This is a genomic window from Methanomicrobium sp. W14, from assembly GCF_017875315.1.
Lineage (GTDB): Archaea > Halobacteriota > Methanomicrobia > Methanomicrobiales > Methanomicrobiaceae > Methanomicrobium.
In genome coordinates this window covers 403,456-461,126 of the sequence record NZ_JAGGMM010000003.1, presented here as the reverse complement: position 1 = coordinate 461,126, position 57,671 = coordinate 403,456, and the positions used below count along the sequence as shown (strand labels likewise).

The following is a 57,671-nucleotide window of genomic DNA, read 5'->3' as shown; positions in this document are numbered from 1 at the left end:
ATGAATTCACGGGTTATGGTGTCAGCACTGTAATTCTGTGATATTAGTTCCTTTGATTTTTTTTATTTAGCCTGAAAAAAAAGAAAAAAGTTACAGGTGTTTTGTTGTGCATCATTAAGGTGTACTGCCTTTCATCGGTAGCTTTTTTGATCTGTGTTGTCTTATGAAAAATTAAGGCAGATTTGTAAGATAGATGTTGCATGTGACGGTTTGAGAAAAAGTTTCAAAAAATTATGATGATTATTATAATTAGTGATATTATGAATAAAATGGTTAATACCATAGCAGCATTTTTCCTTCTCATGACCCTTTTCACAGGAGTCAGTGCCATTAATATCGTATCAACGACGACTGTTCTCAGCGACCCGCTTGAATATATCGGGGGAGACAATGTGAACGTTATCTCTCTTGCAGACCCTGCGATATGCCCCCATATGCAGTCTGATATCATCCCGAACAGGGTTCAGATGGATATGGACTTCATAGAATCGGCGGACATGTTTGTTGCGCATAACGGTTCGGTGGACAGCGAATACACTATGCCTTATGTCGAAAAATTTATGGACGCGAACGGTTTCGGTGAGATAAACTGGGTTACACTCAAAGATCCTTCTGCTATATGGGATACGCCCGTGGGTGCAAAGAATCTCTCGGCTGAAGTTGCAGGATGGCTGATTGATGCAGACCCTGTAAATGAAAGCTACTATGAAAAAAGACTTGAAGAATATCTTTCTTTAATAGATGATGCCGACCTGACTCCTGAAGAAAGAGAGGCTATATCTGGCAAAAGTGCAATTGTCATGATCTGGCAGAAGGAAGCCGCGGCAGAATGGCTGGGGCTGAACCTTACTACAATATATGCACCGGGTTTTTACAGGAACGGGCAGTTTACGCCTAGAGCGGTTGTAAACGACGTCTATGAAAATCCTGATAAATACAGGAATGTGGATTTCATTATCGAAAATATGCAGTCTGAAGAGATTGCAAAAGGGCTTGAGGAAGCGCTTATTGACAATGGCATTCCTGTAAAAAGAGTTGTGTTCACAAATTTTCCCGGCTCTGTTCCGGGCGTTGATTCCCTTCCGGATGTAATAAAATACAATAAAATGCTGATTCTTTCAAATCTGTCCGGTCCGCAGGAAATTAAAAGTCCGAAAAGCACTCCTCTCTCATTTGCAACGGTTATATCCGGAGTTATTGCATCACTTTGTATAATTGCCGTTTTACGTGTTAAAAGGGATTAATCGTTTAATCTCCGAGAGAGTTAAAAGTATCTTAAAAACCCAAAACATTAAAAAAAATATCAATAAATATCATAAATAATAATATTATTAATCAATAACAACATTCACATGAAGTCTTTTCGGAATGCAGATTTTTTGGAGAAATTCCCCATTAAAAAGCTTACCTGAAAAGTTACTCTCTCTATCTGTGCCTTATTAATCAAAATTAGTACTCCAAAAAAATAAAAAAAGGTGAAAATGTAATGAAATGGCATCCCCACTGCAAATATATGGAGCTTCCCAAGGACTATTCGGTAGAAGATCTCGCAAGATTTCACGGTCACCTCGGCCCGAATATAGTCCTCGGCTACATGATGGGAAAGTATGCATCTGACAACCTGTGCTGCGACCCCTTCAGCCTTAAGGCGAAGGTTTTCTGCCCGAAAAAAACACCTGAAAGCTGTATCGTGGACGGTGTCCAGTTAGGTTCCGGCTGTACGCTCGGCAAGGGAAACATCGAGATTGTAGAACAGAGCGAAATCGAATGCGAATTTATCGCGAACTCAAAGATTCTTTGGATAAAACCGAAGAATATGCCTCCTCTTCCTGAAAACGACGGGGACTATGAGGTCAAAATTGAGAAATATGCCGAAGAGCTCTACAGGATGAACCCGGATTTTCTGTTCGAGATAAAAAGAGATGAATGAGAAAGAAGCGGAATGCCCGGGGCAGATTGAGCTTTCAGGAGTCTACACCGCCTATATGGGAGCGGAGTATCCGGTAATAAGAGACCTCAGCCTTTCGATAAAAAAAGGAGAATTTGTAATTGTCGGGGGCCCCAACGGTGCCGGAAAGACCACCCTTCTTGAGACGATGAACGGGATGCTCCCGATAACCTACGGGTCTGCAAAGGCTTTCGGGATAGATGTGGTAAAAAATCCGGTTGAGGTCAGAAAAAAGATGGGTTATGTCGTCCAGAGCTTTGCATTCGACCCCCTGACCCCTTTTACGGTCGAAAACGTTGTGATGATGGGAAGATATGGAATTCTCGGATGCTTTAAAAAACCGGCTGAAGAGGACTATTCGCTTTCCGAATCGGCGATGAAGATGCTCGGGCTCGAGGACCTTGCACAAAAAACCATCGGGACCCTGAGCGGCGGACAGCAGCAGAAGGTTTTAATCGCCCAGAACCTTGCCAAAAATCCCGGGGTGATGCTCCTCGACGAACCGTTCAGTAACCTCGACATATGCACAAGGGAGTTCGTCTCAGGTGTCCTTGAAAAAATATCAAAAGAGGGATGTACGGTTGTGATGGTCTCGCATGCATTCGACGCTCTTCCCGGCGGGGACCTCAGGATAATCTCGATGGACGGCGGGAGCATTACCCTTGACGAACACTGTGATTCGTCCGAAGTCGAAGATAAGATGCGCAAAATGTCGGGGCTGACCTGATGCTGGAATTCATAATCCCGAACAACATAGTATGCCATGCAGTCGAGGCCATGCTCTTTGCATCTATTGCGTGCAGTGTCCTCGGTGTTATAATAACGCAGCTGAAAATATCGTCCATAGGTTTTACAATGGCGCATGCAGCGTTTGCAGGTGCAGCCGTCGGTATGTTTTTCGGTTTCGACTCAAGGGTTTCGGCAATAGCATTGAGTCTTCTTATAGCGGTACTCATAGGGCCCCTTTCTGACCGTGCCAAGATGCCCGAAGACACCATACTGGGGGTGCTTTTTGGGATGCTGATGGCTGTAGCCGTATTTTTCATAGCCTATATGCAGTATATAGGAAAGGGTTTCAGCGCAAGCTCCCTTCTTTTCGGGGATGTGGTCTCTCTTTACAGGGAGGACATCTATGCACTTGCACTGATATCCCTTGCAGCAGTCCTTTTCGTTGCAATATTCTACAAGGAGATATCGGCTATAATATTCGACAAAAAAATTGCGGAAGCGGCCGGTATCAACGTAAAACCGATATATTATGCACTTCTTTTTATGATAGCGTTCACGGTGTCTCTGAGCCTTAATATTGTAGGAGGTCTTCTGCTCTACGTATGGCTCATAACACCTGCCGCAATAGCCTACCAGTTTATGTTCAACGTAAAAGGGCTTTTTATAATGGCGCCTGTCGTTGCTTCGGTTATAAGCGTCTCCGGAGCCGTTGCCGGTCTTGAATACTCACTTCCCGTAGGTCCTCTTACGGCAATTATGTTCAGCATAGTATTTGTGGCGTCTGTAATATTGTCTCGCAAGAGAAGAATTTCATATAGAAAAAATTAATACATTATTTAAAATATGTATTACTATGAACTTTAAAGCTGTTTTTTTCGGACTTCTGGTCGTTCTGCTTGTTTTTGCGCCGTCCTGCAGCGCACTGAACATAGTTTCGACGACAAGCGTTCTCTGGGACCCTCTCCAGAGCATAGGCGGGGAATACGTCAATGTGACCTACATCGCCGACCCTGCAATCTGCCCGCATATGCAGGGAGACATTATCCCGAACAGAATACAGATGCAGATGGACTTTATTGAGTCGGCGGACATGTTCGTCGCCCACAACAGTTCGGTTGACAAGGAGTATGTCATGCCTTATCTTGACAAGTTCATGGAGGCAAACGGTTTCGGGAAGATAAAATGGACAACGCTTAAAGACCCCGATATGTCATGGAACACCCCTGACAAAGCGAAAGCCCTTGCGGAGGAGACAGAGTCCTGGCTTGTTGAGGCTGACCCTGAACACAAGGACTATTACGACGCAAATCTTGAGGACTACATAAAGGAAATCTATGAAAAGGGAAACCTGACACAGGAGGAAAAGAACACAATTCCCGGCCAGAAGGCCGTCGTTATGATCTGGCAGAAGGACGCTGCACAAAACTGGCTCGGCCTTGATATCGTTGACATATTCGCCCCAGATTTCTATATGGGAGGAAACTATACCGCAGCAAAACTTGTCGACAGTATAAATGAAAACCCCAATGACTACAGGGATGTCTCATATGTCGTAGAAAACATGCAGTCAGGCGAGATTGCAAAAGGTGTTGAGGAGGCACTTACGGACCTTGGCTACAACTCAAAAAGAGTCGTATTTACAAACTTCCCCCGCTCTATAGACGGTGTCGACTCAATACCTGACGTTCTTGCATACAACAAGAATCTTGTAAATCCCGGAAGCGTTCCTGCCGGAAACGGTTCCGTAACTTCAGCGCAGACACGGCCCGTGAGTACAGCGACAAAGTCCCCCGGTTTTTCCGGAATTCTTGCTTTAACGGGAGTACTTTCCACGCTGGTTATTTTTAAGAGAAGATTTAACTGAAATATTTAAATTAAACAATTTTTGAGGTGTTTTTATGATGGATAAAGGGAAAGAGCATTTTGAAGGTATAGAAAACGAATATGAAGAGACTATAAAGCGTATTGTCCCGTGCTACGTAGATTTTTACGGTTCCGTTCTTTCGTTTATTCCTGAAAGAAAAGACATCCGCATACTTGAACTCGGAAGCGGCACCGGATTTTTCACGTCGATGATGCTTAAGAAAAACAGCGGTGCAGAAATAGTCTGCATAGACCTTTCGAAGGGAATGCTTGACGTCGCGGGAAATAAGCCTGACCTTAAGGAAGTTGAACTGATTGAAGGGGACTTTCGCGAAGTGTGGAAGGAAGGTCTCTTTGATGTGGTCGTAACGACTCTTTGCATGCACCACATCCCCAAAGGCGACAAGGACGCGCTTCTGAAAAAGATATATTCTTCCCTTAAAGACGACGGCATTTTCATAAACGGGGACGTTTTCACCGGGAAGGACTCTTTCGAGGAGGACCTTAACATGAAATGGTGGCATTATGCGATGATAAATGCAGGGCTAAACCCTTCGGAAGCCGGTTCAATGGTAACCAAAAGAAAGGGCAACTACGGTTACATCGATATGTTTCATGATTTTTCGAAGAGGTGCACGGGTGCCGGTTTTAAGGTGGTCATGCCCTATAAGAACAGAATTTATGGTGTTTTCGGGGCGTTTAAATAAATTATCCTGCCCTTTACTTAGATTTTTTATGCCATATGGCTATGCCGGGTAAGTCAGGCAGGGCTGTTTGTTTTGAGAACAAAAGATAACGATAAAAAATATTCTTTATGGGAAAACATTCCAAAATACTGGTTTTCTGGTGCAGAATGCCCATGTGGGCAAAAATGTTTATTGTGACTTATATTATTCTGGAGATTTTTCTGGTATACGTTGTGCACCTTATCTATAAAGACGCATTTTTTGATTATTTGTCCTGGACCGGACCAATAATTATTTTATACGGTTTTTTGGTTGTGGTTGGCCTTGCATACAATGCAAAATCTGTAATGGCCGTATGGGACCAGAGGCAGTTTTCGACGCAGATAATCAGTGCCGGATTTGCCGGACCATACCTGTGGATGTACAGGATAATCGAATATATCGTGAAACTGCCGTGCAGGCATTATCATGAAGAGAAAAAAGAGCCGCCCAAAAAAAAGCCGCATAATCCCGGTGAACTTGACTTTGACGATGAATGGGTCTGGGACGACTGATTACTTTTTTACGTGCATTAAAAAATCACCATGACTATCGCGATGCAGAAAACTTTTGCCGCCATGCTTATCGCGTAGGTCTTATAGGTTATTACAAGGCCTTCCTTTCCGAACAGGGCGATATACATCGGAAACGTGTATTTGATGTAGATCATTGTAATTACGACCATGCTTCCGAGGATGAGTGTTACAAGGGCCTGCTCAAGGTCTAAAACACCTGTCTGTATAAGTGAACCTACAATTGCATACCCTGCGGAAAAATGCATGAACTGCGCAACAAGCGCAGCTGACGCCTCCCCGGGCAGATTTATTAGGTTTAAGACCGGGCTGAACGCCATTGCGATGTAGTCCATAAGCCCTGCAACCGAAAGGATGTAGAATATAAGCATTGCAGCAGTCGTTATCGGGACGATTTTTTTCAGGCTCGGAACCGATTTTCTGACCCCGTCCTTTAGGTTCTGCCTGGTTATCCTCGTTTTTTTGCCGTGAGGACTTTCAGTATTTTTTTCATCCCCCGTTACCTGTGTTTCATACGTTTTTTCCCTAAGGAAGATGTGGTTGTACAGTATAGCAAAAAAAGCCTGGATAAATGTGGAAAAAAAGTTGAACAGCGTGTATATGAGGCCTGCAACAGGGCCTACGAGAATAATTGCAGTCGGGAGCTGAACGCGAAACAGGGATTCGCCTAAGACCGTCGGAAAGGTCCCTATGAGGAGAGACGGGACAATCTCCTCCTTTTTCACCCTCCCGTTTCTGTAGTACTCGGCAAGCATCGCCTTTCCGGCGGTCGAGTTCACTGTCATCGAAAGGACGGATATCGCCGCCCCCTCCGAAAGACCGGATACCCTGCACAAAGGCCTGCTGATTTTCTGTATCTTTTTGAAGATGCCGGTCTCTCCTATTATATTTACAAGGATAATTCCTGTACAGACAAGGATAAGGGCCCTTGCAAGGTACTCAAGCATTGAAGTAAACGAGACGGCGTCAACCATTTTTTTAGTTTTCCTGTATTCCTGTTATGTACGATAATTTCATAAACAATTCTGTTTTCTTCAGACAGAATATTTTCATATGCGAAATGTTTTATTGAATTCCCGGGGAAAAACATCAAAAGCATTACCTGTGAAAAGGGAAAATAAGAAAAGTACACTAAGTATACTTAAATAGAGTAAAAAGAGGTTTTTGATTACGGATGTCTTCACAGGATAACAATAAAGATAAGGAAAAGGCCGAAGCGATGGACAAAGTTTCAAAGGGACTCTTTGCCCCGGCATATCCGGCAATTGCAGAAAAAATCGTAAAAACCCTGAAAGTCCAGGAAGGAAAGTGCATAGATGCCGGTGCAGGCCCGGGAATGCTTGCGATATCGCTTGCAAAAACAACGGGCCTTGATATAGACCTACTTGAACTGTCGGAATATTCAGGTGCTTTTGCGAAGAAAAACATTTCTGAGGCAGGTCTTGAAAACAGGTGCCGCTATGTCCACGGAAACGTTGAAAAAATGCCGTTTGAGGACTTGTATGCAGACCTTATCGTAAGCCGCGGCTCCATCTTTTTCTGGAACGATCTGAAAGCGGCTTTTCATGAGATTCTGCGTGTGTTAAAGCCCGGCGGTGCTACATTTATCGGCGGCGGCTTCGGAAACGGGGAAGTCCGGGATATGATCTGTGCACAAATGGCAAAGGACGACCCCGAATGGGAGAAGGGAAACGCTGAAGGAAAGAAGAAGACGGTCGAAAACAGGCTGAGGATTATAACGGCCCTCGAAGAGGAGGAAATCCCATACGAGTCCATAAGCGACGATTCCGGTTTCTGGATAATTATAAAGAAATAAATTCTGTCTCTCCGGGACAGTATAATAATGTTATAAAAAACCCCGGGATTTTTACCCCTGAAATTTTTTTAAACGTATTTCTGTTAATCAAAAAAAGTAAAAGGATATTTATCTGATTTTTTTTGTTATTTAATCCCTCATGTGGACGTCCATCTGCGGGAAGGGTATCTCTATTCCCTCTTCGGCAAACCTTCGGTCTATCTCAAGGTTTACCTGGTCTTTAATCTCCCATGACATATTGAACCTTTTCGCCCACAGGACCATCATGAAGTCCAGGCTCGATGCCCCGAATTCCAGGAAATAAACGCCCGGTTTCGGGTTGTTCAGGATATAATCCGATTTTTTTGCGGCATCCCCGGCTATCTCATAGAGTACCTCCTTTACCCTTTTGACGTCGCTGCCATAGGCGACACTGACCGGTATTTTGACTTTGAGTTTTACATCAGGCATTGCGTAGTTTGTCACTATCGTGTTTGCAATCTTTGAGTTGGGAATCGTTAAAAGCTGGTAGTCAAGTGTCTGGATACGCGTGGAACGCGGCCCGATTGAGACCACGTCCCCGAGATTTCCGTCTATTTTTATCCTGTCGCCAATTTTAAACGGCTTGTCCATGACTATTAGGGCCCCGCCGAAGAAATTTGATACAAGGTCCTGTGCCGCAAGTGCTATAGCAATACCTGCAACGCCCCCTGCCGCTATAAGCGGTGTGATGTCAATGTTCAGGTAGCTTAGGATCAGGAGGAACGCGACGAACCATATTATGTATTTGACCGAGACTTCCAAAACATCGACTATTTTGTCGTCCATGCTGTTCTCCGTCTGCTCCGAAATCCACCTGCCGTAGAGTTTTATGAAGTTCTGCGCAAACGTCGAGAAGATCCATGTCGCAAGAATTATTATTATCGTGTTGAAGTATTTTCCCTGGAGTATCCACCCGGCGGAGGATGGGAGGGTTACGTAGCCGAGCGCAGTGAAGACTGATGTTACGAGGATTCCTATTATTATCGGTTTTCCGAGGGACAATACAAGTATGTCGTCTATTTTCGATTCGGTTTTGTCCGCCTTTTTTTCAAGCCACCTAAAAAGCCTGCATACAGCGTATGAAATGACAATTCCGGCAAGGACAAAGGCGACTGCAGTTACTATGTCTGACATTTTAGCCCTAATTGTTTGGACTTATAACCAGATAAACATTTGAAAAGTGATGAAACATTTTGCCGGGATTATAGTATTTTATGTACTCGTAGTACCAGGTCCTCAGACATATGTTTTTTTACGTGACGTCCCTATATAAATTGTGTTTATAAAATACCAGAAAATATATAGTATTATTCACTTATTTTTATGCAGTTATATTTTTAGGGGATGACTGTGGATTTAAAGAAAATATACCTGTACTGCATCACAGCTGCTGTCGTTATTTTTGCTTTTGCAGCATTTGCGATCTTTTATTCCCAGGATTTCGGGTTTAACAGCACGGGGGATGAAAAAAAGACTAATGCATCTGTCATTTTAGCTGAAAATTCTCCGGAAACAATGGCAGAAAATTCCGTTCTTAAGTTAGTTGGGAATTCGTCCTTAAACCTCACATTTGAGGGCATGGAAGAGACTGGTTTCGGAAATTTTTACCATTTTTCAACCGGAGACGGCGGTGGATATTATGTTGATAATGAGACTTTTGCAGTCGTCCGTGCGGTATTTTCTTCAGAACGCAGCAGTTTGTCTGGTTTGAATATAACAATAGAAGAAGCCGAAAAGAAAGCCCGTGATTTTTTAAAAGAGAATGCGTCTTTCTGCCTTGACAGAAGTCTGGAAACGACTGATGCAAAACTCCTCGACCATGGAAGCTATAAAGAGTACTCCTTTTTATTTGCCGCAGAAGAGGACGGTGTCATTTTGTTCAAAAGGGCATCGGTTTCAGTAAGCCCTTCGACCGGAGACATTTTAAACTACGTCTCAGTATGCAGGGACACAGAGGTCTCTCTTGTCCCGAAGATAAGTGAGGGTGAAGCGCTGGAGATTGCAGAGAAGCAGTTTGACGGAATTGTTGTAAATAGTTCGTCAGCTCAGCTTATGGTGGATTACCCTGAAAAAGATTCCCAAAAGCTGGTATGGCAGGTTGAAATCACTGGAAAACCAAAGGACTACACTCTTACAGGAGGAATTGTCTCAATAGACGCACAGACCGGTGAGGTTTATATGAAGAGTTCATATTTGTGAAAAATTCCATGAAATTTATTTATAATCCTCCCATGGAATTCAGAAACATTACAAAATATCCCGCGGCAAGAAGTGCCAGAGAGTATATAGTATAATTCTTTTTCAGAAGGCCGGCTGTCCCTGCAACTCCAAAACACAGTGACGGGACAAGGTGAGAGCCGGCTATCCTGATATAGGAATTAAAAAGCCCTCCTGTAATTCCGGCGTGAAAAAGCTGTGAAAATGACGACGAATATGCCTGTATAACGGGTATCACCACTAAGAAGACGATGAAGGGTGCAACAAAGGATAAAACCAGAAAAATAAACTGCTCTGATTTTAGGAAACCGCCCGAACCGGATGTCTCAAATGCGCCTGACAAATCTATACTTTCTGTCCCTAAGTACACTACCAGGAGAGGAAGAATAAATATCAACATATTCAGACCGGCGTTATACACTCCGAAAACGTCCACAATTATCGCTGCCGCAGTGAAAAATAATACCAGAACAATCTCTGTTACGGCAATACGAAAGTAAAATTCATTCATTTTTTATATGACTCCTTTTTTTTGTTCAACAGCATTTCAATTGTAAAGCTCCGCACACTTTAAAACCCGTAATCCCCCTGGCCTGTTATTTGTTTTTTCCCTCAAAAATAAAAGTCATGATACATAATGCGGCTAAAATCCCAAAAATCACGGCTGCAAATCCAGAACCGGCAGATTCCTTTTTTTCCGGCTCCATTGTAATGTTGAACTCACTGACCGTTTCTTCAAAGCTTTCCGGGACTGAATAGTCTTTGAAGCCTTCTTTTTCCGCTGAAATTTTAACTTTTCGCCCCGGGACATTTTCAACAATATACCTGCCGTCTGAGTCAGTCGTATTGGCAGAGCCGGTGTACACACCTTTTGAACTGAAAACAGTCGAATTGACGCTTACAATGCAGCCTTCTACAGGTTCGCCGTCCGTACCGGTGACCCTGCCGTACACAGAAACCACTGGTGGCGGCGGAGGTCCCGTAATTATTGTAAATTCGGTTTTTTCATAAGCAGAGTTTCCTTTATCGTCCCAAACTCTAACAACGACTGATTTTTCCCCACTGCCGTTAAAACAAATCTCATCGGCTATATTTTCCGAAGGTATTGTCTCTTTTGTCTCATAGTCGCTTTCAAGTGTAATTTTTGCAATACCGTATTCGGAGGATATATTTGCAAGGACCCTCAGCCTGTGGGGGACTACATCGCTGTAAATTTTTGAACCGTTTTCAGGTGATGTGATTGTTATTGATATCGGCTGAATACTGTTGTCACCGTTTTCAAAAGATGGGGCGGCCTGGGCAGAGTAAACAAAAAATGCCGGCATAATTACCAATATAACAAAAATTAATTGCAGTGACGGTATTCCTGTTTTCATTTTATTTTCCATCGTTTTCTTTTTCCGGCAGGCTTTCGAACATTAACGCGTAACCTTCAATTTTCAGTCGGACTGACTGAAAGTTGAATTTTATATTAGATACATCTTACGCCACAATAGTCTACGTGTTCTCAGGGTGATAACAGGTTCAAGAGGCTAAATAGACATTTCTTCAGGATTAAAAGAAAATAAAAAACATTCCGTAAAAAAAGTGTTTAATTGAATTTAAAGGATAAACAGCGGTGCGAATACAACAGCCACTATGCTCATAAGCTTTAGGAGGATGTTGATTGCAGGGCCTGATGTGTCCTTGAACGGGTCACCGACGGTATCTCCGGTGACACCTGCCTTGTGCGCCTCAGAGCCTTTTCCGCCGTAGTTTCCGAGTTCAATGTACTTCTTTGCATTGTCCCATGCACCACCGGCGTTTGCCATTGTGATTGCAAGCATAAATCCTGAGACAAGAGAACCTGCGAGAAGACCTCCGAGTGCACCTGCACCGAGGATTTTTCCTACTACAAGAGGAGCTGCGATTGCAAGAATACCCGGAGCAATCATTTCCTTTAATGCAGAGTGCGTCGAGATTGCAATGCACTTCTCGTAGTCAGGGTCCGCCTCTCCTTCCATTAAGCCTGTAATCTCCTTAAACTGCCTGCGGACCTCGATTACTATCTCGTATGCGGCACGGCCTACAGCCATCATCGTCATGGACGAGAAGAGGAAAGGAAGCATTGCACCGATTAAAAGACCAATGAATACGCCTGCGTTCATTACATCGATGTACTCAAGACCGACTGCGATGCCGTATGATGCGAAGAGAGCAAGAGCGGTTAATGCGGCCGAGCCGATTGCAAAACCCTTGCCGATAGCAGCGGTCGTGTTTCCGACTGCGTCAAGAGTGTCGGTAATTTTTCTTACTTCAGGCTTCTGGTGGCTCATCTCTGCAATACCCCCTGCGTTGTCTGCAACAGGACCGTATGCGTCGACTGCAAGGGATATTCCGAGTGTTGCAAGCATACCGACAGCAGATATTGCTATACCGTAAAGACCCGAGAGGTGGAATGCGATGTATATTGCGACTCCGATAACGATGACGGACCAGACCGTAGACTCCATTCCCTTTGCAAATCCGGTAATGATGTTTGTAGCGGCACCGGTCTCGCATGACTTTGCTATTGTAAGGGTCGGCTTTCTCTCAAACGACGTGTAGTATTCGGTTATCTGGCCGATTATAAACCCTGCCACAAGACCTGCTACAGTTGAGAGGAATACGTTGAACCCGAAGTCGCCGAGAAGCATATTTGTCACGAAGTATGACGCGATAACAACAAGTACAAGCGCCACGATAAGACCGAGGTTAAAAGCCATATGGATGGCGGAAGATTCGGTCTTTTTTGTGCGTACAAAGAAAGTCCCTATAATAGACCCTACAATTCCGAGAGCCGCAATGGTCATCGGGACCATAATTACGTTTATCATCGGGATTCCTGGGAATGTGATGGCCGCGGTTGATGCTGCAAGAAGCATTGTTGCAATAATCGATCCGACGTAAGACTCGTAAAGGTCAGCACCCATACCTGCGATATCTCCGACATTGTCCCCGACGTTGTCGGCGATAACAGCCGGGTTTCTCGGGTCGTCTTCAGGAATTCCAGCCTCTACCTTTCCTACGAGGTCAGCGCCGACGTCTGCGGCCTTTGTGAATATACCGCCGCCGACACGGGCGAAGAGAGCGATTGATGAAGCTCCGAGTGAGAACCCTGCAAGAGTGTTTACGATTGTGCTCATATCGGCTCCGGCAAGGATGTCGGTCAGACCGATGAATGCAATCGAAAGACCGAACAGGCCGAGACCGACAACGCTCATGCCCATAACGGTTCCGCTTGCAAACGAGACCTTGAATGCATCAGCAATGCCGCGGGTTGCGGCGTTTGTTGTTCTTCCGTTTGCATTTGTTGCCGTAAACATTCCTATGTATCCTGCCGTTGCCGAAAGCACTGCACCGAGGACAAAACATCCTGCGGTAAGAGCTCCGTTTGGCAGAAGAACTGCAATTACTATTGCAAACACCACGACGAAAACAGCGATTGCACGGTACTGCCTGTTAAGGTAGACCATAGCGCCGGTATGAATTGCCGCGGTGATCTTTTTCATGACCTCAGTGCCCTCACCTTCTTTTTTGACATTCCTGAAAGAATATCCTGCAAAAAGAAGCCCTAAGAGAGCGCATACAGGTGCAAGATAGATCAACATATCCATAATTTTTTCTACCATCCCTCTGGGAAAACCTGAAATCCAGGGGTACCCCAAAGTACCAATTTGCCTATAAATGTTGACTTCAATAATAAAAAAAATCCGCTTTCAGTCGACCAAAGACAATTATCCTTTCAACAATAGACGAAAGATCATACCAAAACCAAAGGTTTTTATGTGATATTTTTTTCGGCCCCGCATAAATTGCATTTGCAAAAAAATATTTAATTTGTTTTTTAGTCCGTGGATTTTTTCATCCAGGATACCCCGAGATAGCACAGCGGCGTGTCAACAAGTGCGGCGGCGACTTTCAGAATCCAATAGGGGATTATCATTTTAAAGATAAAACCTGCGGTATAAAGGGGAGACACCGCGTAAAACCCCACGAACATAAACACCGTCGTGTCTATAAACTGACTTGTTATCGTTGAAACGTTGTTTCTGAGCCAGAGGTGTTTTCCCCTTGTTTTTTTTCTCCAGAAATGAAATGACCAGACATCATGCGTCTGGCTTATCGAAAAAGAGATAATACTTGCAAGTACGATACTACGCCCGCGATGACAAGTCCTCTCGATGCTTTTTGCCCGTGGACCTCGGATATGATGTCTGTTGCAGGAAAAGTGACCGGATAAGAAAATATCGCGGCTGAAAAGTACCTTTTGATTTGCGGGTGTCAGTTTAAGGCCTGAAAAATAATCAAATTACTGATTAAAACATTCTTTGTCTCTTATTTAATCAGTATTTATCTTTTTATTGCACAACCTTTACAGTCTCTTCGTTGAAGTCGTAAAGTTTGTGTTCAAGGGTGTGCAGGTCGACGACGAAAGCCCTTGCGGGAGTCGGCTGAATATTCATCTGCTTCTGAAAAGACGTCTGGGACTGCCATGTACCGGTGTTGATGCACAAAACCCCCCTGTACTTCATAAGACCGCAGATATGCACGTGGCCGGTATGAAATATCTCAGGTATAGGGTCTATTATGAGCCTGTCCTCTTTTGCGGCATAAATCGGTGTCCTGAGGCCGTATGTGCACGCAAGGTGACGCCTGATAAGCATCTCCTTCATCATCTCCTCGGGGTGGTTGTATGATGCACCCGGTATCATTGATATGAGGTCGTCGTACGACCTCCCGTGGTACATCAGGACACGCACACCCTGCAGGTTTACCATCGCGGGATTTTCGACAAGTGTCACGTTTTTTGGGAAGTGCTCCGTAAAAACGTCCGGAAGTGCCGGCTGCGGCTCGGAACCCCTTATTGCGTCGTGGTTTCCCGGTGAAATTATTATGTCGAGGTTTTCCGGCAGCTTAGAGAGCATTTTTGCAAAAATTTCATATTGCTTGTAGATGTTCGGGACGGTAAGCTCCTTGTCCTGGTCAGGGTATATTCCTATGCCGTCGACAAGGTCACCTGCTATAAGGAGGTACTTTGCATCGCACGTGTGAAGCCAGTCTGAAAACCTTTCCCACTGCTCACTGAGAAACGTGTTGCTTCCCACGTGTACATCCGATATAAAAACCGCCTTTGCAGGGTTGGGGCACTTGTATGGTGCGTTTCGTAAGGGTATGTCAGGCCTGAAAAGTTCGTCCGCAAAGACTATTGTACCTTCGTTTGACAGTGAGCCTTTGACCATTATAACCTCGTCGGGAATGAGCCTTTCGGCTTCTTCATAGACTTCCTGGCGTTTTTTCTCTTTTTCAGGGTCTTTTTTTGTATAATTCGAAGACCCGTTCTGGGGATTGTAGAAGAGGACGTTTATCGTATCGGTCGGGTCTTCAAGGACTGCTATCCTGTGGCCTTTTCCTGTGTTTCTGACCTCTGATATCATTCCTGTTATGGTGACTGTCTGCTGCCTGTACCTTGTCGTCTGGGTGAGGGCGGAGATAGGCATGGGGTCTCCTCTCCCCCTAAGCATCTTTGAGAGCTTCTCATACCTGTCCCTGAAGTAATATATAAAGTCAGTATAGTCCACTCCGTTTTTGTGTTCCTCGGGTTTTCCGTAGACTATTTCAAAGTCCGCACCAGAAACGAACCTTGTCCCGTCAGTCTCCTTTGCTTCCTCTGCCTCTTCAGGTTTTGGTACAGGTATTTTCATTCGGGGGGGCGGAGGCTCGAAGTCCTTGTTTTTATAGCCGGGGATGTGCCTGGGAAGAGCTACCGGAGCTTCTTTCGGGACGTTTTTTATTATTTCATCTATTAAAGAGGGGTCATTGGATTCCTGGATTGCAATGACGACATCAGGGTGGACCTGAAGGTCTGCCTCCAGAAATCTGCGGATAATCTCCCCTTTCACATCCATGTTAAACGCATTCTATGTTTGTGCTGTGCTGTAAAAATAGTGCTGATTCCTCCTGACTGTTTAAATAGGTTTGGCGGACATAACCTTTTCCAAAGGGTGCGTATTAATGGTGTTTGAAGAGACATTGGTTTTTTATTCCCTGAACGATGCAGAGGAGTTTTCAAAAAGGCTTCGTGAAAAGGGCATAAGGGTAAAGACAAAAAGCGTCAGAACGCTTGTCAGTGATACTGTTTACAAGGCAGGGATAAAAAATTTCAGGGATTTCATACTGGAAGAATCAAAGGCCCTGAACAAAAATACTGATGAAATAGCTGCATTTTTTAAGGAAGTTTACAGTGCCGCTTTAAACGATCTTGAGTCTCTTGAAAAGAATGTCAGCGAATTCCTGGATTTAAGAGATGACAAAGAGTGCATTTCAGAGGACCCCGGGGCAGGTGTTCTTAATGAAAACGGGGAGATTCCCGGGACAAATGAAGAGACCGATGTTACAGACGGCACTAATTCAAAATCGGGATATGCAGACAATTCTGAACCGTTGATGAAAGATGTGATTCCCGTTCTGGATGAAAACGGTATGATTGAAACTGTTGACGGCAAAAAATATCTCCGTAAGACAAAGTGTGCAAATGAACTTTTAATCTCGCTTCCGTGTGATGTCATTTTCGAGGGGTCTTCCGAGGAGAACAGGAAAAAATACGGCATAAAAACTATCGTGAACGTAATGTCAGGTTTTGAATGCCAGGTTACGACACCCCCTGAATTTGCGTTCAGTACAGCATTTGCCGACGTGGATACCCTTACAGAAGGGCTGGATGTCGACGAGAATTCTTATCTGCACCTGAAAGAGAATATATCTTTAAAGACCCTCATTGCCCAGAAGGTCCTGGAATTCCTTGAAAAAACGGAAAAAGCTTCATCAGAGGAGATAGCGTTGGAAATAAAAAACGCCGGGTTTTCTTTTCATGAAACAGGTGATGAATTTATATTTGATCTTGAAAAGGAATACGTCGCAGATATTCTTCAGGACATGAAAAAGCTGGACCTGATAAAAGGAAAGGGAGACCGTTTTCGCGCCAGAACCGGAAGTAACTGTGAATAAACAGTAAATGATTAAAAGAATCCTAAAAAATAAGTTATTTCCTTTTTGAATTTTTTTCAGACTATTTCAGCCTTTATTATCTTTGCTTCCTGTTTTGGTTTGTCCATCCTGTCCGTAGGAAGCTTTGCGATTTTATCGACTACGTCCATACCCCCGCATACCTCTCCGAATACAGGGTGTTTGTAAGGTGTGGACTTATTGTCCCAGTCGAGGTACGAGTTGTCGACAAGATTTATGAAAAACTGGCTCCCCCCGGTATCCGGCTGGCCTGTGTTTGCCATCGCTATCGTCCCCCGGGTATTGGAGTGTCCCTTGACAAACTCATCCTTTATGTTGTAACCCGGTCCTCCCGTTCCGTTTCCTAACGGGCACCCTGCCTGTATCATGAACCCGTTTATGACCCTGTGAAAGATTATTCCGTCATAAAAGCCTTCTCTTACAAGTTTCTCGAAGTTTCCTGTCGTAACCGGCATATCTTCGTAAAGACATATTATGATGTCACCCATGTTTGTCTCAAGTTTTACTTTTTTTTCTGTCATTGGTTTAAACTCCTGTCTTTAGTTTGCCTGAGGGTATTAATAAAATTGTTCTGCTTTTAGCTTTATGAAAAATTTAGAACAATGCTGATTCTCAACATAAAAAACGCGGAATACTCCCGTTTTCCGGTGACAACTTTATTTTGTGTGGACTCAGTCGCCCGAAAAATAAGAATTAACCAGGCTTAAGTGAGATTTCCATGGACTTACAGTCTTTTCTTCCCTGAAATGTTAAGTCCGCTGTGGAGTGGTCCTGATAAAGAGGTTTTAACATCGCAGAAGTACAAAAAATATTTATAAAATAATTAGTAAGATGATCAGATTTATTATAATGGCTGAAATCAGATATTCGTGTGATATAATATGGGGAAGAAGGATACAAAAAGAGGTCCAAAAAAGGATAAAAAAGATTTTGTGACCGCAGAAAGTGAAGAGTTTCAGGTGAACTCTTTTAAGGACTTAAACCCTGAAAACCTGAAAGGTGTAGTTCTTGGCAACCGGTACGCCCAGATGCTTATAGGGCTTGTAATTATAGGATTTGCATTAAGGTTCTATCATCTTGGATTTAATTCGATATGGCTTGATGAAGGTTCCACGCTTGGATATGCAAAGGAGACACTTGCCGGGATATGGCAGTCTACAGCAGGCGGGGAGTTCAATCCTCCTCTGTTTTATTATTTAGAACATTTCATGCTTGTTTTCGGTGACAGTGAATTCGTCCTCAGATTTTTGCCTGCCCTTTTCGGGTCGCTTACAGTTCCTGTAATGTACCTTATCGGAAAGGAGATTTCAGGAAGATGCGGCGGAATTATTGCTGCCGCCCTTATGACGTTTTCGTCATTTCATATATATTACTCACAGGATGCAAGGGCCTATACCACGATGCTCTTCTTCTTTTCACTGGCCGTTTTGTTTTATCTTCTTGCAATAAAATCAGGTTCTTTAAAATACTGGATTTTATTCGGTGTATTTTCTGCACTTGCCTTCTGGACGCATTTCTATGTTTTCGTTGCTGTAGGTGTAATGATTCTTCATGCACTGATTGTAAAAAGAAAGACAATTTTAAAGGATATCAAAACCCTGAAACCAATATTGGCGGGTCTGTTGTCTTTTATTGTAGTATCACTTCCTTTGATAGCCGTAACAGTCGGCCTGTTCTTCAAAAGGACTTCCGCGGCGCCCACATGGGGCCTTTCCGGTCTTGATGTTTTTACAAGCACTTTTCTTACGATATCGGGGAGCAATGCAGTGCTTGCGGTTATTTTTGGTCTTCTTGCTGTTGTTGGTATAGTCTGCCTTTACCTGGATAAGGATAAGAGAGATTTATCCTATCTTCTCGTTCTTTCGATAGTCCTCCCTTTTATTGTAAGTATTATCCTCTCGTCCAGAATCCCGATGAGTTCAAGGTACATGATTTATATTCTTCCCTTCTTTTATGCTTCAATTGCTGCATCGCAAGGCTTTATTCCTGAGAAGTTTGACCTGAAAAAAGTTGCTTTTGTCGCGGTAATCGTTCTTTTCCTGATAAGCGTCCCGTATCTTTCCGTATATTATACGAATTATTCAAAAAACGACTGGAGAGGGTTTTCGCAGGCAATTTCCTCCCAGACAGTTGAAGGGGACTTTATTGTTGTAATGCCCGGGTATATGAGCCAGCCTCTTGATTACTACTATGACAATGCGACTGACAAGACGATTGAGGTTTTGGCACAGTCTTCGGATAGGCTTGATGAAATAGAGAATGAAAGAGGAAACTCCACTGCTTATTATGTAATGACCTGGGACATTACTGCTGCCGACCCTGAAGGTGACGCGATAAAATGGCTTAAAAACAATACGAAACAGCTTGGGCAGTACATGGGGATATATGTGTTTGAATCAAAATAATTCAGGATAATACTAATGGCAGAATATTCCCTTACGATAATCATCCCTACTTTTAATGAGACAGACAATATTGAAAATATAATTGAGGCAGTCTTCGGCGTTATGGAAAACAGCGGTATAAATGCTGAGATTCTTGTCGTTGATGACGATTCCGGGGACGGGACGGTTGAAAAGGTAAAAGAACTTCAAATAAATCATTCGGGTCTTCATCTTGTTGTCCGTGAAAGTGATCACGGTCTTTCCCAGTCGGTTGCAGAAGGTTTTGGTCGCGCAAAAGCTGATATTATACAGGTAATAGATGCGGATTTTTCCCACCCTGTTGAAATGATCCCCAAATTCTACAGGGCAATAAAAGACAGCGGCTATGACGTAGTTATGGGCAGCAGGTATGCAAAAGGCGGTGACATAAAAAACTGGCCGTTAAAGCGCCGTATAATCTCTTTGGGTGCAACTTTCTTCGGCAGAATTCTGTTCCCTGAGATTACAGACCCTGTAAGCGGTTTTTTTTCACTGAAAAAGAGTGTCCTTAAAAACGCCGTTTTAAAACCACGGGGGTACAAAATTCTTATGGAAGTGCTTGGAAAAGGGAACTGGAGCAGTTTTAAGGAGATTCCTTTCGTATTTAAGGACCGCGAAGAGGGGGAGAGCAAACTAAAGCTTGGTACGATGGCTGATTATATTTGCCAGTGTATTGATATCGGCCTGTATGCACTATACCACCATGAGACCAATGTCTGGAAAGAGTGGAAAAAAGTATTTAAATTTGGTCTGGTTGGAATATCGGGAATATTTGTAAATACCGGGATTTTGTATGCCCTTACCGAGTACGCAGGTTTTTATTACCTGTTTTCATCTTTTTTTGCGATTGAAGCGTCGATTATCACCAATTTTATCCTGAATGACTTCTGGACCTTTGAAGGAGGGCAAAAAAGCAGAATGAGACAGAAATGGAGGAGACTGATATCTTTTCAGGTTGTCTCGGTAATAGGCGTCATCATAAATATGGCCGTCCTGTTTCTTCTCACGGAATACTTTGGTTTATGGTATATCTTTTCAAATATTGCCGGGATAATTGTGGCTTTTTTGTGGAACTTTTTTGTAAACAGAAATTTAACCTGGAAATTGAATATTCAATAATTTATTTTAAAAATTTTTGTTAAGAAAATATTTGATTAAATAAAATATTGGATAAACTAGTATTAATGAATTTAAAGCATAGCATTTATTTATATTAAATTTCTTATTTCATTATTTGATGAGGACAAATAATACTAAGAAAGAGCCCTGTTGTAAAATATTTGGAATTGAAATAAAGGGCATAGATAAACATAGTTTAATAACTGATTTAATTATTCTTTTGATAGTCTCAGTATTTGTAAAGTTGTTGGTATTATTTGTAACTCCTGCTATTTTTTCATCTTTTATTGATCTTTTTGATATCAGTATTTATTTGCAGTATGCAGTGAACATTTTCGGGGGTCAGATCCCATATGTTGATTTCTCTATAGAATACCCTGTTCTCTTTTTAATACCTGTATTATTGCCTCTTCCATTTGCAGTGTTTACAAATAATCCCTATATGTATGTATATTCGTATCAGGCGATTATGTCAATATTCGATTTATTTACACTTTATTTCATTTATCTCATAGCGTTGAAAATTTCAAATAAAAAAACGGCTATGTGCTCAGGGATATTATATGCAACTGCTTTTTCCTCGTCATATTTCATTCTCACAAAATATGATTCTTTTCCTACATTTTTATTGTTACTCGCTGTTTTTCTGACAGTATATAATCATGAAATTGCTGGTTATTTATCGGTAATTTTTGGTTTTTTTACAAAAATTTTTCCCATTATTGCTGCACCCTATATTATCCTTTATAATTCCAGGAATAGCACATTGAAATCGGAAATTATCAGATTTCTAAAATATGCAATACCTGTTGGTTTATTATTGTTTGTTCCGATTTTCATTCTTGATCCGGATATAATAAAAACATACATTTTTGCAACAGGGACGGGGTCAGTTAATGTATATGTTAATACTGCAACTTATACGCTCTATTCTTTAATTAGTATCACAGGAATGAATCTTTCAACAGTTCTGGTATCTCAGGTAATGTACATTCTTATGGCAATTTGTATTGTCCTGTTAATATTAAATGCACTTATCTGTAAAATTGAATCTGAGAGAGATATGATAACGTATATACTAATGACACTATTTGCAATAATATTTTTCACAAAGTTTCACAGTCCGCAATATATAGTATGGATAACGCCATTTTTCGCGCTTCTTTTAGCTAATTCTGTAAAAGGAATTGCTCTGTTTTATATTATGCAGTTGTTCTCTTATGTCGAATTTCCTTTGTTATATAATGTTTATTATACTAATCTGGAATATCTCAACTCTTTTGAGACATTCGGCTGGTATATGACTGTTTTATTTTTTACTATTGAATATGCTGTTATGATCTATGCAATATATCATATTTTTAAAAGTGATGAAAAATTATTGTCTCAGTTTAAAAAATTACCCTCTAATTTAGTATCATTGATAAAGGTCAGGTAAATCATGTTTTAGAGTGTTTTACGGATTTTTAAATGAATATTTTTTTGTTAAATCTGTAAAATCCTTATTAACATAAGTTTATTTATTATACGATTCGTTCCGTTTTATACCGTCATTTCTATAAATACTAAAAACTTTGTTTCACATCTCTCTGAAATTATCTGTTTACCCATTATTTGTTTGGGTTATATATTAAGTCAAAAACTGAATGAAAGTTAATTTACGTTTATTGTGTTTGAGATCTTAAAATAATATGCCTATAAAAGAAAATGAATACTTATATATTCTTGGAATTAAAAAAATAATGCGAATCTATGGTAAAAATAAAAAAAAAGATAAACTTTTGCAACAGATCCTTCTGTTAATTGGATTATTGATACTTATATACTTTATATATTCTTCAGGTGTTTTGGAGGATCTGAGTGTTTTTTCTCAGATGAATTTGTATTTATATCTTTTTGCAATTTTGCTTTCACTTGTAAGTGTGGCCGTTAAAATATACAGGTGGAAATATTTGTCGCATTTGTTTGGCACCGAAATGTCCTGGAGAATGTCGTCAATAGTTACTTTGTCTGGGTTATTTTTTTGCAACATAACTCCTGGAAAGGTTGGAGACCTTTACAAAGCGTACTTTATGAAAAAAAAGTATTCACTTGGATATGCTAACGGGGTCTCTATGATATTTTATGAACGCTTTTTTGAACTTTTCATTTTAATCGCTATTGCTTTTTGTTCGATATTTGTTTTAAGGGTAGAAAATACTACAATTCTTATGATAACGTTATTTATTGTTTTTTTGTTACTTTTACTTTTTATTTTTTGGAAAATTGATTATTTTATCAATATCTCAAAGAAATACCTTGTCAAGGTGCCTTTCGTAAATCTTGATTTAAACGGGGATATAAATATTCGGAAAATAGGTGTAACAAAATCAGTTTCTGTATTTTTAATTACTTCTGTGTCTTTATTCGCAGAATTTTGTAGATTGTGGATCGTTGCGTTGGCTTTTGGTGTGAATTTAAATTTTATAACATTATCCGTTTCTTTTTGTTTGTCAATTATAATCGGTTTACTATCCCAAATCCCACTTGGTATAGGGTTTATGGAGGGTTCATTGTCTCTAATGATTGGTGAAATGGGCGTTGTGTCCACTACCGCAATTGCAATAGTCATGGCTGACAGAGTAATTTCAATGTACCTTGTTTTGGTTATAGGACTTTTAGTATCAAAAATATCTTTTAAAGAATTAAATGATGTGATGGTAGAATGATATCAGTTATTGTTCCTTGCTTTAATGAAGAAAAAAATGTTGAATTATATAATCAAACATTATTTCCTGTTCTAATGGATATTTCAAAGAGATATAATCAAGTATTTGAGTATATCTTTGTAGACGATGGCAGTTCAGACAAAACATTTCAAAATCTATTAAAGCTCTCTGAATGTCATGAAAATGTACATATTTGTAAGCATGAGAAAAATAGGGGACTGGGTGAAGCTATAAATACAGGCATAAAAAATGTTCATGGGGAATATATTGTTACCTTGGACTCAGATCTAACATACAGACCTGAAGATATTACAATTCTTCTTGATGCTGCAAAAGAGAGTAAAAATTGGGATTGTATCTCAGGCTCACCGTATCTTTACGGGCAAATGACCGAAAATGTTTCATTTTTTAGACTTTTCCCAAGTAAATCTGTAAATTATTTGTACAAAATATTTTTAAATACCAATATGACCTGTTTTAGTTCAATATTTAGATTATACCGGAGTGAAATATTTGATAAAATACATATAAAAAGTAAGAATTATGATGTTTGTGCTGAAATAATCTCAAAAATGCTTCTTAGCGGTATGAAAGTTGTAGAAGTTCCTGTAAAACTTCATAATAGGGAATTTGGAGAATCTAAACTGGATATGAAAAAAGAAACAATAAATAACCTCAAATTATTAATAAAAATATTCTACATTAAGTTATCCAATAAATGCTGGGAATAAACGATTGAAATATGAATGTGAGTGGTTTATGAAAATAGCAATTGTTACAGGAACAAGACCGGAGATCATAAAGCTATCTCCGGTTATAAGGGCTTGTCAAAAAAAGGGCATTAATTTTGTTTTGATTAACAGTGGTCAGCACTATAGCTATGAAATGGATGAAATATTCTATAATGAATTAAAACTTCCGAAGCCTGATTATAACCTTGAAGTTGGTTCAGGAACCCATGCTTGTCAGACAGGAAAGATAATGTGCAGGGTTGAAAATATTTTAAAATTAGAAAAGCCAGACTACTTAATAGTTCTTGGTGATACAAACACTACTCTTGGTTCAGCTTTGGCTGCTTCAAAAATACCTGTGAAAATTTGTCATATTGAAGCCGGATGCAGGTCATATAATCGTTTAATGCCGGAAGAAATTAACAGAGTAGTAACCGATCATATCTCTGATTATCTGTTTGTACAGTCTGAACTTGTAAAAAATATCCTTTTAGGGGAAGGAATTCCTGAAAATCAGATAATTGTTACAGGAAATACTGTAGTTGATTCTGTATACCAAAATATAACGCATGCCAGAGAGTCCTCAAAAGTGCTCTCTAAATTAAGTCTTTCAGATAAGAGTTATTTCTTACTGACACTTCATAGGCAGGAAAATGTTGACGACCCTAAAATATTAAATAGGATTCTTAAGGGACTTGATCTGGTTATCCAGAAATACGGGTTACCTGTGGTTTTTCCAGTACATCCGAGAAGTAAAAAAATGATCGATTTAAATGAAATTTCTGTCCCAAACGGAATAATCTGTATAGATCCTGCTAGTTATCTGGACTTTTTGATGCTGGAATCATGTGCAAAATTAATTTTGACTGATTCAGGTGGAGTTCAGTTTGAAGCCTGCGTGTTAAAGGTGCCATGTGTTACTCTCAGGGAAGAAACAGAGATTCCTGAGAGTGTCATAGTGGGAGCGAACAAAATTGCAGGGTCAGAACCTTTAAGCATATTAAATTCAGTTGAAGAGATGTTGTTAAGAAACAACAACTGGGATAATCCATTTGGGAAAGGAAACTCTTCTGAATTAATTTTGGATTACTTGTGCAGTACTTTTGTGAGAAAATAATTAATTGTAAAAATTATTTTTTTAGTTATATCGACAAATTCAAATCTTCTTTTATAATATCGCAGATTTGTAAATTATATGCTGCTTGTTCAGGTGTTACCGGGAAATTTGATGAATTTTTTATGCATTCTATAAATTTATTCAATTCTGTTTTCAGAGGCTCAAGTTTGTTTATTAATATTTTTTCAATGACATTCTCCTGAAGATACTGCCTGCTGTCTGATTGGAGATTTGTAGGTTTTCTGAAAACATAGATTTCCTGGTTCATTAGATCAGCTTCAATTGTTCTTTCCTCTTCCTCGATGTAAATTCTACGAATTTTTTTAGATGCTTTTCTGCTTGCTGATATGTGCACGGTTGAGTTTTTGAATTTTACTTGACACGAGGCAATGTCTGCATTTCCCATGTTATTTATTTTTTCATATTTCTCCGGGAATAAATTGTTAAATACAATATCTATGTCATGTATCATAAGGTCTTCAATAACCGTAGAATCTTTAATTCTTGCAGAGTCCGGGTTGTGACGATTAATTTCTACATATAACGGATTTTTTACAATATTCAAAATTTTAGGAATTATTGGATTAAAACGTTCTATGTGGCCTACACCTACAATAAGACCTTTAGGAATTATTTCCATGATTTTTTGTGCTTCAAAATGATTATTGCACAAGGGCTTTTCTATAAGCGTGGGAATATTTTTTTCAATTGATTTTTTTGCAAATCCATAGTGAAAATGAGTTGGAACACAGACGTTTACAGCTTCTACGGATTTTAGTAGTTCATCATATGATGAACATATATTTGCATCATATAGCTCAGCTATTTCTTTAGTTTTATTTTGATCAATGTCATATATATACAGGTTTTTAACTTCTTTCAATTCTGAGTAAATGCGGGCATGGTTAACTCCCATTGCACCGACACCAACAACGCCTAAATCCATAGTTATGCCTCGTTTATAAGATCGCAGATAAATTTAATCTCATTTTCTTTTACTGAAGGGTGAACCGGAAGACTTAGTATTTCTTTAGAAAGTCTGTTTGAAGTGGAATTATCAGGTTCTTTATTATTGAAAAGTGGCTGTGAACTTATGCAGGACGGATAATGCACAGCTGTAATAATCTCATTATTTCTAAGATATTCGATTAATTCTTCTCTGGACATGGAATAATCTTCAGTGACTCTTATTGCATATTGATGATATACATGTTCGCAGTTATCCATTGGGTGCGGTTTAATTATTCCGTCTGCATTAAGTTTTTCATTGTATCTCCTTGCATTATTTTGTCTTTCTGAATTAAATTTGTCTAATTTTTTTAGTTGTTCTATTCCTATAGCTGCTGCAATGTCTGTCATTCTATAGTTGTACCCAAGTATTTCATGAAGATATCTGCCTTTTTGTCCATGATCAATAATTTTTTTGGCTTTTTCATATACTTCCGGGTCCGATGTTGTAATCATTCCTCCTTCACCAGTTGTCATATTTTTTGTTGCATAAAATGAAAAACATCCTGCGTCTCCCAAACTTCCCGCTTTTTTGTTATGATATTTAGATCCATGCGCCTGTGCAGCATCTTCAATTATAGCAAGGTCATGTTCATTTGCGATTTGTATCAATTTATCCATATCGCAGGGATTTCCAAAAAGATGAACGCAAATTATTGCTTTGGTTTTGGATGTTATCAAATCTTCAATATTTTGATAATCTATATTATATGTATCCATGTTAATATCTGCAAATACGGGTTTGGCCCCGCACATTAAAACTGAAGATGCCGTTGCAACAAATGAAAAATCAGGAACAATTACTTCATCATTATGGGTAATATTTTCAGCAAGAAGAGCCGTATGTAAAGCTGAAGTTCCTGAGTTTGTCGCTACAGCAAAGTCAGTATTACAATAATCTGCAAATCTCTCTTCAAATTCTTTGACTTTACTGCCGCTGGCTAGTTTCCCGCTTCTTAACACTTCTGTAACTGCACTTATTTCTTCATTCTGGATTAATGGTTTGGCGATAGGTATCATTGGAATCATCTTTTTTTTATGATTTTTGCAGGATTTCCAACAGCGAGCATCCCGTCGGGTACATCTTTTGTGACTACAGACCCGGCACCAATAAGTGTATTTTTACCAATCTTTATACCGGGCAGGATTGTGGAATTGGCCCCTATGGCCGCGTAATCTGAAATAATTGCTCCAATAAGGTTTTTCTTATCTCCCGGAGGGTATTTATCATTTGTAATTACAACATTTGGGCCAATAAATACATGATTCCCGATTTTTGTATTTGTCGGAATAAATACCATGCTTTGTATGTTTGTGTTGTTACCAATAGTTGTGTGTCCCTCAATAATGGTTTGTGTACCTATAGAGACCTGATTTCCGATTTTTGTGTGTTCTCTTATCAGTATGTTGTGGCCTGATGAAAAGTTGTCACCAATTTCAACATCACAGTAGAATATTGAACCTGAGCGCAATATAGCATTTTTTCCTATTATTGTGCCGTTGTAGTCAGTTTTTTTTAGATTTTCAGTTGATGGAAAACCCATTGTTATCGGCTCAAAAAATACAATATCCTTGCAAATTTGATTTTTTCCGAATTTAATCATTTATGCTCCAGTGTTTCATCTGTTATTCTATTTTAAATCAGTGCATTAGATATTTTAATAATATTTTTTTGAATCAAAAGAACCAATAGTATTTGCATATTATTTATTTCATGAGTCTCACTTTAAAGATAGAATCGTTTGTATTTGGTATAAATGTTTTTTATTTATTCTTTACCATATGAATCTGAAAAATCAGCATGTTTTTTGATTGAACAATGTCTTTCCTTCATTGGAAAAATTGAGTGGATAACGGCTGTACGTTGAACGGGTTTTGAAACGGAAATCCAAAATAATACAGCTATAGACCCCGCACACAACTGATGCAATAATAATACGGTCTCTATTATATGTGATTTTTAGGGAATCTGTGCTCAAATATTGAATAGCTTGTAAAACAGCAACAGATCATTGAGAGTTGAATACTCTGTTTTTCTGATAATTAAAAAAATACCCAACCATTAATTCTATTTAATGAGATTATTCTCTTTTTAAACAAACGAATGAAGGAAACACATTTAATCTGATGTCTGAATGGAAATTAAAATATTTTTTTGAAAGGAGAGTTTACTAAAAAAATGCTCAGACAATATTTTTGTACCAGATATTAAAGTCAGCAGTCACAAGTTTGTCTCCCGTATTCAATATGACGACATTCAGGTAGTCATCGGAGTATACTTCCATTTCTTTGTAGTTGACATTGTCGTAACGCTCAATGGGCGTAAAATCTCCGGAATTTGTAGACATCTTCTTTTCAAAGTTTGAAAGCTGCGTGTCATTAAAAAATAGGACCGTAACAGGGCCGCTGGCAGTGACCTGAACCTTTAATGCCTTAAATTTTTGTCCGTTTACATTAGGGCTGTATACAAAGTATCCGCCTAGTGCGTTAAGGGTGTTTGAGCCTTCACGCCATACTTTCCATTCGAGGTCTTCCACCGAAGGCTGCGTTGTCTCTGCTGTCGCAGCGGCAGATTCCGTCTGAACGGTTGTTGCCGTTGATGTTTCTGTCGGCTGTACAATTTTCTGGCTGTCCGTTCCCGTACATCCGGATATGAGGACTACCCCTGCCAGTATAACTACTGTCGCTGCAATAATAACAAATCTGCTCACATTCATTTTCATTTTAATCACCAGATTTACGAATACTCTTTCCGACTTGTATATATTATTTTTTAATAACCTGTCATGCATGCGAACCGCCCTTTTGTTTCAGGGCAAAAACAGTTAAGGCAAAAAAAGGTTATTCTCACATCATGAGATATTACCCTGACCCGGCGAAAAATATTGATCTAAAATCTCTTAATCATACTGTCGAGGAGGCGTTCAGGGAGCACGGTAAAAACCAGGTTACCATGCCGCCCAAGGAATATGTAGACCTCCCTAAAGGAGACTTCAGGACAATGCCGGCGTACATTCCCTCAATGAATATCGCGGGCGTAAAGATAGTCAATGTCCACCCCGAAAACGTAAGTTTCGGCCTTCCTACGGTAATGGCCTTAACCGTAATTCTTGATACTGAGACGGGCCGTCCGGTTGCGGTCATAAATGCGACTCATCTTACTGATTTGAGGACCGCTGCCGCCGGGGCAGTCGCCGCAAAGTACCTGTCGGGAAAAAAGAGCATAAGGCTTGGTCTTGTAGGTTCCGGAAACCAGGCGAAAGCATCCGTTATGGCAATATCAAAGGAGCTTGACGTAGAGGAGGTTTATGTGTGGAGCAGGAATGAAATGCATGCCTCATCCCTTTGCAGTTTTCTTAAAAACAAAGGCTTTGAATGCAGAAGCGTTTCCGTACTACAAAAGGCATGCGACTGCGATGTGCTTGTAACGGCGACCCCTTCGCGGGCTCCTCTTGTCAGGGAGGAGTGGATAAATGAAGGGACGCATATAAACGCGGTAGGTGCGGATGCACCCGGAAAGGAGGAGCTTGACCCGGGAATTCTTAAAAAAGCTTCGGTATATGTCGATGACGTGAGACAGGCTGTTCATTCGGGCGAGATAAATGTGCCACTCTCAAAAGGTTTTTTTTCAGAGTCCGAAATTTCAGGAACTCTTGGAGAGGTAGTTTTAGGGAAGAAAAAAAGAAACAGTGGTTCCGGGATTACGGTATTTGACTCGACAGGTCTTGCGATACAGGACCTTGCCATTGCAAAGACTGTTATGGACGGCCCTGATATCTACACAGACCTTGATTTTGCAGTCTGATTTTTTATCTTATTTTGGAATTTATCATGGACTTAATTATTATGGGTTTAATTGTAATTTCAATTTTAGACCCTTACGCAGACACCTCTTTCATGGAGATATTTTTTGACGTCGCCTACTTTCATCTCGCCGAAGTGAAACACAGATGCGGCAAGGCAGGCATCTGCATGTCCACAGACAAAGCCATCATAGAAATGCTCCACTTTGCCGACTCCGCCTGATGCGATAACAGGTATTCCTACTTCAGATGCAATTTTTGAAGTAACCGGGATGTCAAAGCCTTTTTTGACGCCGTCAGTTTCCATTGAGGTTAAAAGAATCTCTCCGGAACCAAGTCTTTCTGCCTCTTTTGCCCATTTGACCGCATCGATTCCGGTAGGTCTGCTTCCCCCGTATATCACCACTTCATACCAGCATAAACTCCCGTCGGGCATTAAAATCTCCGTGGTCCCCTCTTTTTTCGTATCGTTTCGCCTTACGTCTATTGCGGAGACTATGCACTGGTTCCCGAACTTTTCCGCTCCCTGCCTTATCAGCTCCGGGTTTTTGATGCCGCTCGTGTTTACGGAGACTTTGTCCGCACCTGCCCGCAGGAGGTCCTGCATATCTTTAACCGAACTGACTCCGCCGCCTACCGTTAACGGCAGAAAAAGCTGGTCAGCTGCACGCCGGATTACATCAATCAGGGCCTTCCTGTTCTCTTTCGACGCGGTGATGTCCAGAAACACCACCTCGTCGGCGCCCTGTTCATTGTAGCTTGCGGCAAGTTCGACAGGGTCTCCTGCATCGCGAAGTCCCAGAAAATTTGTCCCCTTCACGACCCTGCCGTCTTTTATGTCAAGGCACGGGATTATGCGCTTTGTAAGAGTCATTGTAAATCCTTAATGTAAGTCCTTTAAATGAATGCCTGAGATATTTTTGTCTTCTCTTCTGTGTTCTATTCTTCCCCCGTCCACTCCTCTCTTCCCTTTCTGCACTTTTCCCTTGTTTTTTCAACATTCATTCCGTAGTGCTCAAGGGCCGTAAGGACACGTGATTTGTCCTTTGTAATGTCATTAAGTGTTCCGTCCGGGTTTTTCCGCCATAATGTACCTGATTGCGGGTTTACATAGGATTCACGCGGTACGAATTCCCCGTACTGAATAAGCTCATCCCGAAGTCCTTTTGCTACAGGCACAAGTCCGTCCATCATATCCTCTTTGTTCATATTCCATGCACAGGAATGGTAAATAACTATTATCTTTAAATCCAAAATATCTGTTCAGTTTGAAAAAAGGTGAAATTTTGAATACAGGTGAACTTAAGATGAGCTGGGCGAGGCAGTACATGCCTGTTCTCGGCGCAATCAGAAAAAGATTTGAGGCACAAAAGCCCCTTTCAGGTACAAGAATCGGGATGGCGCTTCACGTTGAGGCTAAGACGGCCGTCCTTGTAGAGACCCTTGCTGCAGGAGGTGCGGAAGTGTACATCACCGGATGCAACCCACTGTCAACGCAGGACGACGTTGCAGAGGCGTTGAATTCGGTCAAAAATGTCCACTGTTACGCTAAGCGTGCGTGTTCGGTCGATGAATATTATGACGCAATAGATCGTGTCCTCGATTCGAACCCGACTGTTACAATCGACGACGGTATGGACCTGATACACAGGATTCATACGAAGAGGCGCGAACTCCTGGACAATATCGTCGGAGGGTGCGAGGAGACGACGACAGGAATCCACCGCCTCCGCTCGATGGCGGCGGAAGGAAAGCTTGAGTTTCCGGTTATAGCTGTAAACGATACCCCGATGAAAAGGCACTTTGATAATGTCCACGGGACAGGGGAGAGTGCACTTTCGGCCGTTATGATTACGACGAACACCCTTATCGGGGGAAAATGGTTTGTGGTTGCGGGATACGGGTTCTGCGGACACGGACTTGCAAAGATGGCGCACGGTCTCGGCGCAAAGGTGATTGTGACCGAGGTCGACCCGAGACGTGCACTTGAGGCGCACATGGACGGATATTACGTGATGACGATGGAGGAGGCGGCAAAGATAGGCGACATCTTTGTAACCACCACCGGAAACACGTCGATTATAACCGGGGACCACTTCCCGCTTATGAAGGACGGTGTGATTCTTTCAAACGCCGGTCATTTCAATGTCGAAATCGATATCCCATGGCTTGAGGAGCACAAGGAAGGAATGGAAAAGCGCGACGGAATTGACACCTATATCATAAAAGGCAAAAAAATAAGTGTCCTTGCCGAAGGTCGCCTTGTAAACCTTTCAGTCCCGAAAGGTATGGGCCATCCCGTAGAGGTAATGGATCTCTCGTTTGCGCTTCAGGCTTTGTGCTCAGAGTATATCAAAAACGAAGGGCCGAAGCTTTCCGGAGGGGTTTACGAAGTCCCGAACGATATCGACGTCTCGGTTGCGAAGTTAAAGCTTTCCTCCCTCGGCGTTGAAATCGACAAACTTTCCGAATACCAGGAAAAATACATGACCAGCTGGGATATCGGGACGTAAAATATCCGGTAAAATTTTAAAAAAACATATATTTTTATCCTGATGAAAAACTCTGCTCTTTTTCCATCTGTTATCGTTTATTATCCTGCAAAATTCTAAAAAAAAGGAATGGAAAACCAGTAAATGCCGGTCAGTCTTCAGCCAGTGCGGGGTCGCCTGTTATGTTGAGCCTGCACTCGCCAAGCCTTATAAGTTTGGGCACTTTTAAGTCCGCATTCTCCGCTAAGGCAAAACGTCTTGCAACTGCCATATCCAGGGCGTTTGATTTGTCTGGAATCTGGAAGTATGAAATGGTCAGGCTTGCTCCTGCGGGGAAATTTCCTTCGGGGGACGTGACGGTAACCACCAGGTTTCCGCTGAAATTTCCGGGGACACTCGTTACAAAACTTGCGTTCTGGTTGCCCTGCGGGTCACCCTCGGGAAGAGATGCATTGTTGTCTATGGGGCAGTTTACGTCTGTACACTGCGACCTGACGGCTGTCCCGGGGACGAAACCGTGCCCTGTTATGATGATAGTGAAATAAGCAGAACTTTGGTTAACGTTGCCGAAATCAAAGACCCTGCTCACCTGTGTTTTGGTATTGGGGGAATAACTGATGTTGCGGTATGCAACGGCGGGGTTATTCATTACCCATTTGTCATAGGCGGCATTGCTTGTGAATGCCGCGGGAATGGTTACGGGGTGGTCCGGTGTCTGCACTATGCCGATTAAACAGTAATGTGTACGTGAAACCGGCGGCAGGCCTGTCAGAAAAAAGGAAGGGTTTGAGACTGCAACTCCCCCTGGGGAAATCGAGTTGCTTCCTGAGCCGTCGACGAACGAAAGGGCCTTTTTTCCTCCTGCACTCATAACAGAAGTCCATTTGACCGGCAGAAGAAACAGGGAGGCTTTAGAGTAGTACAGGCTGACGGTGCTGCCAGATACCTCTTTATCGCCCAGGTTTTTTGCCCGGACGTATATGTTGTTGACACCGTTGTTTATGATTGATTTTCCGATATGGGGGCCTTTATATGACGAGTTTGCCTTATCCCACGTAAGCGTTTTGTCCTGGAAGGGAATGATGTCCGGGGACTGGTAAGGGATGCCGGTCGACGGAATGACCCCTGTATCACCGAAATTGTCTCTTATGTAAATATCGTTGTATGTTGTCATTTTGTGTCTCTATATGTAAGTTATTTTAATTTGGTTATAATCCGGCACCGATAATATAGTTGTCCACAAACCGCGTGAATTCCCTGACTGATACGGGCTCCTCTCCTATGCTTCTTACGTCCGCCAGAATGTTGCGGCGTACAAACGTGATGCCTGTGTTTACATCGCCGTGTCCTGTAAAACCGACGTCTCCTATTTCTATTCCAAGTTCATCGAGGCGCGGCAGAGTCGGTGCCGACGAAAAGCTGACCTCTTCCAAAAGCGCCATGCGTGCGTCATCATGGGTCCCATACTCGCTGATGCGCACCATAACCCTGTGCCTGTCGTTTTTAACACTCCGGAAATAGTCCACGTACCCAAAGTTTCCCCATGGGAGACGCTTTTCCAGGCGCCAGTCCCCGGCAGTCTTACTAAGGTCAAGGATAAGCTGTCTCACGCTAACCTGTGCATTTTCTTCCGGAGGGTGTGGCCACTCGTCGAAATTAAAACTTTTACGGGCGCCTTTAAGCCAGTCCTGCATTTTCATAAGACTAAACCCTCCTTCATTTTACTGGCCTTCTCCCTGAATTGGTCCCCGGGGATGCGCCCTGCGGCAAACATTTCAGAATCCCCGCGTTCGTATTTGCGGCAAGTCTTTCCCGGTAGCGTGCACTGTCGGCACTGACCGGAAGTTTCGGTTTTCGCTGCAATATGGAGAACTTCACGTTTACCGGCAGTCCTGCAGCGTGAGAACCGCTTCCCCACGGGTCTTTGCCGGTGTCGTACTTAAGGCAGGCATCGTATATGTTATCGGTGATAAACCCTGAACCCGTCCACGCCACTTCATGATACCTGAACCCCCACTTAAAGGGTACTTCCCACGTAGTCTTTCCTATTGCAAGTATCTGGTTGCAGCTGAACCCTTCGGAAGCATAACGGTCGGAGGTCATGATGGATTCCATTACATCTGCTCCCAGGATATTGGCGAATGTTGTGACAATCGTTGCGCAGTCCGTGCAGTTGACGATTTTTCCGTTTCCTTTTCCTGTAGCCAATAAACTGATAAAATCGCTGCACAGAAAACTGTTGTTGCGATCGGTGTAGACCGAGCTTCCGCGAGAGGTATCATACTTAAGACCGAGGCCTGAATTGACTTTTACCGTTATTTTGTCCAGGATATCGGCTGTTGTTTTTGCGCCTGCGGCCCATATGCAGGAGTAGTCAAGGACGTCTGTCCACGGGAGCTGTCTGCTTGTGCGGTTTGGGGTCTGCTTCCAGGGATTGCACGGTTTGTCGAGCAGGACATAGACCCTGTGCGTTGTTGCGGCCATGTTTTCCCAGGTGCCGTCCTCTCCTTTGTACTGCCAGTTCCATTTCACGTCATAGCGTCCGACCCCGTTTGAAGAGATGGTGTTGTGGGAAAGAGGAATGGTAACCGTCACGTCCGTGCCTGATTTGAAATCTACAGTTGCCGGGTCGATTGCCCCGAGAACGCCTCCTCCCGTCGCCTGAATACTTGTTGTGCGTGTTGTGGATTCTGGAACGTTAAGCGTAACCTGAATTGCCGGTGTCTTTCCCTCTATAAGGCTGAGGGCATAGGCGCAAGGTGAATCTTTTGGAAGTGTTATGCCGGGTTTCCATTCGGGTACATTTATATCTGAACCGTAGTTTCGCCTGATTGTCAGTGCGTCCACGGCCTGTCCGGCGGGGTCGTAGTCGAATGCGACGCCTGCCAGACTCACGGCGGGGAACGGGTCACAGGACGCGGGTCTGCCGGAATATGTTATTGCATAAGCCCCTGCTGTAGCGACAAGAGATGCTATGATACGGGCGGAGGCAAAGCCTGTTACAAATGCGACAATATTTCCCAGTACCCTGATAAGAGTCCAGAAACTGACGTCAAGAACAAGAAGAATGAGCTGACGCAGCATTCCCGATGAATAAAGGCAGCCCGCTATGGAGAAAATATTTATAGCGGAGATTGATGCCCCGAGGGCCAGCATTGCTCTTATTTTCGGCACTTTCAGGACACGTGCTATATAGATTACAGCCTTGTTGGTTTTGACGGCCCCGACTCCCGTGACGGCATCGAGTACACCGGCAATAATGGTGAATACAAGCGAAATCTTCCACATTGTGCAGTCATCGAAATTTTCCTCCGCAGTGCGGTATGCCACATAAGACCTTTCAGGTCTGTGGACTATAAGGAGGTGCTCCCCGTTGATTTTATGGCGGGTCACAAGAAGAGGCAGGGACAAAGGGTCGTTTGCAATTTTATCCCTGACGTCATCCCAGGCCTTTTTTATAATTTCCCGGTCTTTCGGGTCGTCAAACGCCGCAATATCCCTCGCTTCTGCCTCGTCAAAGGCTTTGCGGTTTTTCTCATAAAATTCATGGAAATCGAGACCGAAACGTATGTTTTCCATTAAACCGGGATCAAGTCCCGTATCAGGCATTCCGGAGTACTCATCGCGGGGCAGTCCTTCACTTTCAGAAATCTTTTCTCTCTGGCCCGAAAGGACTGCCCCCTCTGCAAGCGCAACCGGGTGGCCGTTGACCCAGTTTCGCGCCGGAGAACTCGTAAAGACATAGGACGCCTGCAGGCCCTGCGACTTTGTATAAGGAGGGGTTTTCATGAAGTCTGCGATTTCTGCGGCGGTTAATGCACGCGACCAGACGTCCACTCCGCGTATGAAACCCAGAAACGTTGCAGTGGCCAAAGGGCTGCCCTCTTCGACCGCAGCGCCTATGAGTAAATACCCGAACCTGTTGTACAGCGGGACAGGTTTGCAGTTCACGGAACCGCTGAGTACGCCGTTTATATAGAGACTGAGAGTAATGCCGTCGAATGTCGTGGCGACGTTTGTCCAGGTGCCTTCTGAAACTGTACCTGAAGATGTAAGTGCCTGGCCGCTGCTGCCGAAAGACCCCCTTTGTGATACTAGGCGATAGGCTGATGCATTTTTATCATATCTTACATACAGTGCCATTCCCGTGTCTTCCATCAGGCCACTGTTGACAAAAACCGCCTGAACGGGATTTGACTTTGACGAAATGTATATCCAGGCCTGTACGGAATACGGGTCCACCTGTCCTCCGCCGGGATTTATGTCGGTATCATTCAGCGGTCGTGCAAAACCGTGCGTGCCCGGTGAAAGTGCGGGTGTGACTTTGACCATAAAGGCGTTGTTCTGTAGCGACACCGGGTAAGATGAAGGTCCCCTGTCTTCGGGCTTACCTGCGTTGAAGTCAAAATCGGCAACAATTGTACCTGATGCCGGAGAACAGTACATATTGTTTAGAACGGTCTTTTCGTCAAGAGCGGTATTATATATACGTACACGCCTGACAAGCCCCCTGACACCGCGGCCTATCAGGACGGGGTTAGTTTTAGGGGCAATGTTTCCCATGCAGCTCTGGCCTGCATTGAACCAGCCGTCGATATAAAGTCTCACGGTCGAGCCGTCAAAAGTTGCGCATATATAATGCCAGTTTTCGTCATGAAGTTTAGACTGAGCAGGGTTTGAGAATACTGCCAAAAGTCCCTCAAACCTGAAATAAACCGAGTCAGACCTGCTCCCAAAGGCGAAGACGCCTTCCTGCCCTAAAACCGTGGTTTCGGCCGGAAGGCCGTCGAACCTTACCCATGCGTCCACCGAGACCTGTTCCTGCCCTGTAAACAGGCCGGCTGCTGCAGCATCTGTCTGCGCCCATGAAAGGGAGTCAAGGGACATCGAGATGTAGCCTCCGTCACCTCTGGGTTCATCCTGCATCATGTCACCGGTCCTTTCTGCAAAACTTTGGAACCTGTAAATTTTCCGTTGAAAATCCGGTTAAACGTAGTTTTATTTTTCAGGCGAATGAAGTAATCCTCATTTATTTTGCTGTTTTTAGGATAAATTGTTTTTAAACTATTTATTCTCAAACTCTTTATTCTGTCAATATTATTTATCACTGAATGTATGATTATTTTAATAGCCGTTATTTTTTCCTGTAAGTTTTTTTGACAGAATTTTGCAATGTAGCTGTCCCTGACCCTGCCGCGCCCGTAAAAACAGGGAAAGTTATTATTTTTAGTTAAAAATCCGTTATTCAGGGTTTATTGTGGTTTTGAGATCCTAAAAATTTAATTAGTACTTATACGAACAATATACTATGGCATATATGAACTGGTCAGACGACCTCTCTGTACAAATAAATGAAATTGACGAACAGCACAAGAAACTCGTATCACAGATAAACGCCCTTCATGACGGAATGCGTTCGGGAAAGGGAAAGGACGCACTTGAAAAGACCCTGAAAGAGCTTGCCGAATATACCCAGTACCACTTCGGGACAGAGGAAAAATACATGAAGAAATTTGGGTATCCCGACTACGAGAAGCACAAAAAAGAGCACGACGCTTTTGTCGCAAAGGTCGTGGACTTTCAGGACTCTTTTTCTTCAGGAAAACTTGGTCTTTCCATTGATGTCATGAAATTTCTGAGCGGGTGGATTACAGGGCACATCAAAGGAACTGACAAGAATTACATTGACTGCTTCAGGGAAAACGGCGTTGCCTGAAACGTCTTTTCAGGCCCTTGTTTTTTAAGGGATAAGAGATTTTCTCAGGCCATAATACACTGGTCTGCACAGTCCTGCACATTATGTATATGTTGTGGGTGAATGATAATGAAATGACTAAACCGGATGAATGCATTTCAAAACCGCCTTTCCCGCCGCTTATTGACTTTTCCGGCATCACCGTAATGAGAGAGGATAACAAAGTGCTTGATTCCCTCTCACTTATCGTGAACTCCGGTGAACATGTGGCAATTCTCGGCCCGAACGGTTCAGGAAAGTCCACCTTTATCAGGACAATAACAAGGGAAAACTACCCTCTTGCCAGTCCCTGCATGAAATATATGATTCTTGGAAAGGAGGTCTGGCATGTATCAGACCTCCGGGAGATGCTTGGAATAGTCTCACAGGACCTTCAGTTTACGTACACACGTGATACGACGGGCCGTGACGTTATCCTATCGGGATTTTTTTCAAGTATCGGGCTTTTTTTTCACCATGACGTTACACCTGACATGGAGAGAAAAACGGATGAGATTCTGAATTTTCTGGAAATTTCCCACCTGCAAAACCGCCCGATGAGAAAGATGTCGACCGGGGAGGCGAGGCGCTTTCTGATAGGGCGTGCACTTGTCCATGACCCTAAAGCCTTAATCCTTGACGAACCTACAACAGGGCTTGACCTCCACGCCCTTCATACCTTCAGGACGACTATAAGAAAGATAGCCTGTCACGGTACAGGCATAATAATGGTCACCCACAACCTGTACGACATAATTCCCGAAATTTCAAGGGTGATTTTAATGAAGGACGGAAAGTTCTGTAATGACGGTCCCAAGGATGAAATCCTGAAAAGTGAAGTTATAGGAAGCCTTTTCGACGTCCCTGTAAGGATTAGGGAAGAGAACGGCTGGTATTACGCCACGGGATACTGAAAAAGGGTTTATGCCGGTAAAAGATTTATTTCAGGTCATAAAAGAAATCCTGTTATATTACAAAAATTCAATATATTCATAACATTTAAAGAACCGATCTGTTTAAATGTTACTGATGAATAAGCCTTTTTTGTCAAAACGGCTGTAATACCCGAAAATAATTATTGGTTTTGGTGCATTAATGAAAGAAGAGTCAGTTTCATCCGGTCTTATGACAAAAAAAGGTATTGCGGGCTTTTTTAAAAGAAAAATGGAGTCCTTAAAGCAGGCTTCAGGGCTTTTTATGTTCTACAGCGACGGCTACCGCGGATATATGGTCCTGCTGCTTTTTTTAAGCGTTGTAATAGGTCTTCTCGAAACTTTTCAGATTGTTCTTTTATACCCGATAATGAACGCCACAATCGATTTTCAGGGAGGAGAGATTGCTCTTTTCGAGCCTTTGTACAACTTCATCAGGAATCTGGCGAATTTCCCGGATATCGTGATATTCACTCTTCTTTTCATGGTTCTTGTAACGGTTACGTTCGCACTTTCCCTTGTATACAGGTACCTCTCGTTGTACGTCACAAAAAAGATTATAACGACGACAAAGAGGACAATATTCGAAAAACTCGTAAAAAACGATTACCAGTATTATGTCGACAACAAACGCGGGGATATAATATACAGTGTGGTTACCGCACCGTCGCAGATACGAAGATTCCTTGAGACCGCAACGTCGATGTTTTCGGACTCAATCATAGTGTTCACGATTCTTTTAACACTTTTTTTCATATCTGTAAACGCCGTCATATTCCTTATTGCGGGAAGCATCGGTTTCATCCTTTTTGTAAGGTTTATCGGCAACAAATTCGCCGTAAGGCTCGGGTTTCTCCAGATGCATTCGATGCAGTCCGAAAACGAGGTCATAAGCAGCTATATCCAGGGTTTAAGGCAGATTCGTTCGGTCTGCGGGGATAAGTTCTGGGAGAAGAAATATGATACCGCTCTCCGGAAGTTCTGGGACAAATACATAAGAATGGGTTTTTTCAGGCAGCTTCCGGCGGCAACACTTCAGTTCCTGTTCTTTATCGGCCTTGCAGTCATGGTTATTGCACTTTACTATATGTACAGGGAGAATTTTTTGTATGTTATACCTTTAATGGGGACTTTTGTGTTCTCCGCACTCAAGGTAATCCCGAGGATGGCCACTTTAAGCAACCAGTACATGAATATAATGGACAGCTGGCCGAACCTTGAATCGGTTTACGAGTTTTTAAACGATTCAAATTATCACAAAATAAAGGACGGAAAAAAGAATTTTGAGGTTTTAAACGACGATATAGTCTTTGACAATGTGTTTTTCTCGTATTATCCGGTGCAAAAACTCATCGAAGGGATAAACATCAGGATAAAAATGAACCGGGTAACGGCACTTGTAGGTCATTCGGGTTCCGGGAAATCCACTCTGGTCTCGCTTCTTCTCAGGTATTACGACACTAAAGGCGGCAGAATTCTTATAAACGGGTATGACCTGAAGGAATACCAAAAGGAGACTTTTTTATCAAGGGTGGGCTATGTAAGCCAGGACACTTTCATCTACAACAGCACCATACGGGAGAACATATCTTTCGGAGGAGAATACACGGATGAGGAGGTTGTTGATGCGGCAAAAAAGGCGAACATCCATGACTTCATACAGACTCTTCCCGACGGTTATGACAGTATTGTAGGTGACCAGGGAATCAGGCTTTCCGGCGGTGAAAAACAGAGGGTTGCAATAGCACGGGCACTTGTGAGAAATCCCGAGATACTTGTTCTTGACGAGGCCACAAGCAACCTTGACAACGAGTCGGAGGCGGTTGTCCAGGACTCCATAAACCGCGTTTCTGAGAATATCACCACGTTTATAATAGCCCACAGGCTGTCGACGATAAAAAAGGCCGATACCATTTATGTCATGAGCAGGGGCAGGATTGTCGAAAGCGGCAGTCACGACGACCTGATGCAGAAGTCCGGGTTGTATTATGAGCTTTATGAATCCGGGGGATAAATGTCATGGTAAAAGAAAAATTTTTAAAGAAATCCTGCATTCATTCAGAATTTTGTATTTTTCAGGCAAGTTCTGAGGCAGAGGGTTTTGATTACCACTGAAATTACGGAAGAGATATCTCGAAAAATGAGTTTAATTTTAAGGCAGGGATTAACCTCTAACCTCCTGCTTTATCTGAAATTTTAGAGAGGGACTGTTATCCCTGTCTTGGTCAGGTATTTTCTTTTTGCAAGACTTTTTTATTGCAGGTCAAGTTCGTCCATCTGTTCGTCGGTAAGAGACTGGTGGATGAAGTTTGTGTAGAAGTACTGCGTCAGCTCTTTCATGTCGAAGTCTTCGAATAGGTCAGGGTGGAGAACTTTTGCCGTCCATGCAATTCCTATTATCCTGTTACCTGCCGGCGGCCTGTCGAACCAGCAGAACGGGACGTCTGTCGGGATGAGATATACCTGTTTGTTTTTGACTGCCGTTATGTCCTTCCACCTTGAGTCGTTGTACACGGAGTTGTAGAAATCAGAACTTCCTGCAAGGATAATGTCGGGGTTCCAGCTTATGACCTGCTCCAGTGAGACTTCGGTCCTGCCGTAGACAGGAGTTTTCTTGCAGTCCGCAATGTTTACACCGCCGCATAGCTCTATCAACTGCGAGTGCTGCGAACCCGACGGGTCAGTCTGTAGTCCTTCAGGTCCTTCCGCGTAGTAAACTGTCGGTTTCCCGGAATCCGTCAGGTTTGCAACCCTTTCGTTTACTTTTCCGAGTATGCCCTCGTAGAAGTCGGTAAGTTTTTCTGCCTGCTCTTCTTCACCAAGGAGTTCTCCTATAAACTTTATCGGTGCCGAATACGCTGATGCGTTGGTTGTGTCTTCAAGTCCGACAACAGGGATGCTTCCCATGTTCTCCTGTCTTTCCCCGACCGTGTCAACGGCATTGCCCTGGATATTGAAGCCTTCTATTACTATATCGGGGCTGATGTTGAGGAAAGTCTCATAGTTTCCGGTCTGTGTGCCGAACCATCCGCCCACTACGGGGAGGCTGAAGTATTTTTCCGGCATGTAATTCTTTGCTCCGTTGCCCAGCTTAAAGTTCCAGCCTGCAAGCTTGTCAGGTGCCAGCATGTAGACAAACATTGTGGACGGGGGGGAAGTGCATAAAACCGAGTTTATTTCGGTGGGAATTGTTACCTCTCTTCCCGCCATGTCCGTTATGGTTCTGGTTGAATTTTCGGCAACTGTGGTGTTGTCTGTCCCGGAAGTGGTGCACCCGGCCGCGAATGCGGCTGTAAGTGACACCAGGACTAATCCGAGGACCAGAATAATTTTGTACTGCTTTTGATCCATAGTTATCATCCGGTAGAAATGATCGTTTTACTGTTGTAATTAAAGCATATTAGAATTGATGTTTATTTAGAATTCAGGTTAAATTAATGTGGTTTACCATTGAGTTAATCCTTACCGTAAAGCCGAGAGGTTTTGTTTTTGGTCTTTGAATAACTGAATTCCGGGCGCCTGGCACCAAAAGCCCGGCATAAAAAAAAGATGTGTGTGCATTAAACCAGAGTCTTTCAGCCCTGGTCTTGTCTTTATATCCCGAGCTCGTCCATCTGCTCTTCTGTTAAAGGCTGGTGGATAAAGTTTGTATAGTAATACTGTGCGAGCTCTCTCATGTCGAAGTCTTCGAATAAGTCGGGGTGAAGGACTTTTGCCGTCCATGCTATTCCTATTATCCTGTTTACGCCCGGGGGTCTGTCAAACCAGGAGAACGGGACGCCAACGGGTGCGAGATAAACCTGTCCGTTTTTGACTGCCGTTATGTCCTTCCACCTTGAGTCGTTGTATACTGAGTCGTAGAAGTCGGAGCTGCCTGCAATTATTATGTCGGGGTTCCAGCCAATGACCTGCTCCATCGAGACTTCGGTCATACCGTATCCCTGGTTGATTTTGCAGTCCGCGATGTTTGTCCCGCCGCAGAGTTCTATTAACTGCGAGTGCGCTGACCCTGCCGGGTCAGTCTGAAGGCCTTCAGGTCCTTCTGCATAATATACCGTCGGTTTTTCCGAGCCGGTCATTTTTGCAACCCTTTCGTTTACTTTTCCGAGTATGTCTTCATAGAAGTCTGTGAGTTTCTGCGCCTGCTCCTCCTCGCCCAGGAGTTTGCCTACATACCTGATAGGTGCGGAGTACGCCGACGCGTTGGTTGTGTCAAGCACTCCTATAACCGGTATGCTTCCCATGTTTTCCTGCCTTTCGTCAAGAGTTTCGTTTGTATTGCCCATTTCATTGAAGCTGTCGAGTAATATGTCAGGGTCAGTCTGGAGGAAGGTCTCGTAGTTTCCCGTCTGTTTTCCATACCATCCCCCTGAGTTGGGAAGGTTTTGGTATTCCGCTGGAATGAACTCCTTTTCCTTGTCATTGAATGTGGTGTACCATCCTGCAAGCTTTTCAGGGGCAAGCATGTATACAAGGTTATATGTCGGGGGCCCTGTGCACAGGACTTTGTTGATTTCGGAAGGAACCGTGAGCTCCCTTCCGGCCATATCGGTAATCGTTCTTGTGCCGTTGTCTGCGGCTGTTGTATTGCCGGTAACGGTGTCCGTAGATGTGCACCCCGCAGAAAACGCGGCAAACAGTGCAAGTACCACCAGCCCGAGAACCAGAATACGGGTGTAATTTTTCTGAACCATAGTATCATCCGAAAAAAATGAATGGTTTATGTTTTAAATAAAAGGAGTATATCAGGGTTGTTATTAATGTTTGGGGGAGGTTAAATTAATAACATTTACAAAAAAAGGGGGGGCAGCAAATTCCGGTCATTATGTTTTTTATGAATTTTTCATATCCTCGTAAAGCCAGAACATCCTGTCCAGAACGTTGTCCATAAAGAGTCGACCTTGTTCTTCAGCTCACTGGTAATCATTGCATGATATTATGAAGTTTTTGAAAATAACCCTGACGGGTTTGAATTGCACCAGTGTTGACGGACGAAGACCTGAAAAATATCACGAATCCGTCAAATAGATTTAATACGTTTATGCGGTAAACAACCCTTCATGGGCTATTCAAATAGAGAACTGGTTATATTCGGTGCATCAGCCGTTGCGATTCTTGCAAGCATCATCAGCATAATCCAGGGAGTAAGTGAAACAGGGTTTTATCTGTCAGTTTTTGTAATCCTGATGTTTCTTATCGTAATTGTCATGACGGCAAAAAAGTAAAAAAATATGAAATCTGGCGGCTGGCAACCGGAAAAGACAAGAAGAGGGATTTGGACTCTCAAAATTACAAAGCTTTTGTGCCTTAATACAGGAGGTTGTGGCCTTTTTTTGTCTCCGAAAGTGTCTTCCTTCACTGTGAATTATTGTTTAGTCCTTCCAGTTCCACCACAAAAGAAGGTCCGGGTTCATGGTTTTTCCTTCGTTTTCAGCAAAGTATACGGCACAGCGGTAGACGTAAAGGTTGCAGCGGTCCGAAAATCCGCCGTCAATTATGCAGAGCCTTTTGTACATATCCTCCGGGTCTTCTCCTGCAAGGGATTTGACGGAGTCATACCCGAGCGCCACAAGGTCTTCGGCAGTCTTTTTTCCCACTCCCGGAATTCTCATCAGGTCTTTTTTTGCCCCTGGATTATCGTTTGAAGGTGCCATATCAATCCTGTTTTCCTTTGTCAGGTCTGTTTTATTATTTTTCCTTTTTTTCCTTTATTCAGTCCTTTGCGGCACTCCCGTGGCAGAGGTATCTCATTTTGCACTGCCTGCAAGAAGCCTCCCTTATTTTTTTGTTTCCTGATATGGCCATTAAAATCACAAGTACTGCAAGGATGATAAGCTTGAAAACCGAAAACGACAAAACCGCCGATACGAGAATCAGGACAACCGGCAGAAAGGATACCGTCATCCAGAGAACCGGTGCGAATTTAGATGCCTTGCACCCCTCAAATTTTTCGGTATCGTCTTTTCTGAAGAGTTTTGCCGTGTAAACTCCCCAGCCCATCGAACATTTTTTACCGTAATACCAGCATTTCGTGCACAGTCCCTTTCTCATGACGAACATGAACATAATGATTACAAACAGCCCGTAAACAATCCCTGCCGGGGGATAGAAAACATATACAGCATAAATCCCCGCCAAAAGCCATGCAATCAAAATAATGTTTGCAAAAATGATTCCCTTTTTGTCAAATTCAGGGACTCCCCCCTCGTAAATACCCACGGAAGATTTATTTTCGTCCATGAATCAGTATCATGAACGGTTTCTATATATAAAATATGCATGCAGGGCGAAAGTGCACTTATTTAGCGTCCCGCAAAAAGGTATTCCTGGGCATACCCGCAGTAGGGGCCGAAGTGCTCCTGCCCGAACCTGCGGACTTTCTCGTATCCTCCGCAGGAAAGAGTTTTTTCCGAATCCCCGACCCCGTAGAGCCCGTACATTATCTTTTTGACCCACCTGTCGACCGGGAAGGACTCGTACTTCTGGAACCCGAAAAGAAGGATGCAGTCGGCGACCTTCATCCCTATTCCCTTGTATTTCATAATCTCCTTCCTGGCAGACTCGTAGTCCGAGGAAAGTATCCTGTCCGCCCATCCTTTGTCGCCCGCAATCTCCGAGGCCGTGCTGCATATGTATGAAGCCCTGTACCCTGTCGAGCATTTGGCGATCTCGTCCCTGCAGAACCCTGACAGGCTCTGGGGTGTAGGGTAAAGGTACGCTTTCTCCTCCCCGTCTTCAACGGGAACACCGGACATTTCGGACATGCTGTCAAGCATCTTTTCAATGAGCGGGATACTCGTGTTCTGTCCGCAAAGGTATGTCAGCAGGCATTCCCACGGGTCCTGCCTTACGACCCTGAGACCTGCATGCTCTTTTATCGCCTCATCGATGTTTTCGTCCCTGTTAATCGAAGCGAGGATTTCGTCAAGGTCTGCGTCGAAGTGGAAATAATACCTGATGAAGTCCTCGTCGCAGCCCGAATATTCAAGAATATTGCCTTTTTGCCTTATTTTTATAAGTTTTCCGTGTGCAATGCCCCTCCACCAACCGCCGGTTTCGTGCCACCTGAACACCTGGCCGCAGGACAGTGTTGTCGAAAGTGAAAAAGGCGTTTTTTCAAGGCTGAATGTCTGTATCATCGTATATTTCTCTTGTCATTTTGTCGCAGGTTTTAGAGACCCTGTCTCTTAATTCCGCGGAATTTATCGGGACTTCATTAAAGCTTTCGTCAGAGGTCTTATAAATAACAGTTTTTACAGGCAGCTTTAAAATACCCTCAGCCGCCTCTTTGTATATCCCCATCTGTACGCTGTGGTCCTCTTCGGTTTCGTCGCCTGTCTTGTAGTCTATAACGTACCACCCGTCTGTTTTCTCGACGAGCCTGTCGATTGCTCCGGAAATTTTGTAGCCTGCAATTCCGGTCTTAAACGAAAGCTCGCAATATGACCTTTTGACGTCTTTCATGAATTCGGAGTCAAGAAACTTCCTGTACATCCCTGCGTAGAGCTGTGCCTCATCTTCCCGGACTTCAGGGTAATTCCATAAAACGGCAGGCAGGTCCTTTCCTGCGAATATTTCGTGGATAAATGTGCCCCTGTCCGCCATTTTCAGCCCGTCTTTTGCGGACGGCTTTTTTGCAGCCTTTTTTTGGGGTGCGGTTTTAATTTCACCTGTTTTTCTCAGGTAGTCTTCTATTTCGGTTGCGGAAAAGACTCTTTCATGACTGCCACATAACCGTGCTTCAGGGAATGACCAAACGGATTTTCCATAGTTTTCAGGCGCCGGGATATTTTTGGGCAGGTGAACGTATTTCGGTTTTTTTTCGTCTGCACCGAAATCGGCAAGGTTTTCTGCCCTTGTCACCTTTACCGTGCATTTTTCACCGTCGCATACGGTTTCGTATACGCCGTCATGAAGTCCGTCCTTTCCCCGCAAAAGGCAGAACATGACCCAGTCGGCCCTCGTTTTGCACGCCTCAAACGATGAAGGCATCTCCTTTGGCTCCGAGGCGCACATTATCAGGTGGTCCCTTGCCCTTGTCGCGGCAACGTAGAACAGGCGCTTTTTTTCCGCCTGCATCTTCTGCCTCTGCCTGTACTTCTGGACCATAAGAGGTGGAGAGTTCACGTAGTCGTCTCCTGTCTCGAAATCGGGTATTTTTATTCCTACTCCAAGCTCTCCGTCGACGACGACCGGGGAGTTGTCGGAGGGAGAGGAGTCCGAAAGTCCTGGTATTATTACGACCGGAAATTCAAGCCCCTTTGATGCATGGACTGTCATTATGGTGACAGCGTCCCCGCCGGTGTTTTCAGGCTCCGCCTCCCCTTCCTTTTCGCCCGAACTTACGGATGACGAAAGCTCGGAAACAAGTCTGTCGAGGGTGTAAAAGCCTCCCTTCTCCCTTTCGCGTATGATGTCCGAGAGCTTTTCGAGGTTTGCCATCGCCTGTCCGCCTCCGGGGACTCCTGCATAAACCGCGTAAATCCCGGATTCCGAGATTATTTTCCTGAAAAGTGCGGAGGGCAAAACTCTTCTTGCATAAAGAAGCCAGGACGAAAGGAGTCTGCATGCGTTTTTCGATTTTTCGGATTCGTCCCTCTTTAATTTTTCAAAAAGGCCTTCAGCGTACCCGTTACATATCCTGAAGATTTCTGCGTCGGAAAACCCGAAGAAAGGCGATCTTAAAGCCGCATAAAGGGATGAGTCGTCTTTTGGATTTTTCAGAAAAGAGAGCACCGAGCCTGCGTCAAGGACCTCCTGTTTTTCGTAGAGTCCCAGGCCCCCGTAGACCCTGTACGGTATTCCGTATTTTTTAAGGGAGTATTCGATGTATTTCAGGTTGTTTCTCCTCTCGATAAGAATGGCGATATCCTGCCACGATGCGGGTTTTTGGGAGACCAGAACTTTTTTTTCGCCGGTAATAATCCTGATTTTCCTTGCAACTGCATCAGCCTCAAAAACGGCCCTTTCCGAAACCGTTTTTCCGGGTGGAGTTATTATAAGCCCGACCGAGCCGCAGTCTTCAGCTCTTTTTTCAGAGACACGGACCGGCTCGTACCCGAAGTCCCACGGTTTTTTCGTCTCCTTTAATATTTCACCGAAGATGCGGTTGACAAACGAAAGGACTTCCTTTGTGCTCCTGAAGTTTATGTCAAGCGATACAAGGTCTCCTTTGTATTCGTTTTTTATTTTTTCACCCGAACGCCTGAACTGTGTCACGTCGGCGTCCCTGAATAGGTAAATCGACTGCTTCGGGTCACCTACGACGAAAATGCTGCTGCATTTCCGGTTGTCTTTTTGTTTGCCGCCGTTCAGGATATATGACGTTATTTCGGCCTGGACAGGGTCGGTGTCCTGGAACTCGTCTATCATGACGTATTTGAAACGTTTCGAGTAGCTTTTTGCAACAATATCAGGGTATTTTCTGAAGAGCGAATAGGTGAGGTTTATCATGTCGGTGAAGTCCACGGCGCCGCGGGCATGCTTTTCCCGCCTGATGCCTTTTTCCATCTCCCTGTAGACTACATAGAGAGATTTCAGGATTTTAAGTGTCCTTTTCGTTTCCGGTGTGTCTTCCGTGGTTTCGGCTGCAAGGATATCACCCGGAAGGCCGTCGGCGTAGTCCTTTAGGGCCGAATAAGAGGATATCAGGTTCTCCTTGAAGTCCCCGAATACCTTTTTGCTCCCCATGCTCTTTGAGCCGCCGGCAGTCTCCGCAATCCCAAGAAGGCCCCTGCAGATATCACGGGGGTCTTCGCTTTTGAGGAGGATGAGAAACTCCTTTACGGATTTCAGGTATTTTGCACCTTTGTCGCCGTCGCCTGCAAAACTTTCCGAAAGCGAAAAAAGGTCTCCTGCGGCTTTCGGGAGGACCGAACTTTCCCAAAATTCCGTTGCAATGCTTAATTTTTCCTGCAATAGCGCCTCTTTCCACATTACTGCCGTTTTTTCCGGGGAATTTTCAAGAGCCTCGAAGAAATCGTTCGCATATCTTCTCTTCCTATGCATCTCCCTTAAAAATAACTCGAGGTAGTATGTCCCGTATGTGCACAGGCATTCGTCAAGGCTTTCTTTTACGAACGGGTCGGGTTTTCCGGTAAAAAGAGAATTTATGGTGTCCTTTATGATGTCCTCGGATTCGCTGTCGGTCAGGACCGAAAATCCGGGTTCTATTCCGGCCTCTACCGGGAACTCCCTGAGGACTTTCGAGCAGAAGGAGTGGAATGTGGAAATGTTGGCCCACATCATCTCCTCTTTAATCTGGTCCCAGAAAGGTCCTTCTTTTTCAAAGATCTCCTTTTCGACCCTCTCTTTCATCTCGGCCGCGGCCTTGTCCGTAAATGTCAGGGCAAGAATTTCGGAAGGCCTGCACCCGGCGTCTTCGATGAGGCTTATATAGCGGTTTACAAGGACATGCGTCTTTCCGGTCCCCGCCCCTGCCGTGACACAGAGACTGATGTCATGCCTCATCGCCTCTTTCTGCCTGTCTGTAAGCATTTTTAGTCGTCTCCTTTGTTTTTTCCGGGGTTTTCGCCTTTTTCTTTGGGGCCGTTTAGTATATTTTCCTGTTCAAGAATTCTGAACTCCGAGAACCTGCACAGGTTTTTGAACTCGCAGTAGCCGGGGCAGACTCCGGTCTCTTTTGCGGGAGTAAATATCCCTTTTCTTATGCATTCGGAATAGCTGCATGCGAATTCTACGGACCTGTCAAGAATGTCCTCAAACGGCTCTTTTTTTATCCTCGCCTTTTGGAAGGCTGAGAATAGCTCCTCTTCATCCGGGTCATACAGTTCGGCCCTCCTGAAGACTTCTTTTTTCGAGAGTTTATAGTAAAACCCGCCTATTCCTCTCATGTCCATGGACTTTTCCGCGGCTTTGAGGTATAGGGGGAGCTGGAGGGCTTTGCCTGAGGCAATATCCCTGTATTTCGGGTTGTTTCCCGTCTTGTAATCAGTTATGACAAAGTCACCGTCTCTTACGTCTATCCTGTCGACAAATCCCCTTAGAAATATGCTTTTGCCGCTCTTTGACGTTATTTCGACGGGCCCGTCCGAAAAAGAATTTCCCGGTCCGGCAGACCCGAACCCGGCCTCAAAATATTTCGGGACGAACCCGGTCGGGTAAAGTTTCACCTCTTCGTCGGCAAACTTTTCAAGTATCCCTTTCCCGTACCCGGTCTCCCCGAGTATCTCCTTTGTCATTGAGTCCCATGCAGGTCCCTGCATCCCGTAGGCTTCAATATTTTCGCCTGCACATGACTTCAAAAGGGACAGCGCCTCGTCCCTGTCGATTCCTGAAGGGGGTCTTTCGTGGTTTTTCATCCACTCCGAATAGAACGAAAACAGCGTTTTGTGAAGAAGGTCGCCCCTGTCTGCGGCGGAAAGTGCAAAGTCGGTTTTAGGTGGCGGGTTTAGCCCGAGGACGTGCTTCAGGTAGAACCTGAACGGGCACTGTGAGTATATTTCAAGCGATGTCGGTGAATAGGCATATTTCCCGCCGAACCTTTCATTTAGCGCTTCCTTTATATCGTCGTCGCCTGACAAAAGCCCGTCATATGCCGAATCGTACAGTCCCCGCCTGAAAAAGCCTTCGGTGTTTATTCTCTCCATGACGGATTCGGGGGATATGCCTTCAGGGAGATAAAAGTCGTCACAGACAATACCTTTTGAAAGACTGCGGCCGGTCTCTTCGAGGGAATATGACACCGGGCCTTTTCTTCCGGGGTCTTTTGGCTCTTTTGCCGCAAGGATGCCGGATGCGGTCTCGTAAAACTGCGATGGGATCTCCTGTCTTCCTTCCGCCTCGTTGTGACAGCTAAGGTATACGGCCCGTCTTCCGGCATACAGGGCCTTTACAAAGTAAAACCTCTCTCCCCGGACCTTGTCGCGTTTCTTTCCCGGCCAGATTTTCTGGTCTTCTTCGTCGGTTGTATAAGGAAGGATTCCGGGAATGTCGGGTATTTTTCCGTCGACAAGACCTGCAAGGAACACGTATGAAAAACCCGTGTCCTGAAGCCCCTGTATTCCCGAGACCTGAATCTTTGAGTCGTCCCTTTCAAGGGGGATTCTCGTGCTTCCCGCGGACGAGGAGAGAAGCCTTGAAAATTCATAAAAGGGGACTTTATCCTCCCCGGAAGTTTCGGAAGTCTTTGAAAGTCCTTTTAAGAGTTTTTTCAGGTCTTCAAGGTCTTTTTTGTCCCTTGAAAGGATTTTTTCCCCGCATATGCCGCTTATTACCGGGACTTTCCACTTTTTTAGAAGTTCTGTGAAGTTTTTGATATGGCCGCGGTATGTGTCGCTGTGCGACAGGTCGTTCAGCTCAGACAAAACAGGGACGACGTTTTTTAAAACGTACCTCGCGTCCGTAATCTTTTTTTCCAGGTCCTTTTTCTTTGAGTTTGGCAGATCTTCCGATAAAAGGTTTTTTTTCTGACTGTCTATGTATTTTTCAAGGTTTTTCTCCCAGGACGAAAACCCTTCGTCAATACGGGCGTTTTCAGCTACAGTGTCCGTGAACGCCTTTTTTGCAGGCAGGAGCCTTTCCGATGCAAGGTATGGTGACGCAAGAAATTCCGAGACCGCCCCCTTTGAAAATTTCTTTGCTATGACTTCAGCCGTAAGGATGACTGACTGGACGATGGGGGAGCGAGACAATGGAAATGTCGCCGACGAGGAGAAGGAAAGGCCAAAGTCCGAAAAGATTTCATCCGCAACCGCCGTTGCACCGGCAGGGTCGGGGAATGCGACGGCTATTTCAGAAGGTTTCACGCCTGATTTTACCAGCCGGGATATTTCAGCCGCTATTCCTGAAATCTCGGATTTGAAGTTGTCATAGCGTTTTGCAAAAATATCCGCCGTTAGACCGGCAGGGTTGCCGCCTGAAAAGACGACAGTATAGTCGCATGCACTTACGGTCTCGGCGGTTGTGGTTTTCGCACCGAACCATTTCCCGTTGTCTGTGCAGACTTTGCGGTTTTCACAGAAAGGCATGAAATATACACATTTTCTGCTCTTTGACGAGCAGGCCGTAATGAATGATTTTACGGCTGGAAAGGGTTCATATATCCCTGAGAAAAAGAATGTGGGAGTTTCGCCTGAAAAACCTTTTTCTTTTATATGTTCCGTGGCTGTCGTCCAGATCCTTTCGGGAGGGATTAGTTTTTCGGACCGTATGATTTCTGCATAATCCTCGATTACCCTGGCAATGGCCCTGTTTTTAGGGCTTTCACGTGAAAAGACCTGCCTGTAATCCGCCTCCTGCTCAGTTGCGACCTTGACAAGGCCGTAGAGGTCGTTTAAAAGCCTGGACGAAAAATCCTTTGATGGTGAAAGTGCACCGGCGTAGCTACTGTTTTTCCTGGCAGCTTTCAGGAGAATCATCTTCGCCTCCTCTTCGGATATCAGCCTGTGGCCGGGAATCTTCTCCACGGTCGCGGATGCAAACGCCAAAGGGGTTGAAACTGCCTTTTCAACGACTGCAATTTCCTCCTTAAGAAGGGTATTTTCGATGTCTCTTTTGAGCCTCTCGGTAGGGACGAGTAGGTATGTTTTCAGGGGAAAATCCGTATATTCCTGTTTAAAAGCCTCGACACAGCTTTTAGGGCCGCACCCGGGATGAATCTTTACAAGATTTTTTTCAGGCATTGTTTTGTGTAAATTTTAGTTCAGGGATGTTTATAAAGACGCCCCCGTGCCCCTTAATTTCTATCATATAATTATGAGATATCCCGCAAAAACATTTCTGACCGGTAAAAACTGTAAAAAAAGCCCAAAGAACAAAAAACTAAGAAAATGGGTTTATCCTTTTGTCCGGTGGCAGCATGCTTTACCTTTTCTTGTCGTACCACCAGTCGGGGTACTTGTTTCTTTTATGCCTCATTGCAACGGCAACCCCGGTCAGCAACAAAATGGAGGCTACAAGAACCGGAATTATGACGGATTTAAGAGATGAAAAGTCCTGCAGGTCTTTACTGGTATCCCCGGAAATTACAGTGGCATTTGCAGGTGAAGGCGTTTCACATGGTTCTGCCGGAATTTTTGTTTCGGTCACTGTCGGCTGGATTTCAGTCGGGACAACCGTCTCTGCCGGCACCTGTGCAGTTTCCGGAATAATTGTCGCATTTTCTGAGAACGCTATTGCAAACCACGAAAACGACGGCGTTTCTGCACTATAGCAGTAATATGAACCGTCTTTTCCGGTAAAAGTCGTTTTAAGCTGCTCCCACTCTTTCGAGCTTCCGTTGTAGTGGAGCATCACGACGTCGCCGTAGTCATGGTCTCCCGGTGAAAGCGTGCTCTTTGAAACCCTGAAAAAGAATGTACCCCCGGAAAAGTCCGGATTGTCAGCGTAATAGAGGTTTACGTCTTCGTATTCGTAAGTATCGCGGTCAGGTCTGCTTACAGACGAAGGAAGAGACTTTGTCTCTTTGACGGTTATCATGACCTTTGGGACGTCTTTTACGGCAGTCAGTGTTACTTTGCTGACTGCGCCTTTGTCCATGTCAAAGGATGCACTTTCACCGGCCTTAAGGTCGGTTGCAAATCCCGATCCCGTATCGGTGTTCGGCCCCCCGCCTGATTTTGCGACGTTCAGGCCTGAAGAGACTATAGTCCGGAGTGAATCAGCCATGGAAAGTGCGTCGGCAAGGCCGTACCCGAAGGTTGTGTCTTTTCCTTTCGTTCCGAGGTCTTCGGCGGAATTGTATAAAGCGGTCCTGACTTCATCCGGGGTCATCGATGGGAATGCACCCCATATTTGCGCTGCAACAGCAGCAACGTGGGGTGCGGCCGCACTTGTGCCGTAGAACGGGTTTGAAAACCCTCCGGCACCTGTAATGCTTACACCGTCGACTCCGGTGATGTCCGGTTTTGACCTGAGTTCGTGGGACGGGTAATATATAGTGACCGGCCCCCTTGAAGAGTAGTCTTCAATAACCGAAGGTGTGTTACAGTTTACCGCGGCCGTTGTAATGACGTCAGGGACCGCCCCATGTCCGAAAACGGAGTCCGCTGAGACGATATTATTGTTGAATACACGTGCCCCGCTGCTCGGGTAAATAAATACTTCAAGCGTTCTTTTTTCCGCACTGCTGTTTTTTTTGACATCGACCTCACCAACGATGTCTGACGGCCCGTCATTTGTATAAACAAAATATTCGAGGGGATCACCTGACCCGTCCTGAAAGTCTTCGGAATATTCCAGGTCCCCGAGAGTTATATTGGGGTACATATCTGTTACATTTGACAGGTAAAGGTCGTAATCGTTGCCTGAGCTGCCGAACTCATCGTTCCATTCCAGGATGATAATAACCTCCGAATATGCGGTTATGTTGACATACAGGGATTTGCGGTTGTCACTTGTGCCGCTGCTGAAGTCATGCAGCCCGCTCCGCACTCCTCCTGCGTCATAAAAATCCCCCTGGTAGTGCTCTTCGGCGTTATTTCCCGCTGAAGTTACATATATTATGTCATTGTCCTGAAGTACGGACTTAACGTGGGAGGCTACAATGCCGTCTTCAAAAAAAGGCTGTGTACTCCAGTAAATATCGTCGCATATCACTTTGCAGCCGTTTGAAATAAGGTCGTCTATTGCAGAGTTGAACTCGAGGGAGTTATAGCCGCAGTCGTGAAAATACAGCTCTGCGTCAGGGACCATGTCGTGGACAATCTCAAGCATCGCCGTTCCCTCGTCACCTCCTCTGGCATTGCTCAAAACGTGCACGTCATAGGGGAGGTCGCCTGATGCCTGTGAATCCGATATATAGTCAACACCGTTTGATATAATACCTATTTTAACGCCTGCGCCGGTGTAGCCGTACGTTGAACGGACGTTTGCGGTCTTATGGACTATGTCTCCTTCGGTCGTGACGGACCCTGTACTTACTCCCGGAGCGATTACTTCTCTTACTGCCCTTACCCCCTCGATTTCGGTGAGTTTGTCCAGGTTATCTATGTCAACCCGTGCCACTGCAAGATTGTTTGTTTCGTCCTTTTCGGTTACATCCGCGATACCGTCGATTTTATCCATCGTATCCGCCGGATGCCCCGGGAACATGTACACATAGACGTATACAGTTTCATCAGGAGGATTTAAGCCGGACACTGAATTCATGCTGTACGGCACGGCATTGGAATTCGCGGCAGCTGCAGTATTCGCTGTCTTTTCAGAATCCCTGGTTTTCAGGAGGAGCGATGTCGATAATTTTTTTTCACTTTCCGTGAGGTTGTATTTATCTATTGTTGAAGCCGCGGAGAAATCCGTCATAGTAAGAAAATTTGTTTCTTCCGGGCTGTCAGGCAGGTACATTCCCGTGTCTGCAAGGACTTCCCCGGTAAAAAAAAGCGTTTGAAATATAATAAAAAGTAAAACCAGTTTTTTTGCGAGACATTTAGACGGGAAATTCATTATTATTTTATCTTGTTTTGACCGGATATTTGTTGTCAATTGTGCTGTTTTAAGCCGTTTATTGATAAAGACAATATTTTCAAAAAATTTTGGAAAAAAGAAAGAATGTGTTTTTTAGTTCATTCCAAAGATGCCTGCGATATATGATCCCAGTGCTGAAAATACCCCGGATGTAGGGTTGCCAGTATTGTTGCCTGAATTTTCTTCTATATAGAATGTGCACATGTCGTATGAGTCATCCACCCCAGAATTCAGATCTTCTATAAGCGCTTCTGCAGCGTCTGAACCGCTTAATGCGGAACTTCCGGTGATATAAAAGGAATCATCACTGTTCTGGTCTGAAGAATATGCTTTTGATACCATTACTGAATCTTTGTCCTGGTTCTGATTTGCAGTGACATCAAACTGGTCGTTATACATCGGGTGCTGGACAATGACGTAGTATTTCCCGGTCTCCATATTTTTTGTTTCACTCTGGTCAATTACGTAACTGAAAGAGCCGTCCTCTTCAGGTGTTACTGCAACCATTGAACCTGACTCTGCACCGTTCCAGTAATCCGGGCCGAATACCCATATTCCGACAGAATCCGGTTCCCCGATTGCAGAGCCTTTAATTGTCAATTCTTCACCCTTTTCGACATTCTTTTCAGAAACCTTTGCCGAGATGATAGGCTTTTTTATTGTAATCGAGACTGTATTGTAGGAGATGCCTGAAAGGTAAGCTTTGTTCTTCGGTTCTGTGACCGCGTAGATTGTATATGATCCGGCATCAAGGTCTATGGCGCTGGTGTCAAGCCAGTATTCCCATGTTCCGTCGGATTCCACTTTCACGGCGTCAAAAGTGTCAGCGTCACCTGTTACCGCGTCTGTTGTAGGGCGGTCAGGTCTGACACCGTTTTCATTAAGTGTCGGTCCGGTCATAAACAGGTATGTGTGGCCCGATTCCGTGTTTGTTCCTGATAAAATGATTTCTTCGTTGAGGTAATATGTCCCGTCACCCGTTGCCGTGATTGTAATCGGTTCGGTTGCATTGTCTCCGGCCATTGCCGGGCATACTGCAAGAAAAACCGCTGTTAATGCAAATATTATAAATGCAGGATTAAAATTCATTTTAATGCCCCGTTTTTTATATCTGTGCTTTGATACGTTAAAGGTTTTATCTGACAAACATGAAAGTGATTTTGAAAAAATCCTTTAAAAAAGAGACTGGTCAAGAACTATCAGAAAATGAAAAAGATGCTCTCAAACAGATCATTGTTCAAGAACACATAGAAAAAGTATCCTGGAGTAAATTTAAGAAAAAACTAGGAGTTAAAGACGAAGATTTTAAAAATCTTACTCAAATTAAGGAAAATTCCTTGAACCAAAACGAAAAAAATCTGCCTCTTTCTCTTGTTCTTGTTCAGGTTGCAGATGATGTAAATGGAGGTACAGGCATTGATGGAGCTGGAGAATATTATTCGGTTAATGGAGATAATGATCTCATATCCGTATCTGTCGACAGCAGATACGATGGGAAAGATCTTTATGATTGTCTTTTCGAAGATGAGGATGCTCCCACTGAGGCATTAGATATAAGTTATGATGCTGTTCGTATGAGTTTATATGGGACGCTGAATGATCTCCAGGGATTCTTTATCTATGAGCCTGATGATTATAATCATAGATATATTGAATTTGGTAATGATTATGATAATGGACATGCCTACGCCACAACTGTTGGGCAACACGGTCAGCTAAAGACAGTTTGGCATGTAGGGGATGAGATCTCTATCAGTAATGTCTGGAATCACGCCATGAGTCTGGAAGACCGAAATCCAAACATGGATCAATTAATCTATAACTTTAACTAATTTTTTTTTAAAGCCGGGGTATGAAAATTATGAATTTTCAGAAAACTGCAAAGAGTCTGGATAAAGTTCTCTACGTTCTACTTCTTTTAATTCTGCTTTTAAATTCGCTGATGTATCTTTTTGCATTTACTCTCAACTGGGAGACATGGTTTTTAGGTATGAAGACGGACGGTCTGATTGCAGGCATAATATTGTTTGCTTACTTTTTTATCCCCGCTGCCCTTTGCGTTCTCCTTTTAATGTATCCGCAAAGTATTGTGGCAATAGCTCTTTTGTCGGTTTTTTTCTTCTGCTTCGGTTTTATCGATTCATCTATGACAGTTCAGAAGTTAAGCGGAGGACTAAATTTATACAATGAATTTATGGCAGTCTTTATGGTTATCCCGTTGATTGTTTTGGCAGGTCATCTTGCCGTCACCAGGCTATACAGCAGTGATGAAGATAGTCATAA

At 43.6% G+C, this 57,671-nt stretch carries 49 protein-coding genes and 1 pseudogene (1 of these 50 running past the window's edge); 24 read left to right on the top strand and 26 right to left on the bottom strand.

Features of this window, described 5'->3' with window-relative positions:
* Nucleotides 1–260: 260 nt before the first annotated feature.
* The 7 genes from J2128_RS11475 (at nt 261) to J2128_RS11445 (ending at nt 5,780) form a co-directional block, all read left to right on the top strand.
* On the top strand, nt 261–1,244 hold the full coding sequence (locus tag J2128_RS11475) for a metal ABC transporter substrate-binding protein (RefSeq protein ID WP_245323701.1): 984 nt from the start codon (nt 261–263) through the stop codon (nt 1,242–1,244).
* Nucleotides 1,245–1,486: 242 nt separating this feature from the next.
* On the top strand, nt 1,487–1,930 hold the full coding sequence (locus J2128_RS11470; RefSeq protein WP_209691568.1) for a formylmethanofuran dehydrogenase subunit E family protein: 444 nt from the start codon (nt 1,487–1,489) through the stop codon (nt 1,928–1,930).
* Complete coding sequence (locus J2128_RS11465; RefSeq protein ID WP_209691567.1) at nt 1,923–2,675, top strand: metal ABC transporter ATP-binding protein; 753 nt, start codon at nt 1,923–1,925, stop codon at nt 2,673–2,675. Before J2128_RS11470 ends, J2128_RS11465 begins: the two co-directional genes overlap by 8 nt.
* Nucleotides 2,675–3,505, top strand: a complete 831-nt coding sequence (locus J2128_RS11460) for a metal ABC transporter permease (protein ID WP_209691566.1) — start codon at nt 2,675–2,677, stop codon at nt 3,503–3,505. Before J2128_RS11465 ends, J2128_RS11460 begins: the two co-directional genes overlap by 1 nt.
* Nucleotides 3,506–3,530: 25 nt before the next feature.
* Nucleotides 3,531–4,541 carry a metal ABC transporter substrate-binding protein gene (locus tag J2128_RS11455; RefSeq protein ID WP_209691565.1) on the top strand — a complete coding sequence of 337 codons (1,011 nt, stop codon included), beginning with the start codon at nt 3,531–3,533 and terminating at the stop codon, nt 4,539–4,541.
* Nucleotides 4,542–4,575: 34 nt separating this feature from the next.
* The gene (locus tag J2128_RS11450) at nt 4,576–5,247 is read left to right on the top strand and encodes a class I SAM-dependent methyltransferase (protein ID WP_209691564.1); all 672 of its coding nucleotides are present in this window, start codon (nt 4,576–4,578) and stop codon (nt 5,245–5,247) included.
* A gap of 287 nt (nt 5,248–5,534) precedes the next feature.
* Complete coding sequence (locus tag J2128_RS11445) at nt 5,535–5,780, top strand: hypothetical protein (RefSeq protein ID WP_209691563.1); 246 nt, start codon at nt 5,535–5,537, stop codon at nt 5,778–5,780.
* Nucleotides 5,781–5,797: 17 nt separating this feature from the next.
* On the opposite strand, the gene J2128_RS11440 is transcribed toward J2128_RS11445, so the two are convergent.
* Nucleotides 5,798–6,772, bottom strand: a complete 975-nt coding sequence (locus J2128_RS11440) for a nucleoside recognition domain-containing protein (protein WP_209691562.1) — start codon at nt 6,770–6,772, stop codon at nt 5,798–5,800.
* A gap of 200 nt (nt 6,773–6,972) precedes the next feature.
* Between J2128_RS11440 and J2128_RS11435 the strand changes: the two genes are divergently transcribed.
* Nucleotides 6,973–7,614: a class I SAM-dependent methyltransferase gene (locus J2128_RS11435; RefSeq protein ID WP_209691561.1), complete on the top strand. Its 642-nt coding sequence runs from the start codon at nt 6,973–6,975 to the stop codon at nt 7,612–7,614.
* 129 nt (nt 7,615–7,743) lie between these two features.
* Here the strand turns inward: J2128_RS11435 and J2128_RS11430 are convergent, their stop codons facing one another.
* The gene (locus tag J2128_RS11430; RefSeq protein ID WP_209691560.1) at nt 7,744–8,769 is read right to left on the bottom strand and encodes a mechanosensitive ion channel family protein; all 1,026 of its coding nucleotides are present in this window, start codon (nt 8,767–8,769) and stop codon (nt 7,744–7,746) included.
* 216 nt (nt 8,770–8,985) lie between these two features.
* Here J2128_RS11430 and J2128_RS11425 point away from each other — a divergent pair, with 216 nt between their 5' ends.
* The gene (locus tag J2128_RS11425) at nt 8,986–9,834 is read left to right on the top strand and encodes a PepSY domain-containing protein (protein ID WP_209691559.1); all 849 of its coding nucleotides are present in this window, start codon (nt 8,986–8,988) and stop codon (nt 9,832–9,834) included.
* A gap of 19 nt (nt 9,835–9,853) precedes the next feature.
* Here the strand turns inward: J2128_RS11425 and J2128_RS11420 are convergent, their stop codons facing one another.
* From J2128_RS11420 to J2128_RS11400, 5 genes and pseudogenes are all read right to left on the bottom strand, one after another.
* Nucleotides 9,854–10,363 (bottom strand): hypothetical protein, encoded by a 510-nt coding sequence (locus tag J2128_RS11420; protein WP_209691558.1) that lies wholly within the window; start codon nt 10,361–10,363, stop codon nt 9,854–9,856.
* Between the two features lie 85 nt (nt 10,364–10,448).
* Nucleotides 10,449–11,177 carry a carboxypeptidase-like regulatory domain-containing protein gene (locus tag J2128_RS11415; protein WP_209691557.1) on the bottom strand — a complete coding sequence of 243 codons (729 nt, stop codon included), beginning with the start codon at nt 11,175–11,177 and terminating at the stop codon, nt 10,449–10,451.
* Nucleotides 11,178–11,453: 276 nt separating this feature from the next.
* Nucleotides 11,454–13,487: a sodium-translocating pyrophosphatase gene (locus tag J2128_RS11410; RefSeq protein ID WP_209691729.1), complete on the bottom strand. Its 2,034-nt coding sequence runs from the start codon at nt 13,485–13,487 to the stop codon at nt 11,454–11,456.
* 230 nt (nt 13,488–13,717) lie between these two features.
* Nucleotides 13,718–14,082 (bottom strand): annotated as a pseudogene (locus tag J2128_RS11405) (queuosine precursor transporter).
* A 149-nt stretch (nt 14,083–14,231) separates the two neighbouring features.
* On the bottom strand, nt 14,232–15,779 hold the full coding sequence (locus J2128_RS11400) for a DNA-directed DNA polymerase II small subunit (RefSeq protein ID WP_209691556.1): 1,548 nt from the start codon (nt 15,777–15,779) through the stop codon (nt 14,232–14,234).
* 106 nt (nt 15,780–15,885) lie between these two features.
* On the opposite strand from J2128_RS11400, the gene J2128_RS11395 reads away from it, so the two are divergent.
* Nucleotides 15,886–16,878 (top strand): hypothetical protein, encoded by a 993-nt coding sequence (locus tag J2128_RS11395; RefSeq protein WP_209691555.1) that lies wholly within the window; start codon nt 15,886–15,888, stop codon nt 16,876–16,878.
* A gap of 56 nt (nt 16,879–16,934) precedes the next feature.
* Here J2128_RS11395 and J2128_RS11390 read toward each other — a convergent pair whose 3' ends face one another.
* Nucleotides 16,935–17,417 (bottom strand): peptidylprolyl isomerase, encoded by a 483-nt coding sequence (locus tag J2128_RS11390; RefSeq protein ID WP_209691554.1) that lies wholly within the window; start codon nt 17,415–17,417, stop codon nt 16,935–16,937.
* Nucleotides 17,418–17,777: 360 nt separating this feature from the next.
* Between J2128_RS11390 and J2128_RS11385 the strand changes: the two genes are divergently transcribed.
* The 6 genes from J2128_RS11385 to wecB all read left to right on the top strand — a co-directional run bounded on the left by J2128_RS11385 (nt 17,778) and on the right by wecB (nt 24,994).
* The gene (locus J2128_RS11385; RefSeq protein ID WP_209691553.1) at nt 17,778–19,301 is read left to right on the top strand and encodes a glycosyltransferase family 39 protein; all 1,524 of its coding nucleotides are present in this window, start codon (nt 17,778–17,780) and stop codon (nt 19,299–19,301) included.
* Nucleotides 19,302–19,316: 15 nt separating this feature from the next.
* Complete coding sequence (locus J2128_RS11380; RefSeq protein WP_209691552.1) at nt 19,317–20,438, top strand: glycosyltransferase family 2 protein; 1,122 nt, start codon at nt 19,317–19,319, stop codon at nt 20,436–20,438.
* Nucleotides 20,439–20,556: 118 nt separating this feature from the next.
* Entirely contained in the window at nt 20,557–21,876 is a 1,320-nt protein-coding gene (locus tag J2128_RS11375; RefSeq protein ID WP_209691551.1) for a hypothetical protein, read from the top strand.
* A gap of 253 nt (nt 21,877–22,129) precedes the next feature.
* Nucleotides 22,130–23,146: a lysylphosphatidylglycerol synthase transmembrane domain-containing protein gene (locus J2128_RS11370; protein ID WP_209691550.1), complete on the top strand. Its 1,017-nt coding sequence runs from the start codon at nt 22,130–22,132 to the stop codon at nt 23,144–23,146.
* On the top strand, nt 23,143–23,877 hold the full coding sequence (locus tag J2128_RS11365; RefSeq protein WP_209691549.1) for a glycosyltransferase: 735 nt from the start codon (nt 23,143–23,145) through the stop codon (nt 23,875–23,877). Before J2128_RS11370 ends, J2128_RS11365 begins: the two co-directional genes overlap by 4 nt.
* A gap of 28 nt (nt 23,878–23,905) precedes the next feature.
* A complete protein-coding gene (wecB, locus tag J2128_RS11360; protein ID WP_209691548.1) occupies nt 23,906–24,994 on the top strand; it encodes a non-hydrolyzing UDP-N-acetylglucosamine 2-epimerase in 1,089 nt (362 codons plus the stop codon).
* Nucleotides 24,995–25,019: 25 nt separating this feature from the next.
* Here the strand turns inward: wecB and J2128_RS11355 are convergent, their stop codons facing one another.
* The 4 genes from J2128_RS11355 to J2128_RS11340 form a co-directional block, all read right to left on the bottom strand.
* Complete coding sequence (locus J2128_RS11355; RefSeq protein ID WP_209691547.1) at nt 25,020–25,940, bottom strand: Gfo/Idh/MocA family protein; 921 nt, start codon at nt 25,938–25,940, stop codon at nt 25,020–25,022.
* A gap of 2 nt (nt 25,941–25,942) precedes the next feature.
* The gene (locus J2128_RS11350; RefSeq protein WP_209691546.1) at nt 25,943–27,022 is read right to left on the bottom strand and encodes a DegT/DnrJ/EryC1/StrS aminotransferase family protein; all 1,080 of its coding nucleotides are present in this window, start codon (nt 27,020–27,022) and stop codon (nt 25,943–25,945) included.
* A 5-nt stretch (nt 27,023–27,027) separates the two neighbouring features.
* Nucleotides 27,028–27,606 (bottom strand): acyltransferase, encoded by a 579-nt coding sequence (locus J2128_RS11345; protein ID WP_209691545.1) that lies wholly within the window; start codon nt 27,604–27,606, stop codon nt 27,028–27,030.
* Nucleotides 27,607–28,185: 579 nt separating this feature from the next.
* Nucleotides 28,186–28,725 carry a hypothetical protein gene (locus J2128_RS11340; protein WP_209691544.1) on the bottom strand — a complete coding sequence of 180 codons (540 nt, stop codon included), beginning with the start codon at nt 28,723–28,725 and terminating at the stop codon, nt 28,186–28,188.
* 131 nt (nt 28,726–28,856) lie between these two features.
* On the opposite strand from J2128_RS11340, the gene J2128_RS11335 reads away from it, so the two are divergent.
* A complete protein-coding gene (locus J2128_RS11335; protein ID WP_209691543.1) occupies nt 28,857–29,807 on the top strand; it encodes an ornithine cyclodeaminase family protein in 951 nt (316 codons plus the stop codon).
* A gap of 65 nt (nt 29,808–29,872) precedes the next feature.
* Here the strand turns inward: J2128_RS11335 and hisF are convergent, their stop codons facing one another.
* Entirely contained in the window at nt 29,873–30,679 is an 807-nt protein-coding gene (gene hisF, locus J2128_RS11330; RefSeq protein WP_209691542.1) for an imidazole glycerol phosphate synthase subunit HisF, read from the bottom strand.
* Between the two features lie 65 nt (nt 30,680–30,744).
* Nucleotides 30,745–31,059: a hypothetical protein gene (locus J2128_RS11325; RefSeq protein ID WP_209691541.1), complete on the bottom strand. Its 315-nt coding sequence runs from the start codon at nt 31,057–31,059 to the stop codon at nt 30,745–30,747.
* A gap of 29 nt (nt 31,060–31,088) precedes the next feature.
* Between J2128_RS11325 and J2128_RS11320 the strand changes: the two genes are divergently transcribed.
* Complete coding sequence (locus tag J2128_RS11320) at nt 31,089–32,318, top strand: adenosylhomocysteinase (protein WP_348632409.1); 1,230 nt, start codon at nt 31,089–31,091, stop codon at nt 32,316–32,318.
* Between the two features lie 130 nt (nt 32,319–32,448).
* Here J2128_RS11320 and J2128_RS11315 read toward each other — a convergent pair whose 3' ends face one another.
* Genes J2128_RS11315 through J2128_RS11305 form a run of 3 tightly spaced genes read right to left on the bottom strand, consistent with a single transcriptional unit; the run spans nt 32,449 to nt 37,226 of the window.
* Nucleotides 32,449–33,471 (bottom strand): hypothetical protein, encoded by a 1,023-nt coding sequence (locus J2128_RS11315; RefSeq protein ID WP_209691539.1) that lies wholly within the window; start codon nt 33,469–33,471, stop codon nt 32,449–32,451.
* A gap of 34 nt (nt 33,472–33,505) precedes the next feature.
* Complete coding sequence (locus tag J2128_RS11310) at nt 33,506–33,997, bottom strand: hypothetical protein (protein ID WP_209691538.1); 492 nt, start codon at nt 33,995–33,997, stop codon at nt 33,506–33,508.
* A gap of 16 nt (nt 33,998–34,013) precedes the next feature.
* Entirely contained in the window at nt 34,014–37,226 is a 3,213-nt protein-coding gene (locus tag J2128_RS11305) for a LamG domain-containing protein (protein WP_209691537.1), read from the bottom strand.
* Between the two features lie 379 nt (nt 37,227–37,605).
* Between J2128_RS11305 and J2128_RS11300 the strand changes: the two genes are divergently transcribed.
* From J2128_RS11300 to J2128_RS11290, 3 genes are all read left to right on the top strand, one after another.
* Nucleotides 37,606–38,013 (top strand): bacteriohemerythrin, encoded by a 408-nt coding sequence (locus J2128_RS11300; protein WP_209691536.1) that lies wholly within the window; start codon nt 37,606–37,608, stop codon nt 38,011–38,013.
* 113 nt (nt 38,014–38,126) lie between these two features.
* Complete coding sequence (locus tag J2128_RS11295; RefSeq protein WP_245323699.1) at nt 38,127–38,945, top strand: ABC transporter ATP-binding protein; 819 nt, start codon at nt 38,127–38,129, stop codon at nt 38,943–38,945.
* 181 nt (nt 38,946–39,126) lie between these two features.
* Nucleotides 39,127–40,977 carry an ABC transporter ATP-binding protein gene (locus J2128_RS11290; protein ID WP_209691535.1) on the top strand — a complete coding sequence of 617 codons (1,851 nt, stop codon included), beginning with the start codon at nt 39,127–39,129 and terminating at the stop codon, nt 40,975–40,977.
* A gap of 239 nt (nt 40,978–41,216) precedes the next feature.
* Here the strand turns inward: J2128_RS11290 and J2128_RS11285 are convergent, their stop codons facing one another.
* Entirely contained in the window at nt 41,217–42,314 is a 1,098-nt protein-coding gene (locus tag J2128_RS11285) for an ABC transporter substrate-binding protein (protein ID WP_209691534.1), read from the bottom strand.
* Nucleotides 42,315–42,556: 242 nt separating this feature from the next.
* Nucleotides 42,557–43,657, bottom strand: a complete 1,101-nt coding sequence (locus J2128_RS11280; protein WP_209691533.1) for an ABC transporter substrate-binding protein — start codon at nt 43,655–43,657, stop codon at nt 42,557–42,559.
* A 366-nt stretch (nt 43,658–44,023) separates the two neighbouring features.
* Here J2128_RS11280 and J2128_RS11275 point away from each other — a divergent pair, with 366 nt between their 5' ends.
* Nucleotides 44,024–44,188 (top strand): hypothetical protein, encoded by a 165-nt coding sequence (locus J2128_RS11275; RefSeq protein WP_209691532.1) that lies wholly within the window; start codon nt 44,024–44,026, stop codon nt 44,186–44,188.
* A 147-nt stretch (nt 44,189–44,335) separates the two neighbouring features.
* Here J2128_RS11275 and J2128_RS11270 read toward each other — a convergent pair whose 3' ends face one another.
* The 7 genes from J2128_RS11270 to J2128_RS11240 all read right to left on the bottom strand — a co-directional run bounded on the left by J2128_RS11270 (nt 44,336) and on the right by J2128_RS11240 (nt 56,477).
* Nucleotides 44,336–44,617 (bottom strand): DUF4332 domain-containing protein, encoded by a 282-nt coding sequence (locus tag J2128_RS11270; protein WP_245323698.1) that lies wholly within the window; start codon nt 44,615–44,617, stop codon nt 44,336–44,338.
* Between the two features lie 58 nt (nt 44,618–44,675).
* Nucleotides 44,676–45,203, bottom strand: coding sequence for a hypothetical protein (locus J2128_RS11265; RefSeq protein ID WP_209691531.1), 528 nt, complete (start codon nt 45,201–45,203; stop codon nt 44,676–44,678).
* 62 nt (nt 45,204–45,265) lie between these two features.
* Nucleotides 45,266–46,102, bottom strand: coding sequence for a DNA-3-methyladenine glycosylase (locus tag J2128_RS11260; protein WP_209691530.1), 837 nt, complete (start codon nt 46,100–46,102; stop codon nt 45,266–45,268).
* A complete protein-coding gene (locus tag J2128_RS11255; protein ID WP_209691529.1) occupies nt 46,080–49,460 on the bottom strand; it encodes an exodeoxyribonuclease V subunit beta in 3,381 nt (1,126 codons plus the stop codon). The genes J2128_RS11260 and J2128_RS11255 overlap by 23 nt, the downstream gene beginning before the upstream one ends.
* Nucleotides 49,461–49,462: 2 nt before the next feature.
* Nucleotides 49,463–52,606: a PD-(D/E)XK nuclease family protein gene (locus J2128_RS11250; RefSeq protein ID WP_209691528.1), complete on the bottom strand. Its 3,144-nt coding sequence runs from the start codon at nt 52,604–52,606 to the stop codon at nt 49,463–49,465.
* Between the two features lie 181 nt (nt 52,607–52,787).
* On the bottom strand, nt 52,788–55,367 hold the full coding sequence (locus J2128_RS11245) for a S8 family serine peptidase (protein ID WP_209691527.1): 2,580 nt from the start codon (nt 55,365–55,367) through the stop codon (nt 52,788–52,790).
* 114 nt (nt 55,368–55,481) lie between these two features.
* Nucleotides 55,482–56,477 carry a hypothetical protein gene (locus J2128_RS11240; protein ID WP_209691526.1) on the bottom strand — a complete coding sequence of 332 codons (996 nt, stop codon included), beginning with the start codon at nt 56,475–56,477 and terminating at the stop codon, nt 55,482–55,484.
* 59 nt (nt 56,478–56,536) lie between these two features.
* Here J2128_RS11240 and J2128_RS11235 point away from each other — a divergent pair, with 59 nt between their 5' ends.
* On the top strand, nt 56,537–57,220 hold the full coding sequence (locus J2128_RS11235; protein WP_209691525.1) for a hypothetical protein: 684 nt from the start codon (nt 56,537–56,539) through the stop codon (nt 57,218–57,220).
* A 29-nt stretch (nt 57,221–57,249) separates the two neighbouring features.
* Nucleotides 57,250–57,671, top strand: the 5' portion of a protein-coding gene (locus J2128_RS11230; protein WP_209691524.1) for a hypothetical protein. Its footprint extends 16 nt past the window's final position; only the first 422 of its 438 coding nucleotides appear in the window; its start codon is at nt 57,250–57,252; its stop codon lies off the right edge, out of view.

Excerpts from the sequence above, each read along its gene's own strand:
- hisF (WP_209691542.1), bottom strand. The coding sequence starts at position 30,679 with ATGACTCTTACAAAGCGCATAATCCCGTGCCTTGACATAAAAGACGGC.
- J2128_RS11385 (WP_209691553.1), top strand. The coding sequence starts at position 17,778 with ATGGGGAAGAAGGATACAAAAAGAGGTCCAAAAAAGGATAAAAAAGAT.
- J2128_RS11300 (WP_209691536.1), top strand. The coding sequence starts at position 37,606 with ATGGCATATATGAACTGGTCAGACGACCTCTCTGTACAAATAAATGAA.
- J2128_RS11240 (WP_209691526.1), bottom strand. The coding sequence starts at position 56,477 with ATGAATTTTAATCCTGCATTTATAATATTTGCATTAACAGCGGTTTTT.
- J2128_RS11470 (WP_209691568.1), top strand. The coding sequence starts at position 1,487 with ATGAAATGGCATCCCCACTGCAAATATATGGAGCTTCCCAAGGACTAT.
- J2128_RS11235 (WP_209691525.1), top strand. The coding sequence starts at position 56,537 with ATGAAAGTGATTTTGAAAAAATCCTTTAAAAAAGAGACTGGTCAAGAA.
- J2128_RS11400 (WP_209691556.1), bottom strand. The coding sequence starts at position 15,779 with ATGGATGTGAAAGGGGAGATTATCCGCAGATTTCTGGAGGCAGACCTT.
- J2128_RS11260 (WP_209691530.1), bottom strand. The coding sequence starts at position 46,102 with ATGATACAGACATTCAGCCTTGAAAAAACGCCTTTTTCACTTTCGACA.
- J2128_RS11275 (WP_209691532.1), top strand. The coding sequence starts at position 44,024 with ATGGGCTATTCAAATAGAGAACTGGTTATATTCGGTGCATCAGCCGTT.
- J2128_RS11475 (WP_245323701.1), top strand. The coding sequence starts at position 261 with ATGAATAAAATGGTTAATACCATAGCAGCATTTTTCCTTCTCATGACC.
- J2128_RS11255 (WP_209691529.1), bottom strand. The coding sequence starts at position 49,460 with ATGCTTACAGACAGGCAGAAAGAGGCGATGAGGCATGACATCAGTCTC.
- J2128_RS11440 (WP_209691562.1), bottom strand. The coding sequence starts at position 6,772 with ATGGTTGACGCCGTCTCGTTTACTTCAATGCTTGAGTACCTTGCAAGG.
- J2128_RS11250 (WP_209691528.1), bottom strand. The coding sequence starts at position 52,606 with ATGCCTGAAAAAAATCTTGTAAAGATTCATCCCGGGTGCGGCCCTAAA.
- J2128_RS11270 (WP_245323698.1), bottom strand. The coding sequence starts at position 44,617 with ATGGCACCTTCAAACGATAATCCAGGGGCAAAAAAAGACCTGATGAGA.
- J2128_RS11315 (WP_209691539.1), bottom strand. The coding sequence starts at position 33,471 with ATGACAACATACAACGATATTTACATAAGAGACAATTTCGGTGATACA.
- J2128_RS11415 (WP_209691557.1), bottom strand. The coding sequence starts at position 11,177 with ATGCCGGCATTTTTTGTTTACTCTGCCCAGGCCGCCCCATCTTTTGAA.
- J2128_RS11450 (WP_209691564.1), top strand. The coding sequence starts at position 4,576 with ATGATGGATAAAGGGAAAGAGCATTTTGAAGGTATAGAAAACGAATAT.
- J2128_RS11370 (WP_209691550.1), top strand. The coding sequence starts at position 22,130 with ATGCCTATAAAAGAAAATGAATACTTATATATTCTTGGAATTAAAAAA.
- J2128_RS11390 (WP_209691554.1), bottom strand. The coding sequence starts at position 17,417 with ATGACAGAAAAAAAAGTAAAACTTGAGACAAACATGGGTGACATCATA.
- J2128_RS11295 (WP_245323699.1), top strand. The coding sequence starts at position 38,127 with ATGACTAAACCGGATGAATGCATTTCAAAACCGCCTTTCCCGCCGCTT.
- J2128_RS11290 (WP_209691535.1), top strand. The coding sequence starts at position 39,127 with ATGAAAGAAGAGTCAGTTTCATCCGGTCTTATGACAAAAAAAGGTATT.
- J2128_RS11310 (WP_209691538.1), bottom strand. The coding sequence starts at position 33,997 with ATGAAAATGCAGGACTGGCTTAAAGGCGCCCGTAAAAGTTTTAATTTC.
- J2128_RS11365 (WP_209691549.1), top strand. The coding sequence starts at position 23,143 with ATGATATCAGTTATTGTTCCTTGCTTTAATGAAGAAAAAAATGTTGAA.
- J2128_RS11285 (WP_209691534.1), bottom strand. The coding sequence starts at position 42,314 with ATGGATCAAAAGCAGTACAAAATTATTCTGGTCCTCGGATTAGTCCTG.
- J2128_RS11305 (WP_209691537.1), bottom strand. The coding sequence starts at position 37,226 with ATGATGCAGGATGAACCCAGAGGTGACGGAGGCTACATCTCGATGTCC.
- J2128_RS11335 (WP_209691543.1), top strand. The coding sequence starts at position 28,857 with ATGAGATATTACCCTGACCCGGCGAAAAATATTGATCTAAAATCTCTT.
- J2128_RS11245 (WP_209691527.1), bottom strand. The coding sequence starts at position 55,367 with ATGAATTTCCCGTCTAAATGTCTCGCAAAAAAACTGGTTTTACTTTTT.
- J2128_RS11395 (WP_209691555.1), top strand. The coding sequence starts at position 15,886 with ATGGTGTTTGAAGAGACATTGGTTTTTTATTCCCTGAACGATGCAGAG.
- J2128_RS11435 (WP_209691561.1), top strand. The coding sequence starts at position 6,973 with ATGTCTTCACAGGATAACAATAAAGATAAGGAAAAGGCCGAAGCGATG.
- J2128_RS11410 (WP_209691729.1), bottom strand. The coding sequence starts at position 13,487 with ATGGATATGTTGATCTATCTTGCACCTGTATGCGCTCTCTTAGGGCTT.
- J2128_RS11345 (WP_209691545.1), bottom strand. The coding sequence starts at position 27,606 with ATGATTAAATTCGGAAAAAATCAAATTTGCAAGGATATTGTATTTTTT.
- J2128_RS11265 (WP_209691531.1), bottom strand. The coding sequence starts at position 45,203 with ATGGACGAAAATAAATCTTCCGTGGGTATTTACGAGGGGGGAGTCCCT.
- J2128_RS11430 (WP_209691560.1), bottom strand. The coding sequence starts at position 8,769 with ATGTCAGACATAGTAACTGCAGTCGCCTTTGTCCTTGCCGGAATTGTC.
- J2128_RS11280 (WP_209691533.1), bottom strand. The coding sequence starts at position 43,657 with ATGGTTCAGAAAAATTACACCCGTATTCTGGTTCTCGGGCTGGTGGTA.
- J2128_RS11380 (WP_209691552.1), top strand. The coding sequence starts at position 19,317 with ATGGCAGAATATTCCCTTACGATAATCATCCCTACTTTTAATGAGACA.
- J2128_RS11460 (WP_209691566.1), top strand. The coding sequence starts at position 2,675 with ATGCTGGAATTCATAATCCCGAACAACATAGTATGCCATGCAGTCGAG.
- J2128_RS11375 (WP_209691551.1), top strand. The coding sequence starts at position 20,557 with ATGAGGACAAATAATACTAAGAAAGAGCCCTGTTGTAAAATATTTGGA.
- J2128_RS11355 (WP_209691547.1), bottom strand. The coding sequence starts at position 25,940 with ATGGATTTAGGCGTTGTTGGTGTCGGTGCAATGGGAGTTAACCATGCC.
- wecB (WP_209691548.1), top strand. The coding sequence starts at position 23,906 with ATGAAAATAGCAATTGTTACAGGAACAAGACCGGAGATCATAAAGCTA.
- J2128_RS11350 (WP_209691546.1), bottom strand. The coding sequence starts at position 27,022 with ATGATACCTATCGCCAAACCATTAATCCAGAATGAAGAAATAAGTGCA.
- J2128_RS11420 (WP_209691558.1), bottom strand. The coding sequence starts at position 10,363 with ATGAATGAATTTTACTTTCGTATTGCCGTAACAGAGATTGTTCTGGTA.
- J2128_RS11465 (WP_209691567.1), top strand. The coding sequence starts at position 1,923 with ATGAATGAGAAAGAAGCGGAATGCCCGGGGCAGATTGAGCTTTCAGGA.
- J2128_RS11455 (WP_209691565.1), top strand. The coding sequence starts at position 3,531 with ATGAACTTTAAAGCTGTTTTTTTCGGACTTCTGGTCGTTCTGCTTGTT.
- J2128_RS11340 (WP_209691544.1), bottom strand. The coding sequence starts at position 28,725 with ATGAAAATGAATGTGAGCAGATTTGTTATTATTGCAGCGACAGTAGTT.